The 57,671-nt window shown below is 56.1% G+C and carries 52 protein-coding genes (2 of these 52 only partly in view); 11 read left to right on the top strand and 41 right to left on the bottom strand.

Annotation, left to right across the window (positions count from 1 at the left end; translation table 11 throughout):
* The 3 genes in view from kdpB to kdpF are tightly spaced (at most 14 nt apart) and all read right to left on the bottom strand, a layout consistent with a single transcriptional unit that may run on beyond the window.
* Nucleotides 1-1,653, bottom strand: partial view of a potassium-transporting ATPase subunit KdpB gene (kdpB, locus tag BW43_RS08580; protein WP_177326448.1) — the 5' portion only. 405 nt of this gene lie to the left of the window's left edge; the window shows 1,653 of its 2,058 coding nt (coding positions 1-1,653); it begins with the start codon at nucleotides 1,651-1,653; its stop codon lies beyond the left edge, outside the window.
* A 14-nt stretch (nucleotides 1,654-1,667) separates the two neighbouring features.
* On the bottom strand, nucleotides 1,668-3,362 hold the full coding sequence (gene kdpA, locus BW43_RS08585) for a potassium-transporting ATPase subunit KdpA (protein WP_032888953.1): 1,695 nt from the start codon (nucleotides 3,360-3,362) through the stop codon (nucleotides 1,668-1,670).
* Nucleotides 3,363-3,371: 9 nt separating this feature from the next.
* Entirely contained in the window at nucleotides 3,372-3,461 is a 90-nt protein-coding gene (gene kdpF, locus BW43_RS08590; RefSeq protein ID WP_003218754.1) for a K(+)-transporting ATPase subunit F, read from the bottom strand.
* A 409-nt stretch (nucleotides 3,462-3,870) separates the two neighbouring features.
* On the opposite strand from kdpF, the gene eat reads away from it, so the two are divergent.
* Nucleotides 3,871-5,235 carry an ethanolamine permease gene (gene eat / locus BW43_RS08595; protein WP_032888951.1) on the top strand — a complete coding sequence of 455 codons (1,365 nt, stop codon included), beginning with the start codon at nucleotides 3,871-3,873 and terminating at the stop codon, nucleotides 5,233-5,235.
* 111 nt (nucleotides 5,236-5,346) lie between these two features.
* Nucleotides 5,347-5,514 (top strand): DUF2897 family protein, encoded by a 168-nt coding sequence (locus tag BW43_RS28470; RefSeq protein WP_081797766.1) that lies wholly within the window; start codon nucleotides 5,347-5,349, stop codon nucleotides 5,512-5,514.
* Nucleotides 5,515-5,520: 6 nt separating this feature from the next.
* On the opposite strand, the gene BW43_RS08600 is transcribed toward BW43_RS28470, so the two are convergent.
* From BW43_RS08600 to mtnA, 29 genes are all read right to left on the bottom strand, one after another.
* On the bottom strand, nucleotides 5,521-6,369 hold the full coding sequence (locus BW43_RS08600) for a DUF1989 domain-containing protein (protein WP_032888949.1): 849 nt from the start codon (nucleotides 6,367-6,369) through the stop codon (nucleotides 5,521-5,523).
* Between the two features lie 15 nt (nucleotides 6,370-6,384).
* The gene (locus BW43_RS08605; protein ID WP_032888947.1) at nucleotides 6,385-7,029 is read right to left on the bottom strand and encodes a GntR family transcriptional regulator; all 645 of its coding nucleotides are present in this window, start codon (nucleotides 7,027-7,029) and stop codon (nucleotides 6,385-6,387) included.
* 602 nt (nucleotides 7,030-7,631) lie between these two features.
* Nucleotides 7,632-7,964: a helix-hairpin-helix domain-containing protein gene (locus BW43_RS08610; protein WP_032888945.1), complete on the bottom strand. Its 333-nt coding sequence runs from the start codon at nucleotides 7,962-7,964 to the stop codon at nucleotides 7,632-7,634.
* Nucleotides 7,965-8,075: 111 nt separating this feature from the next.
* Nucleotides 8,076-10,070, bottom strand: coding sequence for a nucleoside-diphosphate sugar epimerase/dehydratase (locus tag BW43_RS08615; RefSeq protein ID WP_032888943.1), 1,995 nt, complete (start codon nucleotides 10,068-10,070; stop codon nucleotides 8,076-8,078).
* A gap of 92 nt (nucleotides 10,071-10,162) precedes the next feature.
* The gene (locus BW43_RS08620) at nucleotides 10,163-11,188 is read right to left on the bottom strand and encodes a glycosyltransferase family 4 protein (RefSeq protein ID WP_032888941.1); all 1,026 of its coding nucleotides are present in this window, start codon (nucleotides 11,186-11,188) and stop codon (nucleotides 10,163-10,165) included.
* A complete protein-coding gene (locus BW43_RS08625) occupies nucleotides 11,185-12,150 on the bottom strand; it encodes an SDR family oxidoreductase (RefSeq protein WP_032888939.1) in 966 nt (321 codons plus the stop codon). The genes BW43_RS08620 and BW43_RS08625 overlap by 4 nt, the downstream gene beginning before the upstream one ends.
* On the bottom strand, nucleotides 12,150-12,917 hold the full coding sequence (locus BW43_RS08630) for a glycosyltransferase family 2 protein (RefSeq protein WP_032889292.1): 768 nt from the start codon (nucleotides 12,915-12,917) through the stop codon (nucleotides 12,150-12,152). Before BW43_RS08630 ends, BW43_RS08625 begins: the two co-directional genes overlap by 1 nt.
* A 4-nt stretch (nucleotides 12,918-12,921) precedes the next feature.
* The gene (locus BW43_RS08635; RefSeq protein WP_032888937.1) at nucleotides 12,922-14,337 is read right to left on the bottom strand and encodes a mannose-1-phosphate guanylyltransferase/mannose-6-phosphate isomerase; all 1,416 of its coding nucleotides are present in this window, start codon (nucleotides 14,335-14,337) and stop codon (nucleotides 12,922-12,924) included.
* Nucleotides 14,338-14,495: 158 nt separating this feature from the next.
* Nucleotides 14,496-15,473, bottom strand: coding sequence for a GDP-L-fucose synthase (locus BW43_RS08640; RefSeq protein ID WP_032888936.1), 978 nt, complete (start codon nucleotides 15,471-15,473; stop codon nucleotides 14,496-14,498).
* A 1-nt stretch (nucleotide 15,474) separates the two neighbouring features.
* Complete coding sequence (gene gmd, locus BW43_RS08645) at nucleotides 15,475-16,599, bottom strand: GDP-mannose 4,6-dehydratase (RefSeq protein ID WP_032888934.1); 1,125 nt, start codon at nucleotides 16,597-16,599, stop codon at nucleotides 15,475-15,477.
* 30 nt (nucleotides 16,600-16,629) lie between these two features.
* On the bottom strand, nucleotides 16,630-17,589 hold the full coding sequence (locus BW43_RS08650; RefSeq protein ID WP_032888932.1) for a GDP-mannose 4,6-dehydratase: 960 nt from the start codon (nucleotides 17,587-17,589) through the stop codon (nucleotides 16,630-16,632).
* A gap of 4 nt (nucleotides 17,590-17,593) precedes the next feature.
* Entirely contained in the window at nucleotides 17,594-18,697 is a 1,104-nt protein-coding gene (locus BW43_RS08655) for a glycosyltransferase family 1 protein (RefSeq protein WP_032888930.1), read from the bottom strand.
* Between the two features lie 114 nt (nucleotides 18,698-18,811).
* Entirely contained in the window at nucleotides 18,812-20,311 is a 1,500-nt protein-coding gene (locus BW43_RS08660) for an oligosaccharide flippase family protein (RefSeq protein WP_032888928.1), read from the bottom strand.
* Nucleotides 20,312-20,454: 143 nt separating this feature from the next.
* A complete protein-coding gene (locus BW43_RS28840) occupies nucleotides 20,455-20,766 on the bottom strand; it encodes a hypothetical protein (RefSeq protein WP_032888926.1) in 312 nt (103 codons plus the stop codon).
* Nucleotides 20,739-21,710: an NAD(P)-dependent oxidoreductase gene (locus BW43_RS28465; protein ID WP_081797764.1), complete on the bottom strand. Its 972-nt coding sequence runs from the start codon at nucleotides 21,708-21,710 to the stop codon at nucleotides 20,739-20,741. Before BW43_RS28465 ends, BW43_RS28840 begins: the two co-directional genes overlap by 28 nt.
* Nucleotides 21,703-22,758, bottom strand: coding sequence for a glycosyltransferase family 4 protein (locus BW43_RS28460; protein WP_081797762.1), 1,056 nt, complete (start codon nucleotides 22,756-22,758; stop codon nucleotides 21,703-21,705). The genes BW43_RS28465 and BW43_RS28460 overlap by 8 nt, the downstream gene beginning before the upstream one ends.
* Nucleotides 22,755-23,564: a glycosyltransferase family 2 protein gene (locus tag BW43_RS0127640; protein WP_050442853.1), complete on the bottom strand. Its 810-nt coding sequence runs from the start codon at nucleotides 23,562-23,564 to the stop codon at nucleotides 22,755-22,757. Before BW43_RS0127640 ends, BW43_RS28460 begins: the two co-directional genes overlap by 4 nt.
* A 15-nt stretch (nucleotides 23,565-23,579) precedes the next feature.
* Entirely contained in the window at nucleotides 23,580-24,635 is a 1,056-nt protein-coding gene (locus tag BW43_RS08665; RefSeq protein WP_155989978.1) for a hypothetical protein, read from the bottom strand.
* A gap of 772 nt (nucleotides 24,636-25,407) precedes the next feature.
* Entirely contained in the window at nucleotides 25,408-25,653 is a 246-nt protein-coding gene (locus BW43_RS08670; RefSeq protein WP_032888920.1) for a lipopolysaccharide assembly protein LapA domain-containing protein, read from the bottom strand.
* Nucleotides 25,654-25,685: 32 nt separating this feature from the next.
* Nucleotides 25,686-25,982, bottom strand: a complete 297-nt coding sequence (ihfB, locus tag BW43_RS08675) for an integration host factor subunit beta (RefSeq protein WP_032888918.1) — start codon at nucleotides 25,980-25,982, stop codon at nucleotides 25,686-25,688.
* Nucleotides 25,983-26,114: 132 nt separating this feature from the next.
* Nucleotides 26,115-26,399 (bottom strand): hypothetical protein, encoded by a 285-nt coding sequence (locus BW43_RS08680; RefSeq protein WP_032888916.1) that lies wholly within the window; start codon nucleotides 26,397-26,399, stop codon nucleotides 26,115-26,117.
* A 146-nt stretch (nucleotides 26,400-26,545) separates the two neighbouring features.
* Nucleotides 26,546-28,231 carry a 30S ribosomal protein S1 gene (gene rpsA / locus BW43_RS08685; RefSeq protein WP_027604177.1) on the bottom strand — a complete coding sequence of 562 codons (1,686 nt, stop codon included), beginning with the start codon at nucleotides 28,229-28,231 and terminating at the stop codon, nucleotides 26,546-26,548.
* A gap of 120 nt (nucleotides 28,232-28,351) precedes the next feature.
* Nucleotides 28,352-29,041: a (d)CMP kinase gene (gene cmk / locus BW43_RS08690; RefSeq protein ID WP_003172653.1), complete on the bottom strand. Its 690-nt coding sequence runs from the start codon at nucleotides 29,039-29,041 to the stop codon at nucleotides 28,352-28,354.
* A complete protein-coding gene (locus BW43_RS08695) occupies nucleotides 29,038-31,248 on the bottom strand; it encodes a bifunctional prephenate dehydrogenase/3-phosphoshikimate 1-carboxyvinyltransferase (RefSeq protein WP_032889287.1) in 2,211 nt (736 codons plus the stop codon). Before BW43_RS08695 ends, cmk begins: the two co-directional genes overlap by 4 nt.
* A gap of 28 nt (nucleotides 31,249-31,276) precedes the next feature.
* On the bottom strand, nucleotides 31,277-32,389 hold the full coding sequence (gene hisC, locus BW43_RS08700) for a histidinol-phosphate transaminase (RefSeq protein ID WP_032888914.1): 1,113 nt from the start codon (nucleotides 32,387-32,389) through the stop codon (nucleotides 31,277-31,279).
* Between the two features lie 9 nt (nucleotides 32,390-32,398).
* A complete protein-coding gene (gene pheA, locus BW43_RS08705) occupies nucleotides 32,399-33,493 on the bottom strand; it encodes a prephenate dehydratase (protein ID WP_003172650.1) in 1,095 nt (364 codons plus the stop codon).
* Entirely contained in the window at nucleotides 33,493-34,578 is a 1,086-nt protein-coding gene (serC, locus tag BW43_RS08710; protein ID WP_032888912.1) for a 3-phosphoserine/phosphohydroxythreonine transaminase, read from the bottom strand. The genes pheA and serC overlap by 1 nt, the downstream gene beginning before the upstream one ends.
* Before the next feature lie 110 nt (nucleotides 34,579-34,688).
* Nucleotides 34,689-37,349 (bottom strand): DNA gyrase subunit A, encoded by a 2,661-nt coding sequence (gene gyrA / locus BW43_RS08715; protein ID WP_032888910.1) that lies wholly within the window; start codon nucleotides 37,347-37,349, stop codon nucleotides 34,689-34,691.
* 423 nt (nucleotides 37,350-37,772) lie between these two features.
* A complete protein-coding gene (mtnA, locus tag BW43_RS08720) occupies nucleotides 37,773-38,843 on the bottom strand; it encodes an S-methyl-5-thioribose-1-phosphate isomerase (RefSeq protein WP_032888908.1) in 1,071 nt (356 codons plus the stop codon).
* 109 nt (nucleotides 38,844-38,952) lie between these two features.
* Between mtnA and BW43_RS08725 the strand changes: the two genes are divergently transcribed.
* The 4 genes from BW43_RS08725 to BW43_RS08740 all read left to right on the top strand — a co-directional run bounded on the left by BW43_RS08725 (nucleotide 38,953) and on the right by BW43_RS08740 (nucleotide 42,666).
* Nucleotides 38,953-40,284, top strand: a complete 1,332-nt coding sequence (locus tag BW43_RS08725) for a TRZ/ATZ family hydrolase (RefSeq protein WP_032888905.1) — start codon at nucleotides 38,953-38,955, stop codon at nucleotides 40,282-40,284.
* A gap of 64 nt (nucleotides 40,285-40,348) precedes the next feature.
* Nucleotides 40,349-41,047: a bifunctional 2-polyprenyl-6-hydroxyphenol methylase/3-demethylubiquinol 3-O-methyltransferase UbiG gene (gene ubiG, locus BW43_RS08730; RefSeq protein ID WP_017734479.1), complete on the top strand. Its 699-nt coding sequence runs from the start codon at nucleotides 40,349-40,351 to the stop codon at nucleotides 41,045-41,047.
* A 4-nt stretch (nucleotides 41,048-41,051) separates the two neighbouring features.
* Nucleotides 41,052-41,723: an N-acetylmuramic acid 6-phosphate phosphatase MupP gene (gene mupP, locus BW43_RS08735; RefSeq protein ID WP_032888903.1), complete on the top strand. Its 672-nt coding sequence runs from the start codon at nucleotides 41,052-41,054 to the stop codon at nucleotides 41,721-41,723.
* A gap of 202 nt (nucleotides 41,724-41,925) precedes the next feature.
* A complete protein-coding gene (locus tag BW43_RS08740) occupies nucleotides 41,926-42,666 on the top strand; it encodes a YciK family oxidoreductase (RefSeq protein WP_032888901.1) in 741 nt (246 codons plus the stop codon).
* Nucleotides 42,667-42,859: 193 nt separating this feature from the next.
* On the opposite strand, the gene BW43_RS08745 is transcribed toward BW43_RS08740, so the two are convergent.
* Genes BW43_RS08745 through BW43_RS08770 form a run of 6 tightly spaced genes read right to left on the bottom strand, consistent with a single transcriptional unit; the run spans nucleotide 42,860 to nucleotide 49,023 of the window.
* Nucleotides 42,860-44,374, bottom strand: a complete 1,515-nt coding sequence (locus BW43_RS08745; RefSeq protein WP_032888899.1) for an ABC transporter substrate-binding protein — start codon at nucleotides 44,372-44,374, stop codon at nucleotides 42,860-42,862.
* A gap of 35 nt (nucleotides 44,375-44,409) precedes the next feature.
* Entirely contained in the window at nucleotides 44,410-45,381 is a 972-nt protein-coding gene (locus tag BW43_RS08750; RefSeq protein WP_032888897.1) for an ABC transporter ATP-binding protein, read from the bottom strand.
* On the bottom strand, nucleotides 45,378-46,334 hold the full coding sequence (locus tag BW43_RS08755; RefSeq protein WP_032888895.1) for an ABC transporter ATP-binding protein: 957 nt from the start codon (nucleotides 46,332-46,334) through the stop codon (nucleotides 45,378-45,380). The genes BW43_RS08750 and BW43_RS08755 overlap by 4 nt, the downstream gene beginning before the upstream one ends.
* A complete protein-coding gene (locus BW43_RS08760) occupies nucleotides 46,331-47,188 on the bottom strand; it encodes an ABC transporter permease (RefSeq protein ID WP_032888893.1) in 858 nt (285 codons plus the stop codon). The genes BW43_RS08755 and BW43_RS08760 overlap by 4 nt, the downstream gene beginning before the upstream one ends.
* On the bottom strand, nucleotides 47,185-48,132 hold the full coding sequence (locus tag BW43_RS08765; RefSeq protein WP_032888892.1) for an ABC transporter permease: 948 nt from the start codon (nucleotides 48,130-48,132) through the stop codon (nucleotides 47,185-47,187). Before BW43_RS08765 ends, BW43_RS08760 begins: the two co-directional genes overlap by 4 nt.
* A gap of 3 nt (nucleotides 48,133-48,135) precedes the next feature.
* Nucleotides 48,136-49,023, bottom strand: a complete 888-nt coding sequence (locus BW43_RS08770; protein ID WP_032888890.1) for a proline iminopeptidase-family hydrolase — start codon at nucleotides 49,021-49,023, stop codon at nucleotides 48,136-48,138.
* A gap of 183 nt (nucleotides 49,024-49,206) precedes the next feature.
* On the opposite strand from BW43_RS08770, the gene BW43_RS08775 reads away from it, so the two are divergent.
* Both BW43_RS08775 and BW43_RS08780 read left to right on the top strand, forming a co-directional pair.
* The gene (locus tag BW43_RS08775; protein ID WP_032888888.1) at nucleotides 49,207-49,971 is read left to right on the top strand and encodes a LuxR family transcriptional regulator; all 765 of its coding nucleotides are present in this window, start codon (nucleotides 49,207-49,209) and stop codon (nucleotides 49,969-49,971) included.
* A gap of 92 nt (nucleotides 49,972-50,063) precedes the next feature.
* Nucleotides 50,064-50,996 carry a proline iminopeptidase-family hydrolase gene (locus BW43_RS08780; protein WP_032888886.1) on the top strand — a complete coding sequence of 311 codons (933 nt, stop codon included), beginning with the start codon at nucleotides 50,064-50,066 and terminating at the stop codon, nucleotides 50,994-50,996.
* Between the two features lie 100 nt (nucleotides 50,997-51,096).
* On the opposite strand, the gene BW43_RS08785 is transcribed toward BW43_RS08780, so the two are convergent.
* Entirely contained in the window at nucleotides 51,097-52,599 is a 1,503-nt protein-coding gene (locus BW43_RS08785) for a nucleobase:cation symporter-2 family protein (RefSeq protein WP_032888883.1), read from the bottom strand.
* A 157-nt stretch (nucleotides 52,600-52,756) separates the two neighbouring features.
* On the opposite strand from BW43_RS08785, the gene BW43_RS08790 reads away from it, so the two are divergent.
* Nucleotides 52,757-53,590, top strand: a complete 834-nt coding sequence (locus tag BW43_RS08790; RefSeq protein WP_032888882.1) for a hypothetical protein — start codon at nucleotides 52,757-52,759, stop codon at nucleotides 53,588-53,590.
* Nucleotides 53,591-53,656: 66 nt separating this feature from the next.
* Here the strand turns inward: BW43_RS08790 and punC are convergent, their stop codons facing one another.
* On the bottom strand, nucleotides 53,657-54,835 hold the full coding sequence (punC, locus tag BW43_RS08795) for a purine nucleoside transporter PunC (RefSeq protein WP_032888880.1): 1,179 nt from the start codon (nucleotides 54,833-54,835) through the stop codon (nucleotides 53,657-53,659).
* Nucleotides 54,836-54,957: 122 nt separating this feature from the next.
* On the opposite strand from punC, the gene punR reads away from it, so the two are divergent.
* Nucleotides 54,958-55,881 (top strand): DNA-binding transcriptional activator PunR, encoded by a 924-nt coding sequence (gene punR / locus BW43_RS08800; RefSeq protein ID WP_032888878.1) that lies wholly within the window; start codon nucleotides 54,958-54,960, stop codon nucleotides 55,879-55,881.
* Here punR and BW43_RS08805 read toward each other — a convergent pair.
* A complete protein-coding gene (locus BW43_RS08805; protein ID WP_032888877.1) occupies nucleotides 55,853-57,031 on the bottom strand; it encodes an acetylornithine transaminase in 1,179 nt (392 codons plus the stop codon). The genes punR and BW43_RS08805 overlap by 29 nt on opposite strands.
* A gap of 96 nt (nucleotides 57,032-57,127) precedes the next feature.
* Here BW43_RS08805 and BW43_RS08810 point away from each other — a divergent pair, with 96 nt between their 5' ends.
* On the top strand, nucleotides 57,128-57,671 hold the 5' portion of the coding sequence (locus BW43_RS08810; RefSeq protein ID WP_032888875.1) for a LysR family transcriptional regulator. Its footprint extends 362 nt past the window's final position; 544 of the gene's 906 nt are visible here — the first part of the coding sequence; it begins with the start codon at nucleotides 57,128-57,130; its stop codon lies beyond the right edge, outside the window.

Genomic DNA, 57,671 nt, shown 5'->3' with positions numbered 1-57,671 from the left:
CATGTTGGCGGCCTCACGGGCGGCTTGAGTGCCGTCGTTCATCGCCATGCCCACGTCGGCCTGCGCCAGTGCCGGGGCGTCGTTGGCGCCGTCGCCGCACATTGCCACCAGGCGCCCGTCGTTCTGCTCATGACGGATACGTGCGAGTTTTTTCTCTGGCGTGGCTTCGGCCAGCACGTCATCCACGCCCGCCTCAGCGGCAATCGCAGCAGCCGTCAGCGGGTTGTCGCCAGTGACCATCACGGTGCGGATGCCCAGTTTGCGCAGCTCGGCGAAACGTTCGCGGATGCCGGGCTTGACCACGTCCTTCAAATGAATCGCACCAAGCAGCTTGCCATCGGCGCACACCAGCAACGGCGTGCCGCCGCTCTGGGCGATCTTGTCGATTTCCCGCGACAGCGCAGGTGCAAGGTCCTGACGCTGCTGGCCGATAAATGCCAGCAGCGAATCCACCGCGCCTTTGCGGTACACGCGGCCCTGGTAGTCAACGCCGGACAAGCGGGTTTCAGCGCTGAACGGCACGGCGGTCAACTCGTCCTGGGAAGGCTCGGCCTGAGGGTGCAAGGCGCGCAGGTATTCAACGATGGATTTGCCTTCCGCCGTGTCGTCCGCCAAGGACGCGAAAAGCGCGCCTTCGGCCACCTCGCGGCCGCTGACCCCGGGCGCCGCGACCACCGCTGCACACCGACGATTACCAAAGGTGATGGTGCCGGTCTTGTCCAACAGCAACACATGTACGTCCCCGGCTGCTTCCACAGCACGGCCGGACTTGGCGATCACATTGAGGCGCACCAGGCGGTCCATGCCGGCAATGCCGATGGCCGACAACAAGCCGCCAATGGTCGTGGGAATCAGCGTCACAAGCAGTGCGACCAGAAACACCAAAGGCAAGCTGCCATTGGCGAAGTGGGCGAACGGCTGCAACGTTACGACCACCAGCAGGAAGATCAGCGTCAGGCCGATCAGTAGGATATCCAGCGCGACTTCATTGGGGGTCTTCTGGCGCTTGGCACCTTCTACCAAGGCAATCATCCGGTCCAGGGTAGACTCACCGGGGTTGGCGGTGATGCGGATCATCAGCCAGTCCGAGACCAGCCGGGTGTTGCCGGTAACGGCCGAGCGGTCGCCGCCAGACTCACGGATCACCGGGGCGGATTCGCCAGTGATCGCCGCTTCGTTAACCGCCGCGATGCCTTCGATCACCTCGCCGTCACCGGGGATCATTTCCCCTGCAGCAACCCGCACCACATCACCCTTACGCAGGCTGGTAGCCGGCACGACCTTGAAGCTGCCATCGGCTTCCTTGCGCCGAGCACTCAGACCTTCACTGCCTGCCTTGAGGCTGTCGGCGCGAGCCTTGCCTCGCCCTTCGGCCAAGGCTTCGGCGAAGTTGGCGAACAGCACGGTGAACCACAACCACACGGCGATCTGCACGGCAACGAAGGTCGGCACGGAAGTGTCGGGCACGAAGCACAGCACCGTGGTGAGGATCGCAGTCAGTTCGACCACCAGCATCACCGGCGAGCGTTTCAGTTCGCGCGGGTCCAGCTTGACGAACGCCTGGACCAGCGCCGGGCGCCACAGAGCAGAGATAGCGGTTTTGGCAGGCTCCTGGGGTTTGACCGGGGCCGCGTTTTTTGCAGGCATATTCATGTTCATATCCCTTCTCAGAAGCCCATGCTCAAGTGTTCAGCGATAGGACCCAGCGCCAGCGTCGGCAGGAAAGTCAGGCCGCCCACCAGCAAGATGGTTACGGTCAACAGAGTCACGAACAGCGGGCCGTGGGTGGGGAAGCTGTTCTGGCCAATCGGTGCGCTCTTTTTCATCGCCAGGCTGCCGGCCAGGGCCAGTACCGGCAGGATGTAGCCAAAGCGACCGATCAGCATGCCCAGGCCGAGCATCAGGTTATGGAACGGCGTGTTGGCACTGAAGCCGCCAAACGCAGAGCCGTTGTTGGCACTGGCGGAGGTGTAGGCATAAAGCAACTGGCTGAAGCCATGGGGACCAGGGTTACTGATAGCGCCGGCCGGGCCTGGCAGGCTGGCGGCAATGGCGCCGAGCACGAGCACGCCGACTGGCATCACCAGCAAGGTCACGACGAGCAACTGTACTTCCTTGGCCTGGAGTTTCTTGCCCAGGTATTCCGGCGTACGGCCGATCATCAGGCCAGCCAGGAACACCGCGATCAACACGTTAAGCAACATCCCGTACATACCGGCGCCGACGCCGCCAAAGATCACTTCGCCGACCATCATGTTGACCAGCGCCACCATCCCGCTGAGGGGGCTGAGGCTGTCCTGCATGCCGTTGACCGAACCGTTGGACGCCGCGGTGGTGGTCACTGACCACAGCACCGTGCCAGTGGTGCCGAAGCGCGCTTCCTTGCCTTCCAGCGGCGCGGTTTGCTCTACGGCCGGGTTGTTCAGGGTCGGATTGGGCTGATACTCGGACCACAGTGAAGTCGCGCCGCCGATCAGGAACAGCGCCAGCATGCAGCCAAGAATGGCGCGGCTTTGGCGCAGGTCTTTGACGTAATGACCGAAGGTGAATACCAACGCCACCGGGATCAGGATGATGGACGCCACCTCAAACAGGTTGGCCCAGGCAGTCGGGTCTTCAAAGGGATGCGCCGAGTTGACGCCGAAAAAACCACCGCCGTTGGTGCCCAATTGCTTGATCGCAATCTGGCTGGCCGCCGGGCCCAGGGGGATCACCTGATCCACGCCTTGCATCGTCACGGCATCAACGTAATGGGCGAACGTCTGCGGCACGCCCTGCCACACCAGGAACAACGCCAGCACCAGGCACAACGGCAACAGGCCGTAGAGGGTAGCGCGGGTCATATCGACCCAGAAATTCCCCAATGTCTGGGCAGATTTGCGACCGATCCCACGGCACAAAGCGACCAGGACTGCCAGCCCAGTGGCCGCACTGACGAAGTTCTGCACCGTCAGGCCAGCCATCTGGCTAAGGTAGCTCAGTGACGCCTCACCGCTGTAGGACTGCCAGTTGGTGTTGGTCATGAAACTGACCGCAGTGTTGAAGGCCAGCGTCCACTCCTGCCCCGGCAATTTCTGCGGATTGAGCGGGAGATAGTCCTGGAACATCAGGATCGCGAACAACAGCAGGAAACCCGCGAGGTTGAATGCGAGCAACGCCAGCATGTACTTCTGCCAGCTCTGCTCCTGCTGCGCGTCGACACCCGACAGGCGATAACAGGCTTTTTCGACAGGCCCGAGCACCGGGCTCAGCCACGTGCGCTGGCCTTCCATCACCTTGTAGTAGAACCGCCCCAGGAACGGTGCCGGCACCAATACCACGGCAAAGAAGGCGATGATCAGCCAATAGTCATAACTGTGCATGGCCAGCTCCTAGTTCCGATCCGCGCGTAACAGCGCAACCAGCAGATAAATAAACAGCGCCACGGCCAATAGCAGTGACACTCCGTCCAGAACACTCATGGAAGTCTCTCCGTTCAGCGGCGAGTGCCGCGTGTGGGGCAATTGTCCGCAGGAGTGGCGTAAAGGAACGAGTGCGAGGGTGCGGGCGGGGCGTAAAGAAGGCGTAAAGAGTGGCTTTATGCGGGGTTTACACTGCGGGTTTCCAGCGTCTGGGCAGGCGTTATCGGGAGCAAGCCCCCTCCCACACTTGACCGAGTTGTCATGCCGAGCGCCAGTCAACCTGTGGGAGGGGCTTGCTCCCGATAGCGTCGGCACCGTCACCGCCGCACCTATCTGGTGCGACACCGGCAAATTTCAAACGCCAAACCATCCCCCAGACGACAGTTGCACGCCTTTACGACAATGATTCTCAAGCTGGCATGGCCGCTGCAACACCTTGAATCATTCCAAACCGTTCAGGGAGCAGCACATGAACACACAACTCAAACCCACCCTAGGCACCCTGCATTTATGGGGCATTGCCGTCGGGCTGGTGATCTCCGGTGAATACTTCGGCTGGAGCTATGGCTGGGGCGTGGCCGGAACCTTGGGCTTCCTGGTGACCTCGTTGATGGTCGCCGCAATGTACACCTGCTTTATCTTCAGTTTCACCGAGCTGACCACCGCGATTCCCCATGCTGGCGGACCGTTTGCCTACAGCCGTCGTGCATTTGGGGAGAAAGGCGGTTTAATCGCCGGTCTTGCCACACTGATCGAATTTGTCTTCGCGCCGCCTGCCATTGCCTTGGCCATCGGCGCTTATCTGAATGTGCAGTTCCCTGCGCTGGACCCGAAGCACGCTGCCGTCGGTGCCTATATCGTGTTCATGGGCCTGAACATCCTTGGCGTGAAACTCGCCGCGACCTTTGAACTGGTGGTGTGCGTGCTCGCCGTCGCAGAGCTGCTGGTGTTTATGGGCGTGGTCGCCCCGGCATTCAGCTTCAGTAACTTCGCCCTGAATGGCTGGGCCGGTTCCGATACCTTTGGCGCCCCGGCGATTGCCGGGATGTTTGCCGCAATTCCGTTTGCGATCTGGTTCTTCCTTGCCATCGAAGGCGCAGCCATGGCGGCTGAAGAAGCGAAGGATCCGAAGCGCACCATTCCGAAGGCCTACATCAGCGGCATCCTGACCTTGGTGATCCTGGCCATGGGCGTGATGTTCTTTGCCGGCGGAGTGGGTGACTGGCGCCCCCTGTCGAACATCAACGACCCGCTGCCGCAGGCCATGAAAACCGTGGTGGGCGAAAGCTCCGGCTGGTTGCACATGCTGGTGTGGATCGGCCTGTTTGGCCTGGTAGCGAGCTTCCACGGCATTATCCTGGGCTACTCGCGCCAGTTCTTCGCCCTGGCCCGCGCCGGGTACTTACCGTCTTTCCTCGCCAAACTGTCGCGTTTTCAGACACCGCACCGGGCCATCATCGCCGGCGGTGTGGTCGGCATCGCCGCCATCTACAGCGACGGTCTGATCAACCTGGGCGGCATGACTCTGACTGCAGCGATGATCACCATGGCGGTTTTCGGCGCCATCGTCATGTACATCATGAGCATGCTCAGCCTGTTCAAACTGCGTAAAACCGAACCGCTGTTGGAACGCACCTTCCGCGCGCCGGGTTACCCGATCGTGCCAGGCATTGCGTTGGTGCTGGCGGTGGTGTGCCTGGTGGCCATGGCGTGGTTCAACACACTCATCGGCTTGATCTTCCTGGGCTTTATGGCGGTAGGTTTCATCTACTTCCAACTGACCGCACAAGACCGTGCCGATGCGCCAGCGGACGCAATGTTGACTGGGCTCTAAGGTTTACGAGGCAGAACGGGCTTACACTGAACTACTCAGAAAGCCCGTAACTCAAAGCAGTTATTACCGTGGGAAAATTCTCCCACAGCAATCTGCCTCAAGGAGAGCCTTATGCCGTGGTATGCGTGGTTGATTATGGTGGTCGCGATTGGGTCGATCGTCGGTGGGCTGATGATGCTGCGAGACAGCGCCAACAAGGTGGAACTCACCGACGAGCAACGCAAACGCGTGGCCGAACGCAACGCCCAGGCGGACGCCAAGGATTCGCAGGATCGCTAGTTAGGCTTACTCCCAATCCGCCTTGGCAATATGCAACCCGTGCTGCCCCTTGTAGGCAGCACGCTCCGGCTGGCTCCAGCCGCTCAGCAATTGATCCTCCAACTTGTAGATCTCGACGCCCAGCGGGCGACATACCGTCAGCGGATCCTGTGCGTCCGGCCCCCACATCGGCAGCGACAGATCTCCACCCGGGCAGGTCGACAGTGCACACAGCAAATCAATCTCGGCAAAGAACTCCAGGTAATCACCCTTCTGCGCCGGACACGCCTTCATGAAGTACATGTCGTCGTGATTCAGGCCGGTGCACTGGAAAATATTCAACACGTCATGCACGTCGAATTCCGTAAGACCGTGGGGCAGCACCGCGCGAGTGAGGTTCGAATGGCAGTGGTGATGGAAATCCTCACCGGTCAGCATCCGGTTCACGTAGGGATCGCAGCGCGTGCCGAGTAAGTCGTGGAGGCGCCCGCCGTGCTCGTCGATACCATAACTGGCCAGGCTGTCATCGGTGATGGTCACCAACGGTCGCAGAAACGGCAGGTTCGACCACAATCGGTCATGGGTGCTGACATGGGCGCCCTGCAATTGGCGGGTGCGCGCCGCCCAAAGACGTTCCCGCGGGTCGTGGGCGTTCCAGACATTAAAGTCACCCACCTGCGGGCCCACTGGCGTAGTAACACGAAACACATGCCCCGCCGGCACCTTCCAGGCCCTGCCTGTTCGAATAGGCACCTCAAACTGTTCGATCAAGATGCGTTGATCCGCCCGGTCACGAATGCGCTCGTAAAACGCCGTGTCGACTTGCAGCGCCGAGCCTTTGCTGACCTGATAAGCGGCCGGATAATCTTTGTACATAGTGCACATCCTCGATCAGGGGTGGGTAAACAACGCCAACGACAGGCGTTCGGAATCTTCCAGGTACAGGCTCATCGCCTCCCCTGCCGCGTGTTTATTCGCCTGGACCAATAACGCGTAAATCTCGCGGTCACGCTCAAGCCAAGGTGACTGAAAACGCTGCTCATCGGGCGCCGCACAAAACACGAGGCGTAGCTGGGCGATGACCCGGGCGAAAAACTCATCGAACAAGGGGCTGCGCATCAACCCGACGATGTGCTGATGGAACAACAAACTGTGGGTGGCCACGGCACGCCAATCTTCGCGCTCCCGGGCCAGGGTGGTGGCGTCGATGGCGTTTTGCATGCGTTCAGATTGATCGTCCGTCAACGCTTTGCTTTGTGCGATGGCCTGCAATTCCAGTGTGCGGCGGACAACAAACAGATCACGAACTTCCTCCCGCTCCAATCGCCGGACCATCACACCCTTGTTGCGCACATAACGGGTCAAGCCCTCCTGCCCCAAACGGTGGAGGGCTTCGCGAATCGTATTGCGCGACGCACTGTAGGCAATGACCAAATCCGCCTCGACCAGGGCCATACCCGGCAATAACCGTCCGCTGATGATGTCGGCACGCAGCTCCAAAGCAATCTGGTCTGCTAAAGACATATTGGGTGTCATCATCGCCTCATGATTGTTGAACAATCTTCTGTCTGGAGGTAATCACGTTTCATGCCAACCTCCAGAACGGGCGATCTGGGTGTAAAAAGTTAAGGTTGGTTAAAATGCCAGCCTGTGGCTGGGGCCGCCTTATACGTTATTTACAACACCACAAAACCCAAACTCACCCATGCATCATCAAGGAAGCGCCCGGCCTTCACAGATCAGCTGCGGACCTGAACGCCCATCGCGACAACCTGTTCAGTCAGCAAAGACCGCTGGATGCATTTGTCGACAACTATCTGTCGGAACGGCACATGTCCTCCCCCGGACCACGGCTTCCCGCTGCCAACAATGTTTTCCGAGATAGATCTGAGCGACCAGCCCAGTGCGATACCGAACCCTCTCGACGTAAGACTTGAGCAAATTGAAACGGCGCTGGGAGATGGGCGTTGCGGCGCAGAGGGGCTGGGGAGGATGTCGACACTGGTAGGCGCATAAGTCCTTGCCAGGAGAGTCTAAGACCCACAATTGGTGAGGTGGAACATAGACGTGGTGCGGGGGAACGTGAAGCGCGGAACTCACAGAAGAAAGAGGCCGATCAATGACCGGCCCCTTGGAGCTTAGTTGATCACCAGCCTGTCGCGGTTCTTCTCCAACAGCGCCTTGCCGATACCCTTCACTTCCAGCAACTCATCCACCGCCGTGAATGGGCCATTGCTTTCGCGGTAGGCGATGATTGCCTTGGCTTTGGCAGCGCCAATACCGAACAGATCCCGACGCAGGGTCTCGGCGTCTGCGGCGTTAAGGTTGACCTTGGCGGATTGCTCGGCCTTGGCCATCTGCGCGCTGATAGGGGTTGGGGCTTCAGGCTTGATGGAAGGGGCTGCGGTGCTGGCGACGGAGAGGGTTGTAAGAACGGCGAAAATCAGCGAAGAGATGTAGGTGTTCTGCATTGGTGACGCTCCATGACATCGTTGAGAGAAAAGCAGCTTTTCCGAAGCTGCTTTTCAAACGTAGGTGATGTTGGAAATTCGTCAAAAACGGTTGAGTAACAGAGTATTAAATCAAGGCTCCAGACGGCGTTGCTGGTAAATCCAATCGACGATCTCTCCATCTGGGGAGTAGCCGCTGACCGTGTCGCGCAGGAGTTGACGGACGCGGGCGTAGTCGTCTTGATCCACGGCAGCCAATAAGTCCGAGAGCTTGCCTTTAAGCACTTCCCAAGACAGATGATCTTCGTTGGCGCTCATGATCATGGGGTGTTGAGTGGCGACCACGTTGTCGCCGATGAGTAACTCTTCGTAAAGCTTTTCGCCGGGGCGCAGGCCGGTGAACTCGATCGAGATGTCACCTTGAGGGTTCTCGTCAGAACGCACGCTGAGCCCGGATAGATGCACCATCTTTTTTGCGAGCTCGACAATTTTCACCGGCTCGCCCATGTCCAACACGAATACATCCCCACCCTGCCCCATGGACCCAGCTTGAATGACCAGTTGGGCCGCCTCCGGGATCGTCATGAAATACCGCGTGATTTTCGGATGGGTAACCGTCAGGGGACCACCGGATTTGATCTGTTTGTGAAACAACGGAATGACTGAGCCCGAGGAGCCCAGCACGTTGCCGAAGCGAACCATAGTGAAGCGGGTTTTGTTGACGCGGGAGATATTCGCCTTATCGCCGAACAATACCGGGGCGAGTTCTCGACTCAGGGCTTGCAGCGTCAATTCCGCCAGCCGTTTGGTGCTCCCCATGATGTTAGTTGGACGTACGGCCTTGTCAGTCGAAATCAATACAAAGTTGGCCACGCCAGACTGAAGTGCAGCTTGCGCCGTATTGAGCGTGCCGATGACATTGTTCAACACACCTTCAGCGATATTGTGCTCTACCATCGGCACATGCTTGTAAGCAGCTGCATGATAGACAGTGTCTACATGCCAGGTTTTCATAACATCGAGCAACTTGCCTTGGTTACGTACTGAACCGAGTATCGGCAAAAGTTTTACCGGCAAAGATTCGCGAGTAATACGTTGTTCCAACTCAGACAAAATGGTGTACAGGTTAAATTCGCTATGGTCGAACAATAATAACGTCGTAGGTTTGAGGGATATAATCTGCCGGCAGAGTTCTGAACCAATTGACCCACCTGCCCCCGTAACCAGTACAACCTGACTTTTAATACAGTGTTCAAGCAGTTCGCCTTGGGCTGGGATTGCATCACGTCCTAGCAAGTCTGCAATATCGACCTCCTGGATATCGTCGACCTTGACGCGTCCGCTGGCCAGATCCATGAAGCCGGGAACACTGCGAACGTGCAGAGGGAAACCTTCAAGAAAGGACAGGATTTCACGCCGCCGACCACGATTGGACGAGGGGATGGCCAAGAGAATTTCCTGAACACCTGTCGCGTCGATCATTTGTTGAATATGCCGGGGTTTATAAACATGCAAACCCGAGATAACACGATCAGAAATCCCGGGATCGTCGTCGATAAACGCCACAGGACGCATAACACGCCCCATGCGCAATGCGGCGACCAATTGGTTACCGGCAGACCCAGCACCGTAGATAGCGACTTTGATCAAGCCGTCATCACGATTTGTAAACGGCACATGCTGGGTGGCGGTGAACCAATCCCCAAGGAAATATTGACGCATCCCCAGGCGCAGGCCGCCAATCATGATCAGGCTTAGCCACCAATAATTGAAAACAATCGAACGCGGGACGACGTTCTGATGGTTGCTATACCAGTAAACCACCAGCGCCAAGATCAACGATGACAGGCTGACTGCTTTGATGATCGCGATCAGCGCATCATTACCGAAATAACGCATAACCGCCCGGTACATACCGAATCGCACAAACAAGGGAATGGCAACGATAGGTGCAGCAATGAACAGCCATAAATGCTGTCTGACCGGGTTGATCATCTCGTCGATGCCCAGGCGCACGACAAAAGCCATCCACAACGCGGCCCACACCACCACGATGTCAGTCAGCACCTGTAGAACGCGCTTATAACGCCTTGGTAGGCCAAGTAGCAGCGTGCGCAGCCGATCCATCCTTACTCTCCAAAGTTACATCTGCCTGAAAAAAAGGCAGGGGTGGCCTCACTATCAGACTACCTTAATTCGCATCTGCGCCTTAATGACAATCAGGGCGTATTGGCTGGCTCTAAAGAACCCGCATTAAACTTTATTGCCAACCAGACCAACGGTACATAACCAACAACCAAGCCTAGAACCCCATCTAAATCAAGCAACACTACAGCCAGGGCCACCGGAAGGAGCCAGAAAATATTAATACACGCAACAGCCAGCGTGACCGGCCGGTGCCTGCCGATCTGCCGGGAAGCAAACTGATAGGCGTGACTGCGATGCGCTTCGTAAACCTTGTCCCCACGCAACAGCCGACGTATCAACGTAAAGGTAGCATCGACAATAAACACACCCAGCATTATCAGCCATGCCCAGAACAACTGAGGCGATATAAGACACGCCTGTAAAGAAAACGCCCCCAGTATGATGCCGATAAAACCACTCCCTGCATCCCCCATGAAGATTCGCGCAGGAGGGAAGTTCCAATACAAAAAACCTACTACCGCCATGCTGAACACCAGCGGCGTCCAGACCAGTTGTGCATGCCCCGCCACGCCATAAACGACACACATTCCCAGGCAAGCACACAACGCCTCGATGCTTGCAATACCATCGATACCGTCCATGAAGTTGTAGAGATTTAGTAACCACACCAAATAAAGCACAGCCAGGAAGTTGCCTAGCCAACCCAGGTCAATCAAATGCCCGAAGATCTTTAGCGGCGCCAGGCCTTGAAGGAAAAACAATACCCATACCGCTGCAAGGAAATGGCCAAGCAATCGCCAGCGCGCTGCGATATGCCCGTGGTCATCCATGAACCCCAGAACGGCAACGCCCAGGCCAGCCCCCAACATGCCCCACGCCCATGACCAGGGAATAAGGTCCGCAAAAGCGAGCACAGGCACAGCAGCGAGAAAGCTGATCACAATCGCGACGCCACCGCCTCTGGGCGTGGGTACTGAATGTGAGCTACGGGCGTTCGGAGTATCGATCAAGCTTGCTGACAATGCATAACGGCGCAGCTGCCACGTCAACAGAAGGGAAATGCCCGCCAGGACAGGGAGCAACCAGAGAAAATTCATCGTTTATTCGAATCCAGATAATGTCGAGCTGCACCATTCAGAGCTTGATCAACGCCGACACGAGGTGCCCACCCCAACAGCGAGCGGGTCTTGCGAATATCGACCTGCAGCGTTCCGCACAGGCGCTGAGAGAACCCCGACATGCGGAATAGCTTAGCGACGAACGTCAAAAAGCGCGAAGGAATGGGAATCAAGCGGGCGGGTGCGTGTAATGCATGTGCCAACCTGCGCAATAGTTCAGTCGTAGAAAGGTCTTCACCGTCACTGACGAGAAAGACTTGATTGCTGGCAGCAGGGTGATCCAGGCAAGTAACAATCAGATCCGATACGTTTTCAAGCGCGACAAGGCTGCGTTTGTTATGTATGGCGCCCAAAGGCAACGGGATTCCCTTGGACAGAAAACGCATCATGTTCAAAAAGTTTGCTTTTACTCCGGGGCCATAGATAAGCACTGGCCGGATGATGACGATATCCATCTCGACGGCCTCAGCGAGTTGTAGAAGCCCCTTTTCGGCTTCCCATTTAGACAGGCCATACGCGTCAGCCGGGTTCGGCTCATCATCGGCGCAGAACGGTGTGCCAGCCGGCGACACTTCACCGTTGACCTTGATCGAACTGATAAAGACAAAACGGCGAACGCCGGCGGCGGCGGCCTCCCTTGCCAGGTGCAAGGTAGCTTTAACATTGATGTCACGAAAAGCTTGTAGCGGATCAGCAGAATCGTCGGTCGTTATGTGCACACGAGCAGCGCAGTGGACAACAACATCCACACCCGCCAATGCCTGCCCCCACGCGGTCGTCGAATCAATATCGCCCATGACATGGGCCGAAACGTCGCTATCTAACCTTGTCGCGGCGGTACGCACGGAGGCAGACAGGCGATACTTCTTATCTGATTGCAAACGGCGGATCAGATCTTTACCCAAAAAACCGGTAGCTCCGGTAATAAAGATATGGTCCATCAGTTCTTTGTCCCCGAGCGCTTTAGGTATTCCAGCAATTTGAATGGAATTTTACTCAGCACCATAAGCAAGTTGGTGTATATCCCATTACGCTTGCACGCCAGAACAATTTCCCGATTTAGTTTCAGACTACTTTTTATACCGGAGGTACTGACGCCGCCCGAGCGCATGCGAACCAGGACCTTATCAATATGCGAAAATCTGAGTTTTTTAATCAGGAGCAGGCGAACAAACATCTCGTAATCTGCGGAGATGGCGTACAACATGGAATAAGCGCCAACGTCGGCGTAAGCCTCTTTGCGTACAAATGTACCTGGATGGGGAGGCATCCACCCAAACCGCAGCTTCCACGAACGAAAATGTGAAGCGCTATAGACACGCGTAACCCGCTGCAAGTCCTCAGGATTTACAAAAACAACATCACCAAAGACGAGCGCACTTTCTGGATTCAGACGAAACGCGGCTGCAACGCTCTCTAACGATGTAGGACTTTCATAGAAATCGTCGGAGTTGAGAATGCCGATAACATCACCCGTGGCCAACGCGATACCTTTGTTCATAGCGTCGTATATGCCGCGATCCGGCTCACTCACGATGGTTGCGATAGACGCAGCATATTCACCAACAATACCCATCGTATTGTCCTTTGAACCACCATCTATAACTATATATTCGACATTCAAATACGTCTGAGCCAATACGGACTCAATAGTATCCCTGATCGTTTTTTCGCTGTTGTAGGAGACCGTGATAATCGAAATTTTCAACACATCAACCCTTTACACGGCCGTAAACATCTTCAAACCGGACAATATCATCCTCTCCCAAGTAAGATCCCGACTGAACCTCAATCAGTTCTAGCGGAATGATTCCAGGGTTCTCCAGTGCATGAATCTGTCCAATAGGGATAAATGTAGATTGGTTCTCGGTAACCAAATACGTCTTATCACCATTAGTCACGCGAGCAGTACCGCTGACAACCACCCAGTGCTCCGCGCGGTGATGGTGCATCTGCACTGAGAGCTTCTCGCCTGGTTTTACGGTAATTCTTTTAACCTGATAGCGCTCGCCACTATCAATAGAGTCGTAAAAACCCCAAGGGCGATAGACCTCGCGATGGTCGGTATGCTCGTGGCGTTTGCCCGCCTTGAGTTGATCAACGATCTTCTTAACTTCCTGAACTTGATCTTTGTGTGCAACGAGGACTGCGTCCTTGGTCTCCACGATAATCAGGTCGTTTACACCAACAGTGGTGACCAAACGATGTGTGGCATGAACATAGCTGCCGGAGGTTTTCTCAGACAACACGTCACCTTTGAACAGATTACCGTCTGCATTTTTCTCGCCTGCCTCCCAAAGAGCAGACCAGGACCCGATATCACTCCAGCCGGCATCTAAAGGAACCATGACGGCGTCTGAAGTCTTCTCCATCACTGCGTAGTCAATGGAGACATCAGGGCTGGTCGCGAAAATGGCACTGTCGACCCGAGTAAAATGCATATCTTGTTGCCCACCCGCCAAGGCTTCCCGACATACCGACACAATTTCCGGTTGAAATTTTTCCAACTCCTGAATATAGCGACTGGCTCTAAACATGAACATGCCGCTATTCCAGAAGTAATCGCCCTGAGCGAGGTAGGACTGAGCTGTAACCAAGTCAGGTTTTTCAACGAAACGACTGACCTTGAACCCTCCCGATCCAACAGGCGCACCCAGTTGAAGATAGCCATACCCCGTCTCAGGGGACGTAGGCGTAATGGCGAAGGTGACCAACTTGCCAGACTCCGCCAGCGCAAGCGCCGTAGCGATGCTGCTCTGGAACGCCTCGACATCTTGAATCAAGTGATCAGCCGCCAAGACGAGCATGATTGGATCATCCTGCTCAGCGAGTGCCTGCAGGGCTGCCAGTGTAATAGCTGGGGCAGTGTTGCGGCCTACCGGTTCAAGGATGATATTCGCGTCGTCCAGACCCAACTGCCGAAGTTGTTCGGCAGCCAGAAAGCGATGATGTTCGTTGCAAATCAATCGCGGCGCCCCATGCTCAAGCCCATCAAGGCGCTTGATAGTGGCCTGGAGCATCGTCATATCGGCATCCACCAAGGGGAGAAACTGCTTGGGGTTCAATTGACGGGAGAGTGGCCATAGCCGGGTACCTGAGCCACCCGCCATGATTACTGGAAGAAACATTCAAACATCCTTAAGGCCGAGATCGACGCCGCAACATAAGCGCGCTCACTAATAGCCACTAAAAGTGGACCAGGTCAACGCCTGAAACCTGAACTTTACGGTGCCGGCGCCATTTGAAAACAATGCGCAAGCCGACGAGCCCCCCCAAGCAACAAAGGCTAGCGCGAGCGAGCGTGCAAGGCGTTCTCGGAGAACCAGGCGTATGCGTCGCGAAGCCCCTCTTCGAGGCTGATGCTCGCACGCCACCCCAATCGCTCAAGACGCGAAACATCCATCAGCTTCCTTGGCGGCCCGTCTGGCTTTGTGCTGTCAAAGCTTAGGCGCCCCTTGAACCCGGTAACCTTCGCGATGGTTTGAGCCAGTTCGCGAATGGTGCAGTCTTCGCCCGTACCTACGTTGATATGAGAAAGCATCGGTTGGGTATAGGCGCCATACTGGTTCTGATCCAACTCCATGACGTGGACCGACGCACTGGCCATATCATCCACATGCAGGAATTCACGCATCGGCGAACCACTACCCCATATAACAACCTCTTCAACGCCTTCTTCGACGGCATCGTGAAAGCGACGCAAGAGTGCGGGTATTACATGGGAGTTCTGCGGGTGAAAGTTGTCATTAGGACCGTACAAGTTAGTAGGCATAGCACTGCGATAATCGCGTCCATATTGGCGATTATAACTCTCACATAGTTTGATCCCGGCAATCTTCGCAATGGCATAAGGCTCATTGGTAGGCTCAAGCGTTCCCGTCAAGAGCGCCTCTTCAGGCATCGGTTGCTTGACGTTAATGGGATAAATACACGACGAACCGAGGAATAGCATTTTTTGCACGTCGTGCTGATGCGCAGCATGGATGACGTTTGCCTGCATCATAAGGTTTTCGTAGATAAACTCAGCCGGGTAGGTGTTGTTCGCATGAATGCCACCCACCTTGGCTGCGGCCATATAGACTTGCTCTATCTTGGTCTCAGCAAAAAAATTCATTACCGCAAGCTGGTCCAACAGATTCAATTGAGCCCTGTCGCGGGTCACAATATTGGTGTAACCCAACGCTCGCAGGCGTCGAACAATGGCCGAACCGACCATCCCTTTGTGGCCAGCAACAAAAACACATTCGCTCAATTGACGTGACATATTAATTCTCCAACGACACCGGCAAATCGTAACCATGATTCTTCAGCAGCGCGTGACGCTGGGCGACTTTCAAGTCTTCGCGAACCATTTCAGCACACATCTCCTGGGCGGTAATTTCTGGCACCCAACCCAGCTTTGTTTTCGCTTTGGTAGGGTCGCCAAGCAGCGTTTCAACTTCAGCAGGGCGGAAATAGCGCGGGTCGACACTAACCAGTACATCTCCGACTTTCAGCGCAGGTGCCTTGTCGCCAACAATAGATTCCACGATGCCACGCTCATCTACGCCAGTGCCCTCAAAACGCAAGGTCAGTCCCAGTTCAGCGGCAGACCAGCGAATGAACTCACGCACCGAGTACTGAACGCCGGTTGCGATAACAAAATCTTCGGGAACATCTTGTTGCAGCATCATCCATTGCATACGAACATAGTCTTTCGCGTGACCCCAATCGCGAAGCGCATCCATGTTGCCCATGTAGAGACACTGCTCAAGTCCCTGAGCAATATTTGCCAAGCCACGAGTGATTTTACGGGTCACGAAAGTCTCACCACGTCGTGGTGACTCGTGATTGAAAAGAATCCCGTTACATGCGTGCATGCCATAGGCTTCGCGGTAATTAACCACGATCCAGTAGGCATAAAGTTTGGCAACGGCGTACGGCGACCGTGGATAAAAAGGGGTGGTTTCCTTTTGTGGGGTCTCTTGTACCAAGCCATAGAGTTCAGAGGTGGAGGCTTGGTAGAAACGGGTTTTTTTCTCAAGCCCAAGCAAACGAATGGCCTCAAGAATTCGCAGCGTACCCATCGCATCGACATCAGCAGTGTATTCCGGCGACTCAAAGCTCACAGCCACATGTGACTGTGCTCCCAGATTGTAAACCTCGTCGGGCTGAACTTCCTGAATAATACGGGTCAGGTTCGACGAGTCAGTAAGGTCCCCGTAATGCAAGATAAAACGCTGATTATCAACATGCGGATCCTGATAGATATGATCAACACGCTGCGTATTGAAGGACGATGCGCGTCGTTTGATGCCGTGAACTTCATAGCCTTTTTCCAGCAAAAGTTCAGCCAAGTACGAGCCATCTTGGCCAGTGATCCCAGTAATTAACGCTTTTTTCAGGGTCATATCTACGTCCTAAAATTCTTAGATTTACTATTAAATCGCATTTAACATGCTGGTAATGACATCAGGCATCGTCGACTGGGCTTTCCACCCCAAGACCTGCTCGGCCTTAGCGGGGCAAGCTCGACTGACCAATAGATCAGTAGGCCTGAAAAATTCAGTGGATTGATCGACATAAGCCTTCCAATCGAGGCCCAACTGTGTAAACGCCTCAGCAACAAAGGTTTCAAGCGTATGGGTTTGACCCGTGGCTATCACAAAATCGCTCGGCTCATCACACTGCAGCATCCTCCACATCGCATCGACATACTCTGAGGCGGCCCCCCAATCTCGAGCGATATCCAGGCGTCCAAGAGTTAATCGCTCATCAGAGCCAGCAGCAATTCGTTTCGCTGTCGTTACAATTTTTTGTGTTACAAATCTAGAGGGGCGCAATGGAGATTCGTGATTAAACAAGATCCCTGTACAGGCGAAGAGATTATAAGCTTCACGATAGTTATCGACCAACCAGAACGCCGAAGACTTAGCCACTGCATAAGGGCTACGAGGGTGGAACGCCATCCCCTCAGCGGCGGGCTCACCGTTGGTATCCCCAAAACACTCACTTGATCCTGCTTGATAAAAGCGAATCGGACGCTCTGTCATCCGGCAGGCCTCAAGCATATTGAGCGTACCCAAGGTAATACTCTGGATCGTTTCGGCGGGCTGCTCAAAAGACAAACCAACCGACGACTGCCCCGCCAGATAATAGACTTCATCAGGCTGACTGCGCTTGAGAGCCATGAAAACGCTTCGAAAGTCTTCAGGCACCATCGACAGCAGTTTCACCTGAGGAAAGATATCCAGTCGCTTGAGATTGACGAATGAAGATCCCTGCGCATCCCGAGAAGTACCCCAGACGGTATAGCCCTTGCTAAGCAACAGCCTCGCGAGATAAGCACCATCCTGGCCGCTCACACCGCAAATCAGGGCGGTTTTTTCTGAGTATTCCAAAGTATTACCTTTGTAATGAATTATAGATCGATAGTGTTTCCTGGCCACACCGCTGCCATGAGAAATGGTTTAAGCGCTCAAGACCGAGCCCCACCAACCTCGCAACTTCGCTGTCAGAGTAAACCACTCTCTCTATCGCCACAGCCATTTCGTCATCATTACCGGGGTCAAAAAAAGCCCCCGCATTGCCGATGATCTCAGGCATGGAACTGGTGCTGCTGCTGACAACAGGACAAGAGTGCGCCATTGCCTCTAAAGGTGGAAGACCGAAGCCCTCATAAATAGAAGGATAAACAAAGGCCTTTGCACCCTCATAGAGCTGCCCCAGCAACGCATCATCACCGCCGATCTGCCGCACCTGACCCGCACTAAAACCAAGACTTTGCATCAACGCCTGTTCGTCTTGAGAAAACTCTCCGCCGCCAAAAGCGACAATATCAAAATCGGACTTTAATCGCTTGGAGCGTGCTACGGCACGGAGCAATCCGGCGAAATTTTTGTAAGCGTAGCGTGCGCCGACATACAGCAAATAGGGCCTGGGCAAATCGCAATATTTTTTATCCGAAACTTTTTTAAATTGCTCAAAGCCTAAATGAACGACTGACAACTTACTCTCGGGGACTGCAAACAACCGCATAAGGTCCTGACGTGTGCTTTCCGAAATGCAAATAACGTGATCAGCACGCTCGACAGCCTGCTGCTTGAGCGCGGTCGTTTTATCTTGAGATGAAAAGCTTTCGGGATACAATTCATGGATCATATCGTAAACCGTTAGTACGACCGGGCACTTCTCCGAGACAAAACTTGGGCGGCGACTGTAATAGGTCTCATGCACTACCTGAGGCTGCCAACGACTCATTTCCGACCGCCCTTTAAGGCGGTTGTAAGCGAGTATCAGCCGAGCCGTATGAGGCGGGTATTTTTCCATCCAGCGGCCACGAACAATTCCCTCGGGTAACTCCTTCAGATAGGCATTGCGATGAAGAGGTGAGAAAATACCCACATCATTACCCGCGCCAACCATCTGCTCGGCGATACGAGCAAAATAACGAGAGATCCCCCCATAATTTTGCAATGAGAATATTTGGTGATCGAACGCAACTCGCATATATCTGTTCCCGAAAGAAAACAAAGCCCAATCTGTTTAAAATCGAGCTTGCATTGCATTAAATTTCGAACGACTACTTATCAAAGTAAGCCTATCATTTATGTAAAACCTATATCACACCGCATTTCGCCAAGTTATCTTTCGAATATCAAGACTAAAAACAAACAAACGAAGTGCCACTGCAATATAAGTTATCCCTAGCGACAACAACATCACAACGGGATTATCGATAGCGAGTAGATCAAAAACGCTTTTAAAAAAATAGAGTAGCGAAACCGAAATAACCAACGGAATAAAAATGGCGTCTATGTACCAGGTCTTCGCAGGTTTAATATTTAACTTCTTAAAGACAATCGGAGGACAGAAGGTAAAAAAACCGATATTCAATAATAGCCAAGGCCAAGCACTGCCCGCCAAGCCATAAGAGGCAGCCAAATAATACGTTAATGGAACCACAAGAACGGCAGCTATAAAGTTTTGCCAGACGCTGAAACGCGTCCATCCGTGAGCTAATTGCAATGCATAAGGCATATTCATGAATGAATGAATCATGGTGCCGAGAACCAGTATCATCAAGGGCCCACTCGCCGCAGCGGCGATATGTTGATCCTGCGTCCATAACGAAAGCACCTGATGACTGTAAAATGCAATCCATACAGAAAACGGTATTACCAACATCGACAGTATTTGACTCGCCCTAATATAATAGCCAAATGCCTCTACGGCACTACCAGAAGCAACAGATGCCACTATCTTCGGGTAATAAGCATTGAAAACTGGAGATATAAGCCTGAAAGCGATCGTACCCAGCGTCCAAGCGAGCATGTAATAACCAAAATCTGTTAATGACAACGTCTTTGACAAAACTATCTTATCCGCTTGCATAAGTAGAAACGCAAGTGCATTCGTCGCCCCTACTCCCACTGCAAAACCTCGAAGGCGGCGAAGCGTATCAAGAGAGAAAGAAATAGAATCCGTCCAGCCTACCAACTCGCGAATGAGTTGAATACGCAAAATAAAAACAGTCAAAAGATTTATTACGCACTGCCAAATAAAAAACCATTCAACCGTTGGAGAAACCAGCCACAAGACCAACACCGTTCCACCCGAACGGAAAGTCGCAAAGATGGAAGTTGCAATATTTAATTCAACCTGCTTTTGAAGACCTGTAAGAGCACCATAGTAAAATGCTATAGGAAACTGAAGAACAAGCGCCCCACCCATTACTCTTAACGATTGAGTCACAGAATCCAGCTTATCAGGACTTATATCCAACCAATAATTGGAAATCAGCGGCGCTAACAATATCACCACCGCACCAGCAGTGAGTGCAATACCCCAAAAAACCCACTCAACACTTCTCAACAATAGAATAACTTTTTTCTTTTCCAGCGACGAAGCCGACTCATAAACAGAGGCCTCTTTAGTTGCCACAGCACCAAATCCGCCATCAAGCATCGAAATAGCAGAAGATAGAATTACGAAAAAGCCTATTAACCCGTAACCCTCAATACCAATAAACTTAAGATACAAGGGTACGAAACAGATACCCATAAGAGCAGCCCAACCCTGCCCCAAAAAATTTGCCGCTACATTTTTAAGAACGCTATTCATGCGGCATAACCCTTTAACACATAAATCTTACTTCAAAAAAACTCATCCTAGAAACCATTCGATTATATTTACTGATAAATAATGGCTCTAGAAATACAAGTATATAGTCAACGCTGGCTCTGAAAGCCTCTACCCATGAACGCTTACAAGAAGCTACTAGGTCCGACAGCGGGATTCAAGACCGCCACGAACACATCTTCAGCAACACCAATAACTTTAGCATGATCTTGACACACTGAAAAGTCTTGAGAAATTACAGATTTGAAATTCAAGGGCTCTCCGGCGCAAGCACAGTAAAGTTTCGTTATTCGACGATCAAACCAGCCCATACTCAGGCGCTGGACACTGACACTATAAACACCCAGAAAACCAAAAATATATACGAATCTTAGAGCGCAGCCCAACGCAACATCGGCCAGCTGAATTATTAACTGGCCGAGGAGTTCGTTAGCCATGACAGCGTCTTTTTAATACCTTCCTGCTTATCCACAACAGGATAACAATTTGACTTCTCGGCTGGAGAACAATCCACTACATTATTAGTTGTCATATTCTTCAGACGAAAACTACTAAACGGAAATCTCAATCCTACTGAGTTGCAAACGTCACCAATCAACGCCAAGAAATAGAAAAAAAACATCGGTGCTTTAACTGGACGTCTAACGCCTGCAAGCGATGCGATACTCAAACTCCATTCATCTACATTCAAAGGCTTCGCATCACCTATGTAATAATATTCGACCGCATCATTTGGCTGCTGAGAAATTGAAATCATCTGATTTACGCAATTCTCGACATACCCATACGTCTTTGTACTTGATTTTTTTCCAATTCTAATATATCGACCAGCAAGCACTATGTCGAAGAAGTTACGGTACGGCTCTCCGAACCAAGGCCCCCAAATAGATGTAGGCCTTACAATAGAACATCTAGGGATGCGATCGATCCATTTCTTGACAATGCACTCCCCTTGGACCTTACTCTTCCCATAAACTGTAGTTGGAGAAACATCTTCTATTGACGATGGTATGTGACCTGCTTTACAAACCAACATACTGGAAGCGAAGACTGCATGCTTAACGTAGTCCACCGAAGACAGTACCGAGCACAAGTTCTCGACACCTACAATGTTTTCGGGATAATCGTCCAAACTTTTGCCCCGGAGATCTGTACGTGCTGCGAGGTGAAAGACATAATCCGGCTTAAATGAATCAAAAGCCTCTCTGACACTATCCACATCGCAAATATCGCAGCAGAGATGAACATCAAGATTATCTAGATTTCTGGGCTGAGCCACATCCAAACTTATAACCTTATACCCTAATATCTTTAACCGACACACCAAGTTAGTCCCTATAAAACCGGACCCACCTGTAACTAGAACTTTGACATTAGCCACGCATTAGCTCCTCATAAACTTCAAGATAGTTCGATGCCATTGTAAAAGAACTATATTTTTCACAAGCAACACTCAGAACAACCGAGCCTTTTGACTCTTCGGCCAAACTTTGCACAACCGCAGCATTAAGACCGATAATATCGTCTAGTTCAAAAAAAGAAACCGCACCCTCATCAAAAAGCTCGCGAAAGATTGGAATATCAGAGCACACTATTTTCTTTGAGTGGAGAGCCGCTTCAATCAGAGCAAGCCCAAAGCCTTCAGAACGAGAAGGCATCGCAAATATATCAAAAAAAACATTGCACTGATGTGCATAGGGGATTGATGAAATAAAAACACAGCGACTATCGACGCCTAGAGAAACACTAAGATCCTGTAAGATATTTTTCTCTGGACCGTCACCAATAACCACAAGCCCCAGCCTAGTATTAAGAGCCAACAATCTCACTAACTGATCGACACCTTTTGTTGCGGTGAGCACACAGTACGTACCTAATAAAAAATCAACCTTGTTTTTCAGCTTATTTATCTCAGCGGCACACCAATCTTCGATCAATTCATAATTAACAACGATATCTCTACCATTGTAGACCCGAGATAGTTTTTTGTTATATGAAAACCTAGAGTAGTACTGCATAGAATGATCACTTAACACGACAAGGCGGTCATGCCTCGTCCAGCAAACATTCCAAACGAAACTAAACACAACGGAAACAAATTTATTGTAATGAAAATAAAGCTCCTTCTCTACGTAATTATGCAGCGTACTCACGTAGCGAACACTCGAAAATAATGATTTATTTTTAAATACAAATGCATCAGCCCTCAAGAGATGGGAATGAACTATGTCATAACCCGAAAAATCAAATTTTTTATAAAAACTCACTCGCTCGAATCTTACGCCTTCCAAAAAACCTATATCGACACGCTCATCAAAATAAAGAACGGTGACATCGTGCCCACGACGAAGCATCTGCTCGCACAATTGCAAGGCTACTAGAATAGGGGCCTTATTGACGATTGCAGGAACCACATAGCAGATTTTCATTTCTTCACAATCCCACCATAAATGGACAGCAGTTTCATTACTCCACGATCACCCAAAACACAGCTCATCAAAAAAATAACCAACCGTTTTATGAAAATTCCGTCAACTAGATACAACGGAGTTAATGCCAACTCTTTTCGAAGCCTAAAATTTTCACGAATGATCGACATCATCAAGCTTGGCTTATTACTGAGCCCTCCCACTCGGTGGGACACGATAGAGAAAGGATAGAACCCTGCATCGCTACCGACGAGAGCGCGTAAAATAAAATGATAGTCACCTATTACCTTATAACTCTCATTAAACCCGCCGATTTTCTCAAATAAGGATACATGATGAAAACAACCAGGATGACGAATGGTCATCCTCTTGGATAAATCATTTTTTGCCTCACTCCAAGGAACTCCAACCTCATCAATCAAGCCGCCAGATTGATCGACGAGTATATTTCTACCGTAAACCAACCTCAAACCCTGCCGATCCGCGGCGTCAAGATATTCAAGCACGGAGGATAACGCGGACGGAGAGCTGAAATAGTCATCACTGCCCATAAACACTATCCATTCAGCATTCACCTGCTTCAATGCTTTATTCCAGGCGCTATATACTCCAGAGTCTTTTTCACTGGAGAATCGGACGAAGTCATATTCACTTAAAATCGCCAGCGTATCGTCAGTGCTACCGCCATCCTGAACATACAAATCTACATCTTCAAAATCTTGCGCTTGAATGCTATCTAAACATTCGCGCAGCGTACGCCCACTATTATAAGTAGCAATAACAATCCCGATTTTAGCCTTAGCCATTACTACTCGCCCCAATTAATGTGTGCCGATTGCGCCGGAAGCCTTAACTCGCAACGCAACAGCTTGACAGTACACCCGATCATAAAAACCAGTTATTATCATAAAAAAGACAAAATGGTATTTATAAAAATACATAACATTACCAAACGAGCCAACTACGACAAATACTATTAAAAAAGCCCTCGCCACTGAGTCTTTGTTTCTTCGGTAGCTGTAGAGAATCAATGCCAGAAAAAAAACAACACCTAAAACCCCCGCCTCTAGTGCAGCACTTAGTAAAAAATTATGTGCTGGATAATTTATCCCGGAGTAAGCGAATATCACTTGGCGCTCTGTACCAATTCCATATCCATATGGATTATCAATAAATGCTTGTAATGCAGTGCTATATAGGGCTTCTCGTGTCGGGTCAAATTCAGCAAAATTTAAACTATAACTCGCTATTAAACCACCAGCTGCCAAGCACACAAAAAACAAATACGCTATTTTTAGTTTTGAAAAACAAAGAAAGACGGATGCTATTAAAATGGCAAGCAGGTCCCCCTTGGACAAAAGCATTATCGAAGGCAACAGCATAATAGCAGAAAGCAAAATGTATACTTTATTTCTAGTTACCTGGAACTTTAACAAGTTCAGATAGATCGACAATAGCAAAATCGTACCGACAGTGTTTATGTGCACACTCAAAAATGTGTTTTCACCATTAAAAAAGTCTTTGTAGTACTGTTGATTACCAAACAGCAGATCAAAAGAATAGCCGGATATAAAAATGAGATAGAAGACTATACATAAGGCGAAGACTGGCCCCCAACTGGCAATACCGTTAAGCATCTTCACCCTTTCGCCGTCAGACATAATTGACATAACAACAATGATTAGCACGATTTGAAGCAGGCGAAAGTAAACCTGATAATTAGTAACGAGACCACTATCCAATATAGCCAGCGTTCCATATGCAAAGTATAGAAATATTAAACCACAATACACCAATGGCCTAAACGCTATACGCCGAGTACAAAACAAAATAACAAAAATAAAAACAAGCAAAATCTCATCAAACTTATAGTTCACGCTACCAACGCTTAAAATCTTCAATGGGAAGACAATTAAGACACCGAGCATATAACATAGGTATTTCACACAGGCCTGCCGTGAATCGGTAAGTACGTAAATGTATGGATTTCATACATCATTGAATGAATCAATAGCAGCCCAGTGTAGTATTCAGCTATTATTCTCATAATCCATTTGCAGACAGCATTGACCCACCTACTGATCAAATCTGAATTACCTAGCTCTGATAGGTTTTTCATGATACTTAGCACACCAAGTTTTAGCACTGGGTCTTGAAGATTCGACGTTGAGCGCTAGTCATTACTACGCCTTGCCACTCAACTCTACTCAGTGAAGCAACAGCGACATAACAGCCACCCACGAGTGACCTCAAGGTGCAGGGCCTTAATTTCAACATCCTCGGCAGTGATTCGTTCGTTACCTGAGAAATGCCAACCCGATAAAATTGAGAACTGTACAGATAAAATAACTAGCGCCAGGTCCGATATCACTGAGAAGGCCATTTATTATAGTGCAAAACCTTTTATTCAACACAGAGCAACTACATTCGTAAAAGCTCTGAACTTACTGTAAGAATTATCTGAGCGGCTATGGCGAAAATTACGGCAGTGCACCGTACGCAATAGGAACAAGGAAAGGCAAGAGTGCGTAAAATTTCTTGATGACGAACCCATTCAAACCAATTAACAAGCAGCTATTTCCAATGGATTAAGCTCAGGATCAGCGAAGACGTCAGCCACATCCCGAAGGATGCTCCGCCCCCCGCCCTTCATAAGCGCTTGGCCGTACCAAGGTCACGCGGCGCAGCGCTTCGCTTAAACAGGCCTAAGAATGGACCGATTAACATGCCGATAATCAACGCAAATACAACAAACACGGCTACTGGGGCCTCACCGGTAGACCAACCAAAGAATGAGAGCACAACAGCCTGCTGATTTTCCAAAACAAACCCAACGACTGCAAAGGTAATGACCATTAAGACCACACCTAAAAGAATCCGTAATATTCTAGCCATAGCGTTCGCCTCCATAACAATAGATAGCCGAGTCAGACGCCGTCTTCCTCGTCTTCATTCACCCTATCCCTCAACTCCTTGCCCGGCTTGAAGTGAGGCACGAATTTCCCATCAAGGCTGACTGACTGGCCCGTCTTTGGATTACGACCTACACGAGGCGCACGATAGTGCAGCGAAAAGCTCCCGAACCCACGAATCTCAATACGATCCCCAGTGGCCAGGCACTGGGACATTTGCTCAAGCATGGTCTTGATAGCCAACTCAACATCTTTGGATGAGAGCAGTCCTTGGTGGGTGACAATTCGTTCGATCAACTCCGACTTCGTCATATTTTTCCCTTCTTTTTCAAGCAGCTAGGAAAAGCGCTTCGAAGGTTTTAGCATGACTTGATGAATTTGAACAGCCCATGTTTCAACTTATCTCCTGGCTGAATAAACATAAGTATCGAACAAGTAACGCGCCTAATTGCAGATCACAAGCATCGTGCGGGTGACAGCTCCAGCCGGGTTCAAGCCGAAAAAATAGTCGCCCTCTTCGTCCTTGGCGTCGCTTGACCGGGTGATGACCTTGTAGCCCTGCATCTTGCATTCGCGAGCGGCGCGCTGTTCGCACTTATCCCAATGATTACCAAGGCCAGAGCAATCGACCTCGATGCCGCTGACACCGCGCCTGGCGTGAGTTTTAGCGCTAGTGACAGAGCAGCCGACAAGCATTACCAATGCGAGCATCACGACAAGCTTGTTCATTGAGATCCTTATTCCGGGCGAGCTTTTTTCAAGGCTATAGTGACTCTGACACTGAGCCGCGCGCCTTGGTTCTCGTTTGTTAAATCAACAAATTCCAGGCACAAAAAAGGGCGACCGAAGTCGCCCTTTTTATAGCGTTACAGAACTTAGTTCTGTTTAGCCATTGCTTCGCGCAGCAGGGAGGCCATAGTGGTCTCGCCGGTTGCAGCTTCCGGAGCCGATTTCAGGCTCTGGATTGCTTCTTTCTCTTCAACTTCATCTTTCGACTTGATGGAGAGTTGGATCACGCGGCTCTTGCGATCAACGCTGATGATCTTGGCTTCTACTTCCTGACCTTCTTTCAGAACGTTGCGCGCGTCTTCAACGCGGTCACGGCTGATTTCGGAGGCTTTCAGAGTCGCTTCGATATCGTCGGCCAGAACGATGATGGCGCCTTTGGCGTCAACTTCTTTCACAGTGCCTTTAACGATTGCGCCTTTGTCGTTCTCTTGAACGTACTCGGAGAACGGATCGCTTTCCAGTTGCTTGATACCCAGGGAGATACGCTCACGCTCTGGGTCAACCGACAGGATAACGGTGTCCAGCTCGTCGCCCTTCTTGAAACGACGAACAGCTTCTTCGCCAACTTCGTTCCAGGAGATGTCGGACAGGTGAACCAGGCCGTCGATGCCGCCGTCCAGACCAATGAAGATACCGAAATCGGTGATCGACTTGATGGTGCCGGAGATTTTATCGCCCTTGTTGAACTGGCCAGAGAAATCTTCCCATGGGTTAGATTTGCACTGCTTGATGCCCAGGGAGATACGACGACGCTCTTCGTCGATGTCCAGAACCATAACTTCCACTTCGTCGCCGACTTGTACGACTTTCGAAGGATGGATGTTCTTGTTGGTCCAGTCCATTTCGGAAACGTGTACCAGGCCTTCCACGCCTTCTTCCAGCTCAGCGAAGCAGCCGTAGTCGGTCAGGTTGGTAACACGCGCGGTAACGCGAGTGCTTTCTGGGTAGCGAGCTTTGATAGCAACCCATGGATCTTCGCCCAGCTGCTTCAAGCCCAGGGAAACGCGGTTACGCTCACGATCGTACTTCAGAACCTTTACATCGATCTCGTCGCCAACGTTGACGATTTCGGAAGGATGCTTGATACGCTTCCAAGCCATATCGGTAATGTGCAGCAGGCCATCGACGCCACCCAGATCGACGAATGCGCCGTAATCGGTGAGGTTTTTGACGATACCTTTGACTTGTTGGCCTTCCTGCAGGGATTCCAGCAGAGCTTCACGCTCGGCGGAGTTCTCTGCTTCCAGAACGCTGCGACGGGAAACGACAACGTTGTTGCGTTTCTGGTCGAGTTTGATGACCTTGAATTCGAGTTCTTTGCCTTCCAGGTGCGTGGTGTCGCGCACAGGACGAACGTCGACCAAAGAACCTGGCAGGAACGCACGGATGCCGTTAACGTCGACAGTGAAGCCGCCTTTAACCTTACCGTTGATAACGCCCTTGACCACTTCTTCAGCTGCGAAGGCTGCTTCGAGAACAATCCAGCATTCAGCGCGCTTGGCTTTTTCACGGGACAGCTTGGTTTCACCGAAACCGTCTTCAACCGAGTCCAGAGCAACGTGAACTTCGTCACCGACATTGATTGTCAGATCGCCAGCATCGTTGTAGAACTGTTCCAGCGGGATCAGAGCTTCAGACTTCAGACCAGCGTGAACGGTTACCCAGCGAGCTTGGTAATCGATATCAACGATAACACCGGTGATGATGGAGCCTGCCTGAAGGTTCAGGGTTTTTAGGCTTTCTTCAAAGAGTTCCGCAAAGCTTTCGCTCATTTTAATTCCTGTTGATAAGGGCGAAGAATACGCCCATCTCCACACCCCAGACGGCGTGGGTCAGTTTCAGTTAAAAGAAGCCACCGCAGGACTATGACTGGTCTCCTGCGGCCTTCTTGATCACCCGGCGATATCGCGAATGGCGATTTCACTCAAGATGCGTTCCAGCACCTGCTCGATGGACAACTCCGTGGAATCCAACTGTATGGCATCAGCCGCCGGCTTTAGCGGGGCTACTGCACGCTGGGTATCACGCTCATCGCGTGCACGGATCTCATCTAGCAGACTCGACAGACTAACACCATCGACTTTGCCCTTCAACTGCAAGTAGCGCCGGCGAGCTCGTTCCTCGGCGCTGGCCGTCAGGAAAATCTTCAGCGGTGCCTCGGGAAACACTACAGTACCCATGTCGCGACCATCGGCCACAAGGCCCGGCGGCTCCTGAAAAGCCCGCTGACGCTGCAGTAACGCGTCACGCACAGCTGGGAGCGCGGCAACCTGGGATGCCCAGGAACCGACTTGCTCGTTGCGCAAATCATCCGTCACATCATCCCCTTCCAGGATGATGCGCTGGGGATGACCTTCCGTCGCCCCGACGAACTGCACATCTAGGTGCGCCGCCAGCAGCTTCAGGGACTCTTCATTGGTCAGGTCTACGCCATGGTTGCGTGCGGCAAACGCCAGCAACCGGTACAGCGCGCCGGAATCCAGCAGACACCAACCCAGGCGCTTGGCCAGGATGCCGGCGATGGTGCCTTTGCCCGAGCCGCTTGGCCCGTCGATGGTAATCACCGGTGCTTTGATATTCACAATTGAGCCTCTTGGGCAACACGGATGCCGACTTGGGCACACAGTGTAAGAAAATTCGGAAAGGACGTAGCAACATTGGCGCAGTCGCGGATACGGATCGGCGCAGTCGCCCGCAGGGACGCTACGCTGAACGCCATGGCAATCCGGTGATCGCCATGGGCATGGACTTCACCACCGCCCATCAGGCCACCGTCAATGATAATCCCATCAGGGGTAGCTTCACACTTCACGCCTAGCGTGAGCAGACCGTCGGCCATCACCTGAATACGGTCGGACTCCTTCACGCGCAACTCCTGAGCCCCACGCAAAACGGTCCGACCTTCAGCGCAGGCCGCCGCAATAAACAACACCGGAAACTCATCAATGGCCAACGGCACGAGCGCTTCTGGGATCTCGATCCCCTTCATAACGGCAGCACGCACACGCAGGTCTGCGACAGGTTCTCCACCGACTTCGCGCTGGTGCTCCAGACTGATATCTGCCCCCATCAGCCGCAGGATATCAATCACCCCGGTACGGGTAGGGTTGATGCCGACATGTTCCAGCAATAACTCGGAACCCTCGGCAATCGACGCAGCCACCATAAAAAACGCCGCCGAGGAAATATCCCCCGGCACCTCAATACGGGTAGCAGTCAGCGTATGACCCGACTCAACCGCTGCGGTAGCACCCTGCACCCTCACGGGATAGCCAAAACCGCGCAACATGCGCTCGGTATGATCGCGAGTAGGTGCTGGCTCGGTCACTGCGGTCTTGCCTTTGGCGTATAGCCCGGCCAGCAACAAACAGGATTTGACCTGGGCGCTGGCCATCGGCAACACATAGTCCAAACCTTTGAGCGACTGCCCACCACGAATGGTCAGCGGTGGACGTCCTTGCGGCCCGGTTTCGATCACTGCGCCCATCTCCCGCAGCGGCTTGGCCACGCGGCTCATTGGGCGCTTGGACAACGACGCATCGCCAGTCAACACGCTGTCAAAGCTTTGCGCTGCCAGCATGCCGGACAACAGCCGCATGGACGTGCCCGAGTTCCCCAGGTAAATCGGCCCCGGCGCCGGCTTCAAGCCATTCAAGCCCACGCCATGAATGGTCACGCGCCCATGGTGCGGACCTTCAATGACCACTCCCATGTCACGAAACGCCTGCAAGGTCGCCAGAGCATCTTCGCCCTCAAGGAAGCCTTCGACCTCGGTCACGCCGTCGGCCAATGAGCCCAACATGATTGACCGATGAGAAATCGACTTATCGCCCGGCACACGGATGCGCCCGCTCAGGCGGCCACCCGGGTTGGCGACAAAGGTCAACTCGTCGGCGCTCACAGCGGTTTCCACATAGGCCCGGCGCGCCAGGATCTTGCTGAAATGCTCACGCGCCACCCGCGCACGGGTGAACACGCCCAACAATTGATGACCATCACCCGCATCCACTGCATCGCGCAGGGCGTCGAGATCACTGCGGAAAGTGTCCAGAGTACGCAACACCGCTTCGCGATTGGCGAGAAAGATGTCGTGCCACATCACCGGGTCGCTGCCGGCAATTCGCGTGAAATCGCGGAAACCACCGGCTGCGTAGCGGAAAATATCCAAGTTCTCATTGCGCTTGGCCAAAGAGTCCACCAGACCAAATGCCAGCAAATGCGGTAAATGACTGGTTGCCGCTAGCACTTCGTCATGGCGCTCGACTTGCATATGCTCGACGTCCGCCCCCAACTCACGCCACAGACGATCCACCACCGCCAACGCAGCGGGATCGGTTTGCTCCGACGGCGTCAGGATCACTTTATGCCGACGGAACAACTGCGCATTGGACGCCTCCACCCCGCTCTGCTCGGAACCAGCAATCGGGTGGCCCGGTACGAAGCGCGCGGGCATCCCGCCAAATGCCAGTTGCGCCGCGCGCACCACATTGCCTTTGGCACTGCCGACATCCGTGAGAATCGCCTGCCCCAAGTCCATACCCGCCAACAACGCCAGCAACTTCTCCATGGCCAGGATCGGTACCGCTAGCTGGATCACATCCGCGCCATGACACGCGAGCGCCAAGTCCGCTTCACAGCGGTCCACCACGCCCAGCTCAACCGCTAGCTTGCGCGATTGAAGGTCCAGGTCGACGCCGACCACTTCACCGCATAGCCCACTTTCACGCAGGCCTTTAGCGAAGGAGCCGCCGATCAACCCCAGGCCGACCACCACCAGGCGACCGATCATAGGCACAGCAGGTTGCAATGCAGTGACATCAACCACGAGCCAGAACCTTGGCCAGCGCTTCCAGGAAGCGGCTGTTTTCAGCCGGCAAGCCGATGGTGATGCGCAGGTGGTTGGGCATGCCGTAGTTAGCCACCGGACGCACGATCACACCTTCGCGCAACAGACCCTGGAAAACAGGCGCGGCCACTTGGCCGAGGTCGACGCATATAAAGTTGCCCTTGGACGGAATCCAGCCCAGGCCCAACTCACGCAAGCCTTCCTGCAACTGCAGCATGCCGTTTTCGTTGATGCGCCGACCTTCTTCCAGGTACTCGGCATCCTTCACCGCCGCACAAGCCGCCGCCAAGGCGAGGCTGTTGACGTTGAACGGTTGGCGTACTCGGTTCAGCACATCAGCTACCACCGCCGTGGACAGACCATAGCCAACCCGCAGCGAAGCAAGGCCGTAAGCCTTGGAGAAAGTGCGCGACACCAGCAGGTTCGGATACGCCGCCAGGAAATCCAGGCCGTCCGGCAGGTCGCTACCTTCTGCGTATTCGATGTAGGCCTCGTCCAGCACGACCAGCACGTGCTCGGGCACATCCTGCAGGAATTCGTTGAGCGCCTGCTCATCGAACCAGGTACCCGTCGGGTTATTCGGATTGGCGATGAACACGACGCGGGTCTGGGCGTCGATTGCTGCCAGCATCGCTGGCAAGTCATGCCCCCAATCCTTGGCAGGAATCACGCGCGCATCAGCACCGACGGCCTGAGTGACAATCGGGTAAACCGCGAACGCATGTTCACTGAACACCGCATTCAGGCCTGGCGCCAAGTAAGCGCGACCGACCAGCTCAAGGATGTCATTGGAGCCGTTACCCAGGGTCACTTGGTTCAGATCGACCCGGCACTTTTCCGCCAACAACGACTTCAGGGCGAAGCCGTTGCCATCCGGGTAACGGGTCAGCTCGGCCAGTTCCTCACGAATCGCCGCCAGCACTTTGGGGCTAGGGCCCAGCGGGTTCTCGTTGCTCGCCAGCTTGACGATCTTCGACGGATCCAGGTTCAACTCACGCGCCAGCTCGTCCACAGGCTTGCCCGGAACGTAAGGCGACAGTTGTTGCACGCCCGGCTGAGCCAGGGCGAGGAAGTTGCCACTCATGTTAACGCCTCACAAAACCGCTTTCGGGTAAGAGCCCAGCACCTTGAGCGCCACGGCCTCTTGACTGATTTTCTCCAGCACACCTTTGACCAGCGGGTCGCGGTGATGGCCAATGAAATCGATAAAGAACACGTACGTCCATTTACCGCTGCGCGAAGGACGAGTCTCGATGCGCGTCAGGTCAATCCCGTTGTCGTGAAACGGCACCAGCAGTTCATGCAGCGCGCCAGGCTTGTTGCTCATCGAGACGATGATCGAGGTCTTGTCGTCGCCGGTCGGCGGCACTTCCTGGCTGCCGATCATCAGGAAGCGCGTGGAATTGTCCGGACGGTCCTCGATTTTTTCGGCTAGACGCGTCAAGCCATAAAGACCTGCGGCCATATCACCGGCAATCGCCGCCGAGTTCCACTCACCTTTGACACGCTTGGCCGCTTCGGCGTTGCTGGATACCGCCACGCGCTCGACATTCGGGTAGTGGGCATCCAGCCACTTTCGGCACTGGGCCAGGGACTGGGCGTGGGAATAGATGCGGCTGATGCTGTCGGTCTTGGTGTTCTCGCCCACCAGCAGGTGATGGTGGATACGCAGCTCGACTTCGCCGCAGATCACCATGTCGTGCTCAAGGAAGCTGTCCAGGGTGTGATTGACCGCGCCTTCAGTGGAGTTTTCCACTGGCACCACGCCAAAATTCACCGCACCGGCCGCCACTTCACGGAACACTTCGTCGATGGCCGCCATCGGCTTGCTGATCACAGCGTGGCCGAAGTGCTTCATGGCCGCCGCCTGGGTAAACGTACCCTCAGGACCGAGATAAGCAACCTTCAGCGGCTGCTCAAGCGCCAGGCACGACGACATGATTTCACGGAACAACCGCGCCATCTCTTCGTTGCCCAGCGGCCCCTTGTTACGCTCCATCACGCGCTTGAGCACCTGAGCTTCACGCTCGGGGCGGTAGAACACCGGCACTTCGCCTTCAGCGAGGGACGCCATCTTCACCCGTGCCACTTCCTGGGCGCACCGCGCACGTTCACTGATCAGCTCCAGGACTTTCTCATCCAGGCTGTCAATGCGTACACGCAGGGCCTTGAGCTCTTGTTCAGACATTAGCCGTGTTCCTTTTCGAACTCTGCCATGTAGGCAACCAGCGCATTGATCGCGTGGATGTCGACAGCGTTATAGATGGAGGCGCGCATGCCACCCACCGAACGGTGGCCCTTGAGGTTCAACAGGCCGCGCGCGTCGGCACCGGCCAGGAATGGTTTGTCCAGACGGTCGTCAGCCAGGCGGAACGGCACGTTCATCCACGAGCGGTCGCTTGGATTGATGGGGTTGCTATACAGGCCGCTGGCGTCAATGAAGTCGTACAGGGTGCGCTTCTTCTCTTCATTGAGCTTGCCCATGGCGGCGACACCGCCCTGCTCTTTCAGCCACTCGAATACCAGGCCGGACAGGTACCAGGAGAACGCCGGCGGGGTGTTGTACATCGATCCGTTGTCGGCTGCGACCTTGTAGTTGAGCATGGTCGGGCACAGCGAACGGGCGCGGCCCAGCAGGTCTTCACGAACGATGTTAACCAGGATGCCACTTGGACCGATGTTCTTCTGCGCGCCGGCATAGATCATGCCGTACTTGGACACATCGATAGGCCGCGAGAGGATGTCCGAGGACATGTCGCACACCAGCGGAACGTCGCCGACTTCCGGCACCCAGTCGAACTCCAGGCCGCCAATGGTTTCGTTCGCGACGTAGTGCACGTAGGCCGCATCCTTCGACAGCTTCCATTCGTTCTGACCTGGGATGGCGAAGTAGTCGTAGGGCTTAGCGGTGCCGGCAACGTTGACGTGACCGTAGCGCGAGGCCTCTTCAATAGCCTTCTGCCCCCAGATACCGGTGTCGATGTAGTCGGCAGTGCCGTCTTCCGGCAGCAGGTTCAGCGGGATCTGGGCGAACTGCTGGCTCGCGCCACCCTGCAGGAACAGCACTTTGTAATCGGATGGAATGCCCAGCAAGTCGCGCAGATCCTGCTCGGCCTTGGTAGCAATGGATACGAACTCATCGCTGCGATGGCTCATTTCCATCACAGAGAGGCCTTTTCCATGCCAGTCGAGGAGTTCACCCTGCGCACGCTGCAGGACTGCTTCAGGAAGCGCCGCGGGACCGGCACAGAAGTTATAGGCTCTCTTGCTCACATCCAATCTCACTCTGATCTGGTGGGGTGGTGCAATAAATCGGGATTTCAATATTTCACAAGGGACAAACAACAAGGGGGCGAATCTTCATCCGCCCCCTTTGTGTCCGCTTATTCCTGCGGTTCTTCTTCGTCTGCGGCAGCATCGAGGGTTGGCTCGTCGACGATATCATCGCCACTCGCCATGACCTCACGTGCGAACTCGGCATCGGCCTCGTCCAGCTCTTCGCCTTCAACTTCCGATGGTTCCTGGACACGCTCCAGGCCTACCAGTGTCTCGTCGCTGGCCAGCTTGATGAGCGTCACGCCTTGGGTGTTGCGACCCAGGCTCGACACTTCAGCCACACGGGTACGTACCAGGGTGCCCTGGTCGGAAATCAGCATGATCTCCTCGCCGTCGAGCACCTGTACCGCGCCGACCAGACGGCCGTTGCGATCGTTGCTGACCATGGCAATAACGCCCTGGCCACCACGTTTGTACTCGGGGAACTCGCCGATGGCCGTACGCTTGCCATAACCACGCGCCGAAGCGGTGAGGATCTGGCTGCCTTCTTCCGGGATCAGCATCGAAATCAGCTTCTGCCCTTCCGGCAGACGCATGCCGCGCACACCGCGGGCGGTACGGCCCATGGCGCGAACGTCGGATTCCTTGAAGCGCGTGACCTTGCCGCCGTCGGAGAACAGCATGACTTCACGCTCGCCATCGGTGATGGCCGCGCTGATCAATACGTCGCCTTCGTCCAGTTCCAGGGCGATCAGGCCCACGCTGCGCTGGCGGCTGAAGGATTCGAGCGGGGTCTTCTTCACGGTGCCTTTGGCAGTTGCCATGAAGATGAAGTGACCTTCGGTGTATTCGTCTACCGGCAGCATGGTGGTGATGTATTCATCACTGTCCAGTGGCAGCAGGTTGACCAGCGGACGACCACGGGCGGCGCGGGACGCTTCCGGAATTTCGTAGGTTTTGAGCCAGTACACTTTGCCCTTGCTGGAGAACAGCAGCAGCGTGGTGTGGCTGTTGGCGACCAGCAGGTGAGCGATGTAGTCCTCATCCTTCACGCCAGTAGCCGATTTACCTTTACCGCCGCGACGCTGGGCCTGGTACGCAGCCAATGGCTGGGTCTTGGCATAGCCGCCGTGGGAGATCGTAACCACGCGCTCTTCTTCCGGGATCATGTCACCCAGGGTCAGATCGAGACGGGCATCGAGGATTTCGGTGCGGCGCACGTCGCCGTATTCGGCGCGGATTACTTCCAGTTCTTCGCGGATCACTTCCATCAGGCGCACGGCGCTGTTGAGGATGCGGATCAACTCGCCGATCTGGTTGAGAATTTCCTGGTACTCGGCCAGCAGCTTCTCGTGCTCAAGGCCGGTCAGACGGTGCAGACGCAGTTCCAGGATAGCCTGGGCCTGTTCCGGCGACAGGAAGTACTTGCCGTCACGCAGACCGTATTGCGGGTCCAGTGTCTCCGGGCGGCACGAGTCAGCACCGGCACGTTCGACCATCGCCACGACGGCGCTGGATTCCCACGGCATCTTGATCAGCGCTTCTTTCGCTTCCGATGGTGTCGGCGAGGCTTTGATCAGGGCGATAACCGGGTCGATGTTCGACAGCGCAACCGCCTGGCCTTCCAGAATGTGACCACGCTCGCGGGCCTTGCGCAGTTCGAATACGGTACGGCGGGTCACTACTTCGCGACGGTGACGCACGAAGGCTTCCAGCAGATCCTTGAGGTTCAGGATGCGCGGGCGGCCGTCGATCAGGGCAACCACGTTGATACCAAACACGCTTTGCAGCTGGGTCTGGGCATAGAGGTTGTTGAGGATCACCTCAGGCACTTCGCCACGACGCAGCTCGATCACTACGCGCATACCGTCTTTGTCGGATTCGTCGCGCAGCTCGGTGATGCCTTCGAGTTTCTTCTCTTTAACCAGCTCGGCGATCTTTTCGATCAGACGCGCCTTGTTCAACTGGTAAGGGAGCTCGGTGATGACGATTTGCTGACGGCCACCGACCTTGTCGATGTCTTCGATCATCGAGCGGGCGCGCATGTAAATGCGGCCACGGCCGGTGCGGTAGGCTTCGATGATGCCGGCGCGACCGTTGATGATCGCGGCGGTCGGGAAGTCCGGACCCGGGATGTACTGCATCAACTCATCGACGGTCAGCTCAGGGTTGTCGATGAGGGCCAGGCAACCGTCGATGACTTCACCGAGGTTGTGCGGCGGGATGTTGGTCGCCATGCCCACGGCGATACCGCTGGAACCGTTGACCAGCAGGTTGGGGATCCGGGTAGGCATGACAGCCGGGATCATTTCGGTGCCGTCGTAGTTCGGCACCCAGTCCACGGTTTCTTTGTGCAGGTCAGCCAGCAGCTCATGCGCCAGCTTGGTCATGCGCACTTCGGTGTATCGCATGGCAGCGGCGTTGTCGCCGTCGACGGAACCGAAGTTACCCTGGCCGTCTACCAGCAGGTAGCGCAGGGAAAACGGCTGGGCCATACGTACGATGGTGTCGTACACCGCAGTGTCGCCGTGAGGGTGATACTTACCGATCACGTCACCGACAACACGGGCAGATTTCTTGTACGGCTTGTTCCAGTCGTTACCCAGCTCGCTCATCGCGAACAGCACACGCCGGTGCACGGGCTTCAAGCCATCGCGCGCATCAGGCAGTGCCCGACCGACAATTACGCTCATCGCGTAGTCGAGGTAGGACTGTTTCAGCTCGTCTTCGATATTGACCGGGAGGATTTCTTTGGCCAGTTCGCCCATGAGAAGCCTGATTCCTTTTTCGGGTGAAACCTCGTCACATCCATATGGGACGAACGAAGCTCGCCGCTGCCGACAGAGTGCCTGACAACGACTTACGACAAATCAACGAGTTATGACACGGATCTGCACGTTATAGGCAACCCCTCGGGGCGGCCCTGGAAACCGCCGGATGTTATCACAATCGCCGCCACGCACCTATCCCCCTGATGCGCATGGAGACTAGTAATTTGACGGATGACAGGCTTGAGGGGGACGAGAGGGGCTCAGAGATGGGGTGGTGCTTTTTTTTGAGGGCGGATCCGAGGGTTTTATTGACTTTCAGGGCCAATCGGGGGCAAGCCCCCTCATACATTTTGACTGTGTTCGCCATTCAAGTGTGGGAGGGGCTTGCCCCCGGTAGCCATTTCACAGACACCGCAGCCCTCAATGCAGCCGCTTACGGCACATCAGCTTGGCCAATTTCGCCGTATCCGGCCGCTCAACCACGCCCTTCTCAGTCACAATCACATCAATCAGGTCGGCCGGAGTCACATCAAATACCGGGTTAAACGCATTAACCTCCAGGCGCTTCCCGTTGACCTCCAGCAGCTCACCGGGATCGCGCTCTTCCAACGCAACATCTTCGCCAGTGGCCATCATCAGATCCAAGGTCGAACTCGGCGCTACCACCATAAACCGCACGCCGTGATGCATGGCACACACGGCCAACTGGTACGTGCCGATCGTGCTGACCACATCTCCATTGGCCGCAATACAGTCAGCCCCGACGATCACCCAGGTCACGCCTTTGGTCTTGAGGATATGCGCGCCCGCCGAGTCGGCATTGACCGTGACAGGGATGCCCTCGCCCGCCAACTCCCAGGCCGTCAGCCGCGAACCTTGCAGCCAGGGCCGGGTTTCATTGGCATAGACGTGTTCAACCAAGCCCTCCAAGAAGGCCGCACGCACAACCCCGAGGGCCGTGCCGACACCGCCCGTCGCCAACGCGCCGGCATTGCCATGGGTCAGGATCGCCTGAGCGTTACCCTGGTGCTTGCGAATCCGCTCAACGCCCAACTGCGCCATCACAAGGTTGGCTTCGCGGTCACTTTCATGGATCGCGATGGCCTCTGCTTCCAGGACTGCCAGCGGATCGGCGTGCATCTTGATGCGATCCAGGCGATCGCGCATGCGCTTGAGGGCCCAGAACAGGTTCGACGCTGTGGGACGAGTATCGGCCAGCAGCGCGTAATCTTCCTCCCACGCAGCCTGCCAGTCTTCGCCCTCGGCGATACGATCACGGGCGGCCAGAACCAAGCCATAGGCCGCACTGATACCGATGGCCGGCGCACCACGCACCACCATGGTGCGAATGGCGGCAGCCACGTCGTCGACCGTGGAGCAGGCCACCCAGTTTTCCTGGGACGGCAAGGCACGCTGATCGAGCAGGTGCAGCGTGCCATCACGCCAATCGATGGCCTTCACTTTCTCCGCTGCCAACAGTCGGTCGCGCATCCCTTACTCCGCACTCATGAACAAAAGCCGCCGATTATAGCGATCCGCCAGCCAGGACGCTCGGGTATACTTCGCGCTTCTTTTGTAGCTGCCCGGGAAGAAGCCTGCGATGACCTCCACTGCCGCCCCGCTCGACTTACTGCTACTGCCAACCTGGCTGGTACCTGTCGAACCTGCTGGCGTGGTGCTCAAGGAACATGGCGTGGGCATCCGCGATGGACGCATTGCCTTTATCGGGCCGCGGGCCGCTGCCTTGAAGCTGTCAGCCACTGAGGTGCGCGAACTGCCGGGGATGCTGCTCAGCCCAGGCCTGATCAACGCCCACGGGCACGCGGCGATGAGCCTGTTTCGCGGCCTGGCCGATGACCTGCCCTTGATGACCTGGCTGGAAAAACACATCTGGCCCGCCGAAGCCAAGTGGGTCGATGAAGCCTTCGTGCGTGATGGCACCGACCTGGCCATCGCCGAGCAACTCAAGGGCGGCATCACTTGCTTCTCCGACATGTACTTCTACCCCAAGGTCGCCAGCGATTGCGTGCACAACAGCGGCATGCGTGCACAGATCGCGATTCCGATCCTCGACTTCCCGATTCCCGGCGCCAGTACCGCCGATGAGGCGATCCGCCAGGGCATCGAGCTGTTCGGCGACCTCAAGCACCACCCGCGCATCAAGATTACGTTCGGCCCCCACGCGCCCTATACCGTGTGCGATGCCAACCTTGAAAAGATTCGGGTGATCGCCGAAGAGCTGGACGCCGCGATCCATATGCACGTGCACGAAACCGCCTTCGAGGTGCAGCAAGCCGTCGAACAGACCGGCGAACGCCCGCTGGCACGCTTGGGCCGCCTCGGATTACTGGGGCCGCGCTTCCAGGCCGTTCATATGACTCAAATCAGCGAGGACGACCTGGCTTTGCTGGTAGAAAGCAACACCAGCGTTATCCATTGCCCGGAATCCAACCTTAAACTGGCCAGCGGCTTCTGCCCGGTGGAGCGTCTGTGGCAGGCTGGGGTCAATGTGGCCATCGGCACCGATGGCGCTGCCAGCAACAATGACCTGGACCTGTTGGGCGAAACCCGCACCGCTGCGATGCTGGCCAAGGCCGTCGCCGGCTCGGCCACCGCGCTGGACGCGCACCGTGCATTGCGTATGGCTACGCTCAACGGTGCGCGGGCCATGGGCCTGGAAAGGGAGATTGGCTCCCTGGAAGTGGGCAAGGCGGCGGATATGGTCGCCTTCGATCTCACAGGGCTGGCGCAACAACCGATCTACGATCCGGTCTCACAGCTTATATATGCCACCGGGCGCGATTGCGTGAAACACCTTTGGGTCGCCGGCAAGCAGTTGCTCGACGATCGGCAACTCACCCGCATGGATGAACAACAGTTGACCGCCACGGCCATTGCCTGGGGAAAACGCATCAGCGGGCACACCGAATAACGCTGGCTCTGAACCTGAGTGTTCAGGACCGACAAACCGATTTATCAGATTTAGAGGATTCACCATGAGCAACGTCGACCACGCAGAAATCGCCAAGTTTGAAGCCTTGGCCCACCGCTGGTGGGACCGCGAAAGCGAGTTCAAACCCCTCCACGACATCAACCCGCTGCGGGTCAACTGGATTGACGAACGCGTCAACCTGGCAGGCAAGAAGGTGCTGGACGTCGGCTGCGGCGGCGGCATCCTCAGCGAAGCCATGGCCCAGCGCGGCGCCACGGTGATGGGGATCGACATGGGTGAAGCGCCGCTGGCCGTGGCACAACTGCACCAGTTGGAGTCCGGCGTGAACGTGGAATACCGCCAGATCACAGCCGAAGACCTGGCTGAAGAGATGCCCGAGCAGTTCGACGTGGTCACCTGCCTTGAGATGCTTGAGCACGTACCGGATCCCTCCTCGGTGATCCGCGCCTGCTTCCGCATGGTCAAGCCCGGCGGCCAGGTGTTCTTCTCCACCATCAACCGCAACCCCAAGGCCTACCTGTTCGCGATCATTGGCGCCGAATACATCATGAAGCTGCTGCCGCGCGGCACCCATGACTTCAAGAAATTCATCCGCCCGTCCGAACTGGGCGCCTGGAGCCGCCAGGCCGGGCTGACCGTCAAGGACATCATCGGCCTGACCTACAACCCGCTGACCAAGCACTACAAACTGGCCAGCGACGTTGACGTCAACTACATGATCCAGACCCTGCGCGAGGAGTAAGCCTGTGAAGTTGCGAGCGGTTCTCTTCGATATGGACGGTACCTTGCTGGACACCGCGCCGGACTTCATCGCCATCTGCCAGGCCATGCGCGCCGACCGCGACCTGGCGCCGATCAACCCGCAGCATATTCGCGATGAAATTTCCGGCGGTGCGCGGGCGATGGTCGCCGTGACTTTCTCGATGGACCCGGAGTCACCGGGCTTTGAGGAACTGCGCCAGGAATTCCTGGAGCGCTACCTGAAGGACTGCGCGGTGCACAGCAAGCTGTTCGACGGCATGGCCGAGCTTCTGGAAGACATCGAGAAGGCCAAGCTGGTCTGGGGCGTCGTCACCAACAAGCCGTTACGCTTCGCCGAACCAATCATGCAGCAGTTGGGCCTGGCCGAGCGTTCGGCCCTGCTGATCTGCCCGGACCACGTGACAAACAGCAAGCCAGACCCGGAACCGATGATCCTGGCGTGCAAGATGCTCGGCCTGGACCCGGCCAGCGTGTTGTTCGTGGGCGATGACCTGCGTGACATCGAGTCCGGCCGCGATGCCGGCACACGCACGGCGGCGGTCAGCTACGGCTATATCCACCCGGACGACAACCCACGCCACTGGGGCGCAGATGTAGTGGTGGATCACCCACTGGAACTGCGCAAGGTGCTGGATAACGCACTGTGCAGCTGCTGATGGCTCACCGGCCTTAGTGATTGATAAAGATCCAAATGTGGGAGGGGCGGTTCGACGATTCGACTTGCCCCCGATTGCAGTGTGTCAGTCACTGCATTTGCTGACTGATACACCACTATCGGGGGCAAGCCCCTCCCACAGGGGATCTTCAGTGTTTTCCAGCTCGCTGTTTGTAACCTGCTGAATTCTGTCGAGGCTTTTTATGTTTGATTACTCTGCACGTCCAGAACTGCTCAAAGACCGGGTCATCCTGGTGACCGGCGCCGGTCGCGGGATTGGCGCGGCGGCGGCAAAAACCTATGCCGCCCATGGCGCTACCGTGCTGTTGTTAGGCAAAACCGAAGCCAATCTGGCCCAGGTCTACGACGAAATCGAAGCGGCCGGCAACCCGCAGCCAGTGGTGATCCCATTCAACCTGGAGACCGCCCTGCCCCATCAATACGATGAGCTGGCAGCCATGATCGAAAAAGAATTCGGCCACCTCGACGGCCTGCTGCACAACGCCTCGATCATCGGCCCGCGCACGCCCATCGAGCAGCTCTCCGGTGAGAACTTCATGCGGGTGATGCACATCAACGTCAACGCAATGTTCATGCTCACCAGCACCTTGTTGCCGCTGCTCAAGCTGTCCCAGGATGCGTCGGTGGTGTTCACCTCCAGCAGCGTAGGGCGCAAGGGCCGCGCGTATTGGGGCGCTTATGGGGTGTCGAAGTTTGCCACTGAAGGTTTGATGCAGACCTTGGCGGATGAGCTTGAAGATGTGGCAGCGGTGCGGGCCAACAGCATCAACCCTGGCGGCACTCGTACCAGCATGCGGGCCCAGGCGTATCCGGGGGAGAACCCGATGGAAAGGCCGGCGCCGGAAGAGATCATGCCGGTGTACCTGTACCTGATGGGGCCGGACAGTGCCGGCATCAATGGGCAGGCGTTTGATGCGCAGTAACATCTGACACCCAACTCGCTGTGTGAGTTGGCTTTTGTATTGAGCGGGCTTGCCCCGCGAGGGGCTGCGAAGCGGCCCCAAAACCTGCCAGCGCGATCTCTCTGTCAGATCGCGCTGGCTGTACTGGGGCTGCTTCGCAGCCCCGCGCGGGGCAAGCCCGCTCATCACAGGTCTCGCCCCACATTGGGCTTACTTAGTTCTTCACCACTTCCTCAAGGGTGAAGCGCCCCAGCGGGTTTTGCAGGAAATTGCTCACGTTCTTGCGTGAGATGTTGATGTAGGGGCTGTAGTACAAGTCGATCCAGTTCACATCCTGTTTCGCCAGTTTTTGCAGTTCCACATACATCTGCTCACGCTTGACCGGGTCCGCCTCAATCCGCGCCGCAGCCACCAGGTCCTTGACCTTGTCGTTCTTGTAGCGGGTCATGTAGTTCTGATTGGTGTCGTGGCCCAGCACAAAGGTGGTCTTCTGGTCCGGGTCGAGGATGTCGTTGGTCCAGTACATCACGGAAATATCGTACTCACCGTCCACCAGCATCTGCCAACTTTGAGTCGGGTCGACCTTCTGCAGGTTGGCGGTGACGCCGACTTTGGCCAATTGGTCCTTGATGATCACCGCGATCTGCTCGTCAGCCTCATTGCCGGCGTTGACCACGTAGTTCAGCTTCAAGTCCTTGGCACCGGCAGCGGCCAGTAATTTCTTGGCTTCGGCCGGGTCGTACGGGCGTTGCAGGTTGTTGGCGTAGTGGTACAGCGAACCTTTTGGAATGTAGGAATAGGCCACGGTGCCCTGACCGTAGGTGGCGGTCTTGACCAGCGATTGTTTGTCGATGGCCATGTCCAGCGCCTGACGGACTTCCGGTTTGGCCAGCAGGCCATGGGCGTGGTTGATCAACAGGTGATCTTCACGGGTGGAAGGGTCGGCGTGGATCACCACGTTCTTGTCTTTCTTCAGCTCTTCAACCCGGGAGAACGGCACGAAGATCGCCGTGTCCAGCTCGTTGTTCTGCACCATGCGCATGCGCGTGTTGTCGTCGGTCACCGAGACCCACTCCACGCCATCCAGGCTCACATTCTTGGCCTGCCAGAAGTTCGGGTTCTTCTTCAGGATCACCCGATCGCCCTTGCGCCACTCCTCCACGGTAAACGCGCCGGATGTCACCGGGTTTTCCGAGTAGGCGTCTTCGCCCATCTTGGTCATGGCTTTTTCCGACAGGATCGAAACCGTCGGGGAAGCCAGTTGCGAGAGGAACGCCACGGCAGGCGTCTTCAAGGTGACGACCAGGGTTTTCGGGTCGGCGGCGTTGGCCGTGTTGATCAGGTTGAAAGGGTCCGCCCACAGCGAGGCCTTGTTATCGCGGATGCGCAGCAGGCTAAACGCCGCATCTTCAGCGGTGATCGGCGAGCCGTCAGAGAATTTCGCATCGCGCAGTTTGAAGGTGTAAGTCAGGCCATCCTTGGAAATGTCCCAGCTTTCGGCCAGGCCCGGTTCCATCTTGGTGCCCAGGTTATCCACGCGCACCAGGGTGTCGTAGACGTTGGCGAACACCCACGTGTCGCGGTTTTGCGCGCTTTTGATCGGGTCGAACGTGGTGCTGTCTTCACGGCAGCCAATAGTCAGGACGCCAGCGGCCTGGGCCAAACCAGCGGTCAGCGACCAAGCCGTAAGCGTAGCGGCGGCGAGCAACTTCAAGTGACGGGATTGCATGTCATAACTCCTTGTTCATGAATGGCAGGAAAGGGTCAAACCAAAGGTGATTCAAGCACGCAACTGTATCGATGCTCGTGCAGGAAATGAGTAGGCGGCGACGCCACGGAACACATGGCGCGCGCATACCGGCAACGTGGATGAAAGGCACAGCCGGTGGGCAAATTCAGTGGGCTCGGTGGCTCACCGGGCAAAGGTTCTGCAGGCAATGGCCGATGCGGATCGATCTCCGGAATCGCCTGGATCAACGCCGCCGTATAGGGATGGCGCGGCGCGCTGAACACTGCTTCAACAGGTCCTTCCTCGACAATCTTGCCCAAGTACATCACCGCCACGCGGTCGCACAGGCGCCGCACGATGGCCAAGTCATGGGCGATAAACAGGATGGCCAGGTTCATGCGCTGTTGCAGTTCCAACAGCAGATTGATGATCTGCCCCTGGATCGACACATCCAGCGCGGCCACGCACTCATCGGCGATGATCAGGCGCGGTTCCACCGCCAAGGCGCGAGCAATGCCGACGCGCTGGCATTGACCGCCACTGAGGGAGCCGGGTTTTCGACTGGCCAGTTCGGGGCGCAAGCCGACCAGCTCAAGCAGTTCGTTGACGCGCGCCGGGATGCGCTCTGCGGGGACTTTGCGCTGCACCCGAAGCACCTCGGCGATGGTTTCGCCGATGGTCTGGCGCGGGTTCAACGCGGCGTAGGGATCCTGAAAGATCATCGCCGTTTCATGGCGCAAACGCGCGATGTCGATCGCGCTGCCATGGGCCATGTCGATGCCATCGAACAACACCTGCCCGGCGCTGATCGGGTTGAGGCGCAGGATCGCCCGGCCAAGGGTGCTTTTACCGCTGCCGGACTCGCCCACCAACCCGAGGGTTTCGCCCGCTGCGAGGTTCAGCGACACACCGTTCACCGCCCTCACCCACTGCGTGTTCAGGCCAAACAAACCGCTGCCGGACGCCGCAAAGCGCACCTCCAGATCCTTGATCTGCAACAGGCTCATGGTCGCGCTCCCAGCGGATAGTGACAGGCTACGCGGGCACCTTCTGGCAGCACCTCGGTACATAAGGCACCGACCTGCGGGCAGCGCGGATTGAAGCGGCAGCCGCCGGGCAAGGCATCCAGCAACGGCGGCTGGCCGGGAATGGTGCGCAACAAGGCGTGGCCACTGCTGTGGGCCGGCTGGCAGTCAATCAGGCCAGCGGTGTACGGATGTTGCGGATGGGCCAGCAGGTCGTACTTACTGCCGTGTTCGCACAGGCGCCCCGCGTACATCACCGCGATGGAATCGCAGGTTTGCGCCACCACGCCCAAGTCGTGGGTGATCATGATGATCGACAAGCCACGCTGGTCGCGCAGGTCCAACAACAGACGCAGGATTTGCGCCTGGACGGTCACATCCAGGGCGGTGGTCGGCTCGTCGGCGATCAGTACCCTTGGGTTGCAGCCCAAGGCCACGGCGATCATGGCGCGCTGGCGCATGCCGCCGGAAAACTCGTGAGGATAGTTGTCGACGCGCGCCTGTGGATCGGGAATACCCACCTGGCGCAGTACGTCGATGGCGTGTCGTCGGGCATCTTTTTTCGACGCGCCCTGGTGCAGGCGAATACCCTCGGCGATCTGCTCGCCGATGCGCATCAGCGGGTCGAGGTGGCTGCTGGGGTTCTGGAAAATCATGCCCAATTGCCCGCCGCGTATCGCACGCATGCCCGCGTCATCCAGTGACAGCAGATCCTGACCGGCCAGGCACACGGCACCGCCCTGCACGCGCAGATCAGGCGACGGCAGCAGCCGCATCAGGCCTCGGCAGGCCATGGTCTTGCCCGAGCCGCTTTCGCCCACCAAACCAAGGATTTCGCCTTCGGCCAGGTCGAAGGAGACGCGGTCGACCAAGGTGACATCGCGCCCCGCGTTATTGGCGATTACGCTGAGGTCTCGTACCTGAAGCAGACTCATGACCGATCCCCTAACACTTGCGCCACACCATCAGCCAACAGGCTGAAACCCATGGCCAGGGTCACGATGGCTAACCCCGGAAAGGTGCAGATCCACCAGGCCGTGGTAATAAACGCCTGCCCTTCGGCGACCATCGTCCCCCATTCGGCGGTCGGCGGTTGCACCCCAAGGCCCAGGTAGCTCACGGCGGCACCGTTGAGCAGCACCAACACCGCATCGGACATGGAAAACACAATCGAGCCAAACATCGCATTCGGCAGCAAATGCCGGAACAGGATGCGCCCATGACCAAAACCCAGGCTCTTGGCGGCCAGGGCAAAGTCGCTTTCCTTGAGCACCAGGATCTGCGAACGGATCAGCCTCGCATACGAGACCCAACCCACCAGCGCCATGGCGATGTAAAAGCTCTTCAGGCCCGGGCCGAGGATGGCCATGATCGCCAGCATCAGCACCAGGAACGGGAACGCCAGGATCACATCGATCACACGCATGCAGAAACTGTCGAAACGACCGCCGATGTAACCCGAGACCGCGCCCATAAAGGTGCCGATCATGAAGGGGAAAATGACCCCGATGATGGCCAGCTGCAGGTCAATACGTGCGCCCCAGATGACCCTGGACAGAATGTCGCGACCGTAGTTATCGGTGCCGAATGGATGGGCCAGGCTGGGACCGATCAAACTGATATCGGTGTTCTGTGCAATCGGATCAAAAGGCGCAATCCATGGCGCAAACAGCGCCAGGGTCAACCACACCAACAGTATCAATAGCCCCCACGCGGCCGTCAGCCGGCCATTGCGAAAACCAAAGCGCAGGCGCAAGCGCCATGGGGCAATCAGCGGGCGGCTGCTCATTGCATTTTCACCCGCGGGTCGAGGGCCACCGTCGCCACATCCGCGATGAAGTTGACCACCACCGTCGCGCAGGCCAACACCATGGCCACGCCCTGCACCACCATGTAGTCGCGGGTAAAGATGCCGCGCACCAATAACTGACCGATGCCAGGAATGGCGAACAGGCTTTCGATGACCACCGTGCCGCTGATCAGCCAGCCGATATTCACTGCCAGCAGGTTGACCGCTGGCACCAGGGAATTGGGCAACACATGGCGGCGAAACACGGCGGCTTCGGACAGTCCGCGCGCACGGGCGGCGGTAACGTGGTCCGCCTGCAACTCCATCAACATGCTCGCCCGCAGGTTGCGCACCAGTACCGCCGACAGCGCCAGGGCAATAGTCAGGCACGGCAGGACCATATGGTGTGCCTTGTCCAGCCAGGTGCGACCGTAGCCGGACACCGGGAACAAACCCCATTTCACACTCAGCAGCAGGATCAGCATCAAGCCCAGCCAGAACGCCGGCATGCCCAGGCCCACCGTGGTGAACACGCGGATCAGGTTGTCGGCCCAGCCGCCTTTATTGCGCGCAGCCCAGGTTGCCAGGGGCACCGCGATCAGCAGCGCCAGCACCACGCTGCCGAGTACCAGCACCAGGGTCGGCTCGATACGGGTGACGATCAGCTTCAGCGCGTCGACCTTGTACAGCAGCGATTGACCGAGGTCGCCCTTCAGGAGGTTCTTCAGAAAATAGAAATATTGCAGCCACAACGGCTGATCGAGGCCGTACTGGGCGCGGATTTTCAGCAACGCGTCCGGTGTGCTGCGCGAGCCGAGCAACGCACGCGCCGGGTCGCCGGGGATCGAGCGCACCAGCACAAAGGTAATCAGGCTGATGCCAAACAGCACCGGCAGCAATTGCAGCGGCCGGGACAGCACAAAACGGTAGCGCGCCAAGTTCATCCGTCAGCCTCGGTGGCGAGCAAGAAAGTCCAGCAGCACCGGGAAATACGCCTGGGGTTCTTCGTAGAACGGCATATGGCTGCTGTTGGGGAATACGTGCAGTTCGGCGTGTTTGGCCGCCATTTTCATGCGCATGGCACAGGCCGGGGTGAGTTCGTCGTGCTGGCCGGTGGTGATCAGGATCGGCATCTTGAAATCGGCCATCTCGGGGATGCGGTTCCAGTCCTTGAGGTTGCCGACATAGAGGAATTCGTTAGGGCCCTGCATGGTTTCGTAGGGGCCCATGTTCCAGTCGCCGAGGGAGCGTTTGACCGGCTCGGGCCATTCGTCCAGACGGCACACGTGGCGATAGTTGAGCAAGGTGATCGCGGCCTGGTACTGCGGGTGATCGAGAGTGCCCATGGCTTCATGGCGCTGCATCATGGCCACGGTTTCGCTGCCTAAGGCGCCGCGCAGGCGCTCCAGCTCCTGGGACAGGTGCGGAATGTCGCCGACAGTGTTTTCCAGGATCAGGCTTTTCAGCGCGTCGGGATAATGGATGGCGTATTCGATGCCCAGCCAGCCGCCCCATGAATGCCCGAGCAAGTGCACACGGCCCAGCCCCAGTGCCTGGCGCACGGATTCGACTTCTTCGACATAACGGCGTATTTCCCACAGGGAAACATCGGTCGGTCTGGCTGATGCCCCCGTGCCAAGCTGGTCGAATGCAACCACTCGCAGGTTATGCTCTTTGAGCCAGCCATGGGCGTCGCGCAAGTAGTCACACGGCAGGCCTGGCCCGCCGTTGAGGCACAACAGCACCTCATCGCCTTCGCCAAAGCTGTAGACCACGAGGTTATGGCCGTCGACTTGCACGTTGTACTGCTGGTCGGGGGCAATTTCACGCCACATGCATACATTCCTTGTGTTGTATCGGCCTGGCGAGTAGCGGCCGCTTGTCAGGCCAACACTACCGAGGATGCCGCGCGTCCATAACCTAGTAGTTCTTATAGGTTTGGCCTGGCAGTCCTTCGCCGGGGCGTGGCATTCTACTTGCCGCATGTCGAGATTCAAATGAATTCGGGAGCAGAACGGATGCTGACCAAGCTGACTGCCTTCAACAATCGTCTGATGCCGGGCAGGAGCCTGGATGAGCAGATGGACAACGCGTTTATCCTCGCTCAACAGTTAGGCTTCGATGCGCTGGTGTACGACTACTCCCCCGTGCCGATCGACCAGGACGGCGCATTGATCACCCCCTCGGTGCTGGAACTGCGCAATACACCACCCGACTGGCACGCATTATGGTGCAGCAAAGGGTTTTACCAGATCGACCCGGTGCAACACCTGGCCCTGAGCACGGTATCGCCTTTCGTATGGTCCTACGAAGCCAAGGCCGACACCCCACTGCAAAAAATCATCGATCCGTGCCACGCGCCAGTTTCATCCTACCTGCATGACCAGCAGCTGACCTGCGGCGTCAGCGTACCGATCCACCTGCCCCGTGGTGGCTTTGCTTCGCTGACCGGCCTGCGTATCGGTAGCGCGCACACGGTGCTGCAGGACGCGCAGCAAACTTTGTCGGATTTCAGTGTGATTTCCCATGCGTTGCAGGAAGCAGCCTACCCGCTGTTCAGCAAGGAACTGCGCACCTACCCCCATATTCACCTGACCAAACGCGAACGCGAGTGCCTGAAATGGGCCGCCGAAGGCCTGACCGCTGCTGAAATCGCCACGCAGTTGAGCCGTTCGCTGGCGGTGGTCACGCTGCACCTGGCTTCGGCGATGCACAAGCTGGGCGCCAAAAACCGAGTCCAGGCGGTGGTTCGGGCTACCCATTACCGCCTGCTGGAAGACTGATCCATCGGCAAAACCTAGCTGTTTTGCTAGTTACCTAAATTTCGCGCGCAGACTATCGTGTCCCTGAGCCTTTTTTCAGAGCAGGGTACGAAATGGAATTCATCGAAAAAATTCGCGAAGGGTATGCGGCCTTTGGCGCCTACCAGACCTGGTATCGCGTCACTGGCGACCTGTCCAGCGGCCGTACACCACTGGTCGTCATCCACGGCGGCCCCGGCTGTACCCATGATTATGTCGACGCCTTCAAGGACGTCGCAGCCAGCGGCCACGCGGTCATCCACTACGACCAACTGGGCAATGGCCGCTCCACGCATTTACCTGAGAAAGATCCGTCCTTCTGGACCGTCGACTTGTTCCTCAAAGAACTGGATAACCTGCTGGATCACCTGCAGATCAGCGACAACTACGCGATCCTCGGCCAGTCCTGGGGCGGCATGCTCGGCAGTGAACATGCAATCTTGCAACCCAAGGGTTTGCGCGCGTTCATCCCGGCCAACTCCCCGACCTGCATGCGCACTTGGGTCAGCGAGGCCAATCGCCTGCGCCAATTGCTGCCGGAAGGCGTGCACGAAACCCTGCTCAAGCACGAAGCCGCTGGCACCTATCAGGACCCGGAATACCTCGCCGCCTCGCGGGTGTTCTATGACCAGCACGTATGCCGCGTGAACCCCTGGCCGGAGGAAGTGGCGCGCACTTTCGCCCAGGTCGATTCAGACCCTACGGTTTATCACGCCATGAGCGGCCCGACCGAGTTCCACGTGATCGGCAGTCTGAAGGACTGGAAATCCATTGGCCGCCTCTCGGCGATCAAGGTGCCGACCCTGGTGATCTCGGGCCGACATGACGAGGCCACCCCACTGGTGGTCAAGCCGTTTTTGGATGAGATCGCGGATGTACGCTGGGCGCTGTTCGAAGACTCCAGCCACATGCCACACGTAGAAGAACGCCAGGCCTGCATGGGGACCGTGGTGAAGTTTTTGGATGAGGCCTGTTCAGTGCCGCACCCCGTTCGCAAGGCTGGCTGAGTTCCAAATGTGGGAGGGGGCTTGCTCCCGATAGCGCTGGGTCAGTCACGACTACTGTGGCTGACACCCTGCTATCGGGAGCAAGCCCCCTCCCACATTTTTAGACCTCTGTGGTTTCAGCGTGGGCAGCTTTCCTTGGCACCTCCGCTACCAATGGAATCTCCTTGCCCTCGGCATCAAACAACTTGCCGCCCCTGAAGTAATCTCCATCCCGCAACGCCGCGACATCGTGGAAGCACAAACTGCGCTCGGTCCCCGCCACGAACACCGACTGCTGATCCGAATTGCCCGCCGTGAAGTGGTTAAACGCCAGGTTCAGCAGGATCGCCATGATCGCCGACGAGCTGATACCCGAGTGGAAAATGGTCGCAAACCAGCTAGGGAATTGATCGTAGAAACTCGGCGCTGCAATCGGAATCATGCCAAAACCGATGGAGGTGGCGACGATGATCAGGTTCATGTTGTTCCGGTAATCCACTTTCGACAGCGTGCGAATACCACTGGCCGCCACGGTGCCGAACAGCACAATCCCGGCACCGCCCAGCACCGAGGTGGGCACCGCGGCGATCACCCGGCCCATGAATGGCAGCAGGCCAAGGATCACCAGGAACAGGCCACCGGTGGCAACCACGAAGCGACTCTTCACCCCGGTCACCGCCACCAGGCCGACGTTCTGGGCGAACGCACTCTGGGTGAACGAACCGAAGATCGGCGCGAACATACTCGACAGCATGTCGGCGCGCAGGCCATTACCGAGGCGTTTGGAGTCGACTTTGGTGTCGATGATCTCGCCCACGGCCAAGATGTCGGCCGAGGTTTCCACCAGGGTCACCATCACCACGATGCACATGGAAATGATCGCCGCGATGTGGAAGGTCGGCATGCCGAAATGGAAGGGCGTAGGGAAACCAAACATCGGGCCCTGGGTCACGCCGGAAAAGTCCGCCATGCCGAGGAACACCGCAATCACCGTGCCGATGACCATCGCCAGCAGGATCGACAGGCGCGAGATGGTTGCGCTGCCAATCTTGCTCAATAGCAGCACCAATACCAAGGTCAACGCCGCCAGGCCGATATTGGGCATGCTGCCGAAATCCGCGGCGCGGCTGTTACCCCCCATGGCCCAGCGCGCCGCCACGGGCATCAGCGTCAGGCCGATGGTGGTGATCACGATGCCAGTCACCAATGGCGGGAAGAACTTGGTAATCCGCGAGAACACGGGCGTGATCAGTAGCCCGATAAACGACGCGGCCATCACCGCCCCAAGAATCGCCGGCACCCCGCCAGCGCCGTCGCTGCCGACAATCGCCACCATGGTTGCCACACCGGCAAATGACACGCCCTGCACCAGCGGCAACTGACAGCCAAAGAACGGCAGGCCAAGGGTTTGCAACAGGGTGGCCAAGCCACCAGCGAACAGCGACGCGGCGATCAGCAGACCAATATCTGCCGGTGACAACCCGGCCGCCTGACCGACGATCAACGGTACCGCGACGATGCCGCCGTACATGGTGAGCACATGCTGCAGGCCGTAAGCCATGTTGGCGGCGACGCCGAGATTCTCATCTTCTGGCCGCTGCGGTGACGCCTTCGGGATAGTCATGGTGAGGGGTTCTCTGTTTTTGTTGTGCGGCCACTGTATGCAATGTTAGGACTAGATGTCCATAGAGTTGTATACAATCAATCGAACAAGATACCCTCCGCCGGCGTTACAAAAACAATCCGGCCGTGATGAGCCAGAACGCCAAAGGACCAGGACCATGAAAAAGGTATTACAGGGCGCCACCGTTGCACTCACCCTTCTCGGCGGCGGGGAGGCTGTCGCGGTGGAATGGATGAACAACAGCGTAGGCTTTCGCTACGGCCAGCAGTTCACCAACCCGAACAACCCCGATGAATTCAGCAAGCGCATCTACAGCTTCACCCACGCCAGCGGCTACCAATACGGCAGCAATTTCCTGAACCTGGACGTGTTCCTGTCCGACAGCCGCGACCCGCGCAAGGGCACTGATCACGGTGGCAGCGAGGTGTACGCCGTGTATCGGCATCAGCTGTACGCCTCACGCGTATTTGATGTGCCGCTGGGCACCGGGCTGATCAAGGATTACGCGCTGACCTTGGGCTTTGATGCCAACCGCAACAACAACTTCGCCTCGGCCAAAAAGCGTGCGCTGGTGCTCGGCCCGACCTTGAAGTTCAACACCGTGGGCGTGCTGGACCTGAGCCTGATGTACTACAAGGAAAAGAATCACACCGGCATCCCCGGCGCGCAGGAGTCGAACCACACCTTCGACGACACCTACATGCTTAACCTGACTTGGATGCGCCCATTCGAAATCGCCAACCACGCGGCAAAATTCCAGGGTTTTATCAATTACGTCGGGGAAAAAGGCGAGGACTACCATGGCCGTGACACTGCGCCGGAAGCCTTGATGCGCACCGCGTTGATGGTGGCGGTACGACCGGGTAAGAGCGTAAAGCCGAACCTGTACCTCGGGGTGGGTTACGAGTACTGGCACAACAAATTCGGTGTGGACGGCGGCCGGGGTAGCCGCACGTCAACACCGACGGTGAATATGGAGATCACGTTTTAGCCACTGACCCAGCCGAGTCAAAATGTGGGAGGGGCTTGCCCCTCTCACAGTGACCGCACTGTCAGCCTAAACGCGCGACAGCTTCGAAGCCGTGTGCTTCGGCCGCGCCAACCAGTAGCCCAACACCGCAAGTGGCGCGGTCGCCAGCATCACGATCACGGTGATCAGCAGCGGTTGGTCGATCATCGAAGACACCAGCAGGCTGCTGAGAAAACACAGGCCCAGTTGCAAGGTGTTTTGCAACGCGGCCGCCTTGCCGGAATTTTCCGCAAACGGCATCAGTGCATTCGCCACCACGATCGGATAACTCGCACCGTTGACCAACGCCATCAGACAGAACGGAATCAGCAAGGTGGTGAGGGTCGGCACGGTCATGGTCGCAACCAGATACAGCGCCACCATGCTGATGCAGTAGGCCGCCAGTAACCAAGGCAACAACGTCTTGCCCTGGAAACGCTGCAAGGCGCTGCGGCAGCTGTAGCCGCCCACCAGAAACGCCAGTGTCGGCAACACGTAACTCAGGCCGATGTCATTCGGGCTGTAGCCCATGTCGCCAAGGATGAACGGCGAAGCCGTCAGCCAGGCAAAGAAACTGGCGGAGCAGGCAGCGAAGATCATCACGTTGCCGGTGAACACCCGGGAAGTGAGCAACTGCCCATAACCGAGGCGTGTCGGAGTTTCTGCCTGCCGTTTCGGCACGCTGCGCAGGAATAAGGTCGGCAGCAGCAACAGCAGTGATACGCCCAGTAAGACCCCAAAGATCGCCTGCCAACCGAAGTGGTTCAGCACCATCGCGCCCAACAGCGGCGCCAGGGCAGGCGACAGCGACATCAGCGGCATGATACTGGCGAACACCCGGTGAGCCTTGTCGGCCGGGTAGCGGTCAATGACCAGCGCCTGCCAGCTCACAGCAGCGGAGCACACGCCAATGGCCTGCATAAAGCGCAAGGCCAGCAACTGCGACGCGGTCTCGACCCAGAACATTCCGGCGCAGCCCAGCACAAACAGACTCAAGCCTGCGAGCAAGATCGGCTTGCGCCCCAGGCGATCGGACAACGGGCCCCACAGCAACTGCCCCAGCGCAAAGCCGGCGAGGAAAATACTCAAGCTGGCCCCCACCGCGCCAGCGCCAATCTGCAACTGCTCGCCCATGGCGCCGAACGCCGGCAAGTACATATCCATGGCCAGATAACCGAGCATGCTCAGCCCCGCCAGGTACCAGGTAAAACCAAAAGAATTTTTCATTGAAGCCTTGTAGATCTTGCCATCAAACTATTTGCTGACTGGCGGCCATTATGAGGCTGACAGATTTTGTGTGAAGCGATAATAATTGGACACTCTTATCAATAATTTTGAAGGCAGTCACCATGTGGTCTGAATACTCTCTGGATGTAGTCGATGCGGTGGCACGCCATGGCAGTTTCAGCGCTGCCGCCCAGGAATTGCACCGCGTGCCGTCGGCCATCAGCTACACGGTGCGTCAACTGGAAGAATGGTTGGCAGTGCCACTGTTTGTGCGGCGCCATCGCGACGTAGAGCTGACCCCGGCGGGCCGTCTATTTATAGACGAAGCCCGAGGCGTGATGAAAAAGATGCTCGGCACGCGGCGTCTGTGTCAGCAAGTGGCGAACGGTTGGAGCGGTCAGTTGAAGGTGGCCGTGGACTCCATCGTCAAACCCCAGCGTTGCCGGCAGTTGGTGCTGGATTTCTATCGACAGTTCCCCGAGGTGGAATTGTTGCTGGAATACGAGGTGTACAACGGCGTGTGGGACGCCCTGGCCGATGAGCGCACCGACATTGTGATCGGCGCCACCAGCGCGGTGCCGGTGGCCAGTCACTTCACCTTTCGCGACATGGGGTTGTTGAACTGGTTGTGTGTGGTCAGCGCCAAGCATCCACTGGCGGCGGTGCAAGGGCTGCTCAGCGATGACCAACTGCGCCCGTTCGCATCACTGTGCATGACCGACACTTCACGCAACCTCCCCAAGCGCGACACCTGGACGCTGGATAACCAACGTCGGCTGGTGGTGCCGAACTGGGCGTCCGCCATCGATTGCCTGCGTGATGGTCTGTGCGTCGGCATGGCGCCAGCGCATCAGGTGTTGCCGTGGATCGAACGCGGTGAACTGGTGGCGCTGCAATTGAACCGGCCCTTCCCCGCCAGCCCGTCGTGCGTGGCCTGGGCACAGAACAAACTGTCCCCGGCCATGGCGTGGTTGCTGGAGTATCTGGGGGATAAAGAGACAATGAACCAGGAATGGCTCAATGGGCCTGATCCAATAAACGGGTGATGGCTCGCACGATCATTTCGACCTCCTTGGCATCCAGGGTCAACGGCGGCAACAGGCGAATGACCTTACCCCGCGTCACATTGATCAGTAGCCCATGCTCCTGGGCAGCGCGCTGGGCCAGTTCGCGGTAAGGGCTGGTCAGCTCGATACCGATCATCAAGCCTTGCCCGCGAATCGCCATTACCTGCGGGTGTTCGTCCAATTCCATCCGCAACCGCGCCAGCAAGCGCTCGCCCTGCTGCGCAGCGTTCTGCAACAGGCCTTGCTCTTCGATAATGTCCAACACGGTGCAGCCCACGCGACACGCCAGCGGGTTGCCGCCGAAAGTGCTGCCGTGGCTGCCCGGCGTGAATAACTGGGCCACCCCCGCCCTTGCAAGGCAGGCGCCGATGGGCACACCGTTGCCCAGGCCTTTGGCCAAGGTCATCACGTCCGGCAGGATGCCTTCATGCTGGAAAGCAAACCAGGCGCCGGTACGGCCGATGCCGGTCTGGATTTCATCCAGCATCATCAGCCAACCGTGGCGCGTGCAGTGATCGCGCAGCGCTTGCAGGTAACCCGGCGGCGCCGGCAGCACGCCGCTTTCGCCCTGGATCGGCTCCAGCAAGACCGCCGCGATCCGCGTACCAAACGTTTTGGTGAGCGCTTCGATGGCCGCCAGATCACCAAACCGGACCTTGAGAAAATCCCCCGGCAATCGCTGAAAACCAAGGCGCACCGACGGTCCGTCACTGGCGGCCATGGTGCCAAGCGTGCGGCCGTGGAAAGCATTCTCCATGACCACCACCAATGGCTCTTCGATGCCTTTTTTCCAACCATGCAACCGCGCCAGTTTCAGCGCGGTCTCGTTGGCTTCGGCGCCGGAGTTGTTGAAAAAAACGCGGTCCAGGCCGGACAGTTGCGTCAAGCTCTGGGCCAGCCGTTGCTGCCAATCAATGCTGTAGAGGTTGGAGGTATGCAGCAACAGGCCAGCTTGCTCGCTGATAGCCGTCACCAGTTTCGGGTGGGAGTGGCCGACATTGGTCACCGCCACACCCGCTACCGCGTCCAGGTATTCACGGCCCTGCTGATCCCATAGGCGTGTGCCCAGGCCACGGGTAAAACTCAAGGCCAAGGGTTGGTAAGTGGTCATCAGGCAGGCGGCGGTCATGGTGGCAGGCTCCGGTTGTGGTGATGGAAGTATCGTTAGCCACCTCAGCTGGATAAACTGTGCTTTCCTGCAATGACTTTAAATCAGGGATTGATAATGGACCTGTTCCAGGCAATGTCGGTGTACGTGAAAGTGGTGGAGACCGGCAGCATGACCGCTGCGGCACAGGCCTGTGGGATGTCGACCACCATGGTCGGTAACCATTTGCGCGCCTTGGAGCAACGCCTGGGCGTCAGCCTGCTCAAGCGCACCACGCGCAAGCAGAGCCTGACGGAATTCGGTGGCCAGTATTACCAGCGCTGCCTGGAAGTGCTGGGACTGGTCGCCGACTCCGAACAATTGGCAGAACAGGCCCACAGTGACGTTCCCAAAGGCACCCTGCGCATCACCGCGCCACCCGCCTTCGGCACCGAACGCCTGGCGCCGGCCTTGAGCGAATTCTCGCAACGCTACCCGCTGATCAAACTGTACGTGGTACTCAGCAATCAGCGCATGGACATGGTCGACAGCGGCTTTGACGTGGCGATCCGCCTGGGCGAACTGGAGCCGTCGAGCCTGATCGCCCGCCCCATGCAGGACTACACCATCACCCTGTGCGCCTCACCGCAATACCTGGAACGGCGTGGCACGCCACAGACGC

It is taken from the genome of Pseudomonas sp. RIT357 (assembly GCF_000632245.1).
Classification (GTDB): Bacteria; Pseudomonadota; Gammaproteobacteria; order Pseudomonadales; family Pseudomonadaceae; genus Aquipseudomonas; species Aquipseudomonas sivasensis.
The sequence above is the reverse complement of the archived record's forward strand: the minus strand, read 5'-3'. Positions and strand labels throughout refer to the sequence as shown.

What these genes read in the sequence shown, in the direction of transcription:
- BW43_RS08670 (WP_032888920.1), bottom strand. Translation starts at nt 25,653, where the DNA reads ATGGCTAGAATATTACGGATTCTTTTAGGTGTGGTCTTAATGGTCATT.
- BW43_RS08770 (WP_032888890.1), bottom strand. Translation starts at nt 49,023, where the DNA reads ATGTGGCGTGAAATTGCCCCCGACCAGCAGTACAACGTGCAAGTCGAC.
- BW43_RS08750 (WP_032888897.1), bottom strand. Translation starts at nt 45,381, where the DNA reads ATGAGCCTGTTGCAGATCAAGGATCTGGAGGTGCGCTTTGCGGCGTCC.
- gmd (WP_032888934.1), bottom strand. Translation starts at nt 16,599, where the DNA reads ATGACCCTGAAAAAAGCGTTAATTACTGGGATCACTGGCCAAGATGGC.
- BW43_RS08610 (WP_032888945.1), bottom strand. Translation starts at nt 7,964, where the DNA reads ATGCAGAACACCTACATCTCTTCGCTGATTTTCGCCGTTCTTACAACC.
- BW43_RS08755 (WP_032888895.1), bottom strand. Translation starts at nt 46,334, where the DNA reads ATGAGTCTGCTTCAGGTACGAGACCTCAGCGTAATCGCCAATAACGCG.
- BW43_RS08740 (WP_032888901.1), top strand. Translation starts at nt 41,926, where the DNA reads ATGTTTGATTACTCTGCACGTCCAGAACTGCTCAAAGACCGGGTCATC.
- BW43_RS08790 (WP_032888882.1), top strand. Translation starts at nt 52,757, where the DNA reads ATGAAAAAGGTATTACAGGGCGCCACCGTTGCACTCACCCTTCTCGGC.
- BW43_RS08805 (WP_032888877.1), bottom strand. Translation starts at nt 57,031, where the DNA reads ATGACCGCCGCCTGCCTGATGACCACTTACCAACCCTTGGCCTTGAGT.
- pheA (WP_003172650.1), bottom strand. Translation starts at nt 33,493, where the DNA reads ATGTCTGAACAAGAGCTCAAGGCCCTGCGTGTACGCATTGACAGCCTG.
- kdpA (WP_032888953.1), bottom strand. Translation starts at nt 3,362, where the DNA reads ATGCACAGTTATGACTATTGGCTGATCATCGCCTTCTTTGCCGTGGTA.
- BW43_RS08655 (WP_032888930.1), bottom strand. Translation starts at nt 18,697, where the DNA reads ATGCGAGTTGCGTTCGATCACCAAATATTCTCATTGCAAAATTATGGG.
- hisC (WP_032888914.1), bottom strand. Translation starts at nt 32,389, where the DNA reads ATGAGTGGCAACTTCCTCGCCCTGGCTCAGCCGGGCGTGCAACAACTG.
- BW43_RS08725 (WP_032888905.1), top strand. Translation starts at nt 38,953, where the DNA reads ATGACCTCCACTGCCGCCCCGCTCGACTTACTGCTACTGCCAACCTGG.
- BW43_RS08625 (WP_032888939.1), bottom strand. Translation starts at nt 12,150, where the DNA reads ATGGACCATATCTTTATTACCGGAGCTACCGGTTTTTTGGGTAAAGAT.
- ihfB (WP_032888918.1), bottom strand. Translation starts at nt 25,982, where the DNA reads ATGACGAAGTCGGAGTTGATCGAACGAATTGTCACCCACCAAGGACTG.
- BW43_RS08620 (WP_032888941.1), bottom strand. Translation starts at nt 11,188, where the DNA reads ATGAATTTTCTCTGGTTGCTCCCTGTCCTGGCGGGCATTTCCCTTCTG.
- BW43_RS08640 (WP_032888936.1), bottom strand. Translation starts at nt 15,473, where the DNA reads ATGTCACGTCAATTGAGCGAATGTGTTTTTGTTGCTGGCCACAAAGGG.
- ubiG (WP_017734479.1), top strand. Translation starts at nt 40,349, where the DNA reads ATGAGCAACGTCGACCACGCAGAAATCGCCAAGTTTGAAGCCTTGGCC.
- mtnA (WP_032888908.1), bottom strand. Translation starts at nt 38,843, where the DNA reads ATGCGCGACCGACTGTTGGCAGCGGAGAAAGTGAAGGCCATCGATTGG.
- BW43_RS08785 (WP_032888883.1), bottom strand. Translation starts at nt 52,599, where the DNA reads ATGACTATCCCGAAGGCGTCACCGCAGCGGCCAGAAGATGAGAATCTC.
- BW43_RS08635 (WP_032888937.1), bottom strand. Translation starts at nt 14,337, where the DNA reads ATGTTTCTTCCAGTAATCATGGCGGGTGGCTCAGGTACCCGGCTATGG.
- punR (WP_032888878.1), top strand. Translation starts at nt 54,958, where the DNA reads ATGTGGTCTGAATACTCTCTGGATGTAGTCGATGCGGTGGCACGCCAT.
- punC (WP_032888880.1), bottom strand. Translation starts at nt 54,835, where the DNA reads ATGAAAAATTCTTTTGGTTTTACCTGGTACCTGGCGGGGCTGAGCATG.
- BW43_RS08680 (WP_032888916.1), bottom strand. Translation starts at nt 26,399, where the DNA reads ATGAACAAGCTTGTCGTGATGCTCGCATTGGTAATGCTTGTCGGCTGC.
- BW43_RS08600 (WP_032888949.1), bottom strand. Translation starts at nt 6,369, where the DNA reads ATGTACAAAGATTATCCGGCCGCTTATCAGGTCAGCAAAGGCTCGGCG.
- BW43_RS28840 (WP_032888926.1), bottom strand. Translation starts at nt 20,766, where the DNA reads ATGGCTAACGAACTCCTCGGCCAGTTAATAATTCAGCTGGCCGATGTT.
- rpsA (WP_027604177.1), bottom strand. Translation starts at nt 28,231, where the DNA reads ATGAGCGAAAGCTTTGCGGAACTCTTTGAAGAAAGCCTAAAAACCCTG.
- BW43_RS08745 (WP_032888899.1), bottom strand. Translation starts at nt 44,374, where the DNA reads ATGCAATCCCGTCACTTGAAGTTGCTCGCCGCCGCTACGCTTACGGCT.
- BW43_RS08605 (WP_032888947.1), bottom strand. Translation starts at nt 7,029, where the DNA reads ATGACACCCAATATGTCTTTAGCAGACCAGATTGCTTTGGAGCTGCGT.
- BW43_RS0127640 (WP_050442853.1), bottom strand. Translation starts at nt 23,564, where the DNA reads ATGGCTAAGGCTAAAATCGGGATTGTTATTGCTACTTATAATAGTGGG.
- BW43_RS08765 (WP_032888892.1), bottom strand. Translation starts at nt 48,132, where the DNA reads ATGAACTTGGCGCGCTACCGTTTTGTGCTGTCCCGGCCGCTGCAATTG.
- eat (WP_032888951.1), top strand. Translation starts at nt 3,871, where the DNA reads ATGAACACACAACTCAAACCCACCCTAGGCACCCTGCATTTATGGGGC.
- BW43_RS08760 (WP_032888893.1), bottom strand. Translation starts at nt 47,188, where the DNA reads ATGAGCAGCCGCCCGCTGATTGCCCCATGGCGCTTGCGCCTGCGCTTT.
- gyrA (WP_032888910.1), bottom strand. Translation starts at nt 37,349, where the DNA reads ATGGGCGAACTGGCCAAAGAAATCCTCCCGGTCAATATCGAAGACGAG.
- BW43_RS08615 (WP_032888943.1), bottom strand. Translation starts at nt 10,070, where the DNA reads ATGGATCGGCTGCGCACGCTGCTACTTGGCCTACCAAGGCGTTATAAG.
- kdpF (WP_003218754.1), bottom strand. Translation starts at nt 3,461, where the DNA reads ATGAGTGTTCTGGACGGAGTGTCACTGCTATTGGCCGTGGCGCTGTTT.
- BW43_RS08780 (WP_032888886.1), top strand. Translation starts at nt 50,064, where the DNA reads ATGGAATTCATCGAAAAAATTCGCGAAGGGTATGCGGCCTTTGGCGCC.
- BW43_RS08660 (WP_032888928.1), bottom strand. Translation starts at nt 20,311, where the DNA reads ATGAATAGCGTTCTTAAAAATGTAGCGGCAAATTTTTTGGGGCAGGGT.
- BW43_RS28470 (WP_081797766.1), top strand. Translation starts at nt 5,347, where the DNA reads ATGCCGTGGTATGCGTGGTTGATTATGGTGGTCGCGATTGGGTCGATC.
- BW43_RS08695 (WP_032889287.1), bottom strand. Translation starts at nt 31,248, where the DNA reads ATGATCGGTCGCCTGGTGGTGGTCGGCCTGGGGTTGATCGGCGGCTCC.
- BW43_RS08775 (WP_032888888.1), top strand. Translation starts at nt 49,207, where the DNA reads ATGCTGACCAAGCTGACTGCCTTCAACAATCGTCTGATGCCGGGCAGG.
- BW43_RS28460 (WP_081797762.1), bottom strand. Translation starts at nt 22,758, where the DNA reads ATGAAAATCTGCTATGTGGTTCCTGCAATCGTCAATAAGGCCCCTATT.